56 protein-coding genes (2 of these 56 cut by a window edge) are annotated in these 55,979 nt (G+C 62.6%); 27 read left to right on the forward strand and 29 right to left on the reverse strand.

The window, feature by feature from the left end; translation table 11 throughout:
• The 3 genes from AACG97_RS27425 to AACG97_RS27435 all read right to left on the reverse strand — a co-directional run.
• On the reverse strand, positions 1–88 hold the 5' end (the start) of the coding sequence (locus AACG97_RS27425; protein ID WP_047149774.1) for an APC family permease. 1,454 nt of this gene lie to the left of the window's left edge; 88 of the gene's 1,542 nt are visible here — the first part of the coding sequence; the start codon lies at positions 86–88; its stop codon lies beyond the left edge, outside the window.
• A 79-nt stretch (positions 89–167) separates the two neighbouring features.
• Positions 168–941: a gamma-glutamyl-gamma-aminobutyrate hydrolase family protein gene (locus tag AACG97_RS27430; RefSeq protein ID WP_047149775.1), complete on the reverse strand. Its 774-nt coding sequence runs from the start codon at positions 939–941 to the stop codon at positions 168–170.
• 4 nt (positions 942–945) lie between these two features.
• On the reverse strand, positions 946–2,289 hold the full coding sequence (locus tag AACG97_RS27435; RefSeq protein ID WP_370593786.1) for a glutamine synthetase family protein: 1,344 nt from the start codon (positions 2,287–2,289) through the stop codon (positions 946–948).
• Between the two features lie 245 nt (positions 2,290–2,534).
• On the opposite strand from AACG97_RS27435, the gene AACG97_RS27440 reads away from it, so the two are divergent.
• The 5 genes from AACG97_RS27440 (at position 2,535) to AACG97_RS27460 (ending at position 7,239) form a co-directional block, all read left to right on the forward strand.
• On the forward strand, positions 2,535–3,407 hold the full coding sequence (locus tag AACG97_RS27440) for a LysR family transcriptional regulator (RefSeq protein WP_009684533.1): 873 nt from the start codon (positions 2,535–2,537) through the stop codon (positions 3,405–3,407).
• Between the two features lie 205 nt (positions 3,408–3,612).
• Positions 3,613–3,876 carry a DNA-directed RNA polymerase subunit omega gene (gene rpoZ / locus AACG97_RS27445; RefSeq protein WP_003253383.1) on the forward strand — a complete coding sequence of 88 codons (264 nt, stop codon included), beginning with the start codon at positions 3,613–3,615 and terminating at the stop codon, positions 3,874–3,876.
• Positions 3,877–3,935: 59 nt separating this feature from the next.
• Positions 3,936–6,044, forward strand: coding sequence for a bifunctional GTP diphosphokinase/guanosine-3',5'-bis pyrophosphate 3'-pyrophosphohydrolase (spoT, locus tag AACG97_RS27450; protein ID WP_009684532.1), 2,109 nt, complete (start codon positions 3,936–3,938; stop codon positions 6,042–6,044).
• 23 nt (positions 6,045–6,067) lie between these two features.
• Positions 6,068–6,448, forward strand: a complete 381-nt coding sequence (locus AACG97_RS27455; RefSeq protein ID WP_009684531.1) for a RidA family protein — start codon at positions 6,068–6,070, stop codon at positions 6,446–6,448.
• Positions 6,449–6,507: 59 nt separating this feature from the next.
• Positions 6,508–7,239, forward strand: coding sequence for a hypothetical protein (locus AACG97_RS27460; protein WP_009684530.1), 732 nt, complete (start codon positions 6,508–6,510; stop codon positions 7,237–7,239).
• Positions 7,240–7,381: 142 nt separating this feature from the next.
• On the opposite strand, the gene AACG97_RS27465 is transcribed toward AACG97_RS27460, so the two are convergent.
• Positions 7,382–8,239, reverse strand: a complete 858-nt coding sequence (locus AACG97_RS27465; RefSeq protein WP_225786190.1) for an SDR family oxidoreductase — start codon at positions 8,237–8,239, stop codon at positions 7,382–7,384.
• A gap of 191 nt (positions 8,240–8,430) precedes the next feature.
• On the opposite strand from AACG97_RS27465, the gene exbB reads away from it, so the two are divergent.
• From exbB to AACG97_RS27495, 6 genes are all read left to right on the forward strand, one after another.
• On the forward strand, positions 8,431–9,396 hold the full coding sequence (exbB, locus tag AACG97_RS27470) for a tonB-system energizer ExbB (protein WP_009684526.1): 966 nt from the start codon (positions 8,431–8,433) through the stop codon (positions 9,394–9,396).
• A 3-nt stretch (positions 9,397–9,399) separates the two neighbouring features.
• Complete coding sequence (gene exbD, locus AACG97_RS27475; RefSeq protein ID WP_009684525.1) at positions 9,400–9,828, forward strand: TonB system transport protein ExbD; 429 nt, start codon at positions 9,400–9,402, stop codon at positions 9,826–9,828.
• The gene (locus AACG97_RS27480) at positions 9,825–10,556 is read left to right on the forward strand and encodes an energy transducer TonB (protein WP_033690730.1); all 732 of its coding nucleotides are present in this window, start codon (positions 9,825–9,827) and stop codon (positions 10,554–10,556) included. The genes exbD and AACG97_RS27480 overlap by 4 nt, the downstream gene beginning before the upstream one ends.
• A gap of 94 nt (positions 10,557–10,650) precedes the next feature.
• Positions 10,651–11,577 carry a hydrogen peroxide-inducible genes activator gene (locus AACG97_RS27485; RefSeq protein WP_009684523.1) on the forward strand — a complete coding sequence of 309 codons (927 nt, stop codon included), beginning with the start codon at positions 10,651–10,653 and terminating at the stop codon, positions 11,575–11,577.
• Positions 11,578–11,580: 3 nt separating this feature from the next.
• Positions 11,581–13,659, forward strand: a complete 2,079-nt coding sequence (recG, locus tag AACG97_RS27490) for an ATP-dependent DNA helicase RecG (protein WP_197885534.1) — start codon at positions 11,581–11,583, stop codon at positions 13,657–13,659.
• A gap of 78 nt (positions 13,660–13,737) precedes the next feature.
• A complete protein-coding gene (locus AACG97_RS27495; RefSeq protein ID WP_009684521.1) occupies positions 13,738–15,141 on the forward strand; it encodes an aminoacyl-tRNA deacylase and HDOD domain-containing protein in 1,404 nt (467 codons plus the stop codon).
• Between the two features lie 31 nt (positions 15,142–15,172).
• Here AACG97_RS27495 and AACG97_RS27500 read toward each other — a convergent pair whose 3' ends face one another.
• From AACG97_RS27500 to AACG97_RS27515, 4 genes are all read right to left on the reverse strand, one after another.
• Positions 15,173–15,550 carry an SCP2 sterol-binding domain-containing protein gene (locus tag AACG97_RS27500; RefSeq protein WP_009684520.1) on the reverse strand — a complete coding sequence of 126 codons (378 nt, stop codon included), beginning with the start codon at positions 15,548–15,550 and terminating at the stop codon, positions 15,173–15,175.
• 146 nt (positions 15,551–15,696) lie between these two features.
• The gene (locus AACG97_RS27505; protein ID WP_009684519.1) at positions 15,697–16,002 is read right to left on the reverse strand and encodes an HU family DNA-binding protein; all 306 of its coding nucleotides are present in this window, start codon (positions 16,000–16,002) and stop codon (positions 15,697–15,699) included.
• Between the two features lie 187 nt (positions 16,003–16,189).
• The gene (locus tag AACG97_RS27510) at positions 16,190–17,338 is read right to left on the reverse strand and encodes an NAD(P)/FAD-dependent oxidoreductase (RefSeq protein ID WP_125854434.1); all 1,149 of its coding nucleotides are present in this window, start codon (positions 17,336–17,338) and stop codon (positions 16,190–16,192) included.
• A gap of 16 nt (positions 17,339–17,354) precedes the next feature.
• On the reverse strand, positions 17,355–17,522 hold the full coding sequence (locus AACG97_RS27515; protein WP_003253349.1) for a rubredoxin: 168 nt from the start codon (positions 17,520–17,522) through the stop codon (positions 17,355–17,357).
• 190 nt (positions 17,523–17,712) lie between these two features.
• Between AACG97_RS27515 and AACG97_RS27520 the strand changes: the two genes are divergently transcribed.
• Both AACG97_RS27520 and ubiA read left to right on the forward strand, forming a co-directional pair.
• Positions 17,713–18,270, forward strand: a complete 558-nt coding sequence (locus tag AACG97_RS27520) for a chorismate--pyruvate lyase family protein (protein ID WP_125854435.1) — start codon at positions 17,713–17,715, stop codon at positions 18,268–18,270.
• Entirely contained in the window at positions 18,270–19,160 is an 891-nt protein-coding gene (ubiA, locus tag AACG97_RS27525; protein ID WP_054912421.1) for a 4-hydroxybenzoate octaprenyltransferase, read from the forward strand. Before AACG97_RS27520 ends, ubiA begins: the two co-directional genes overlap by 1 nt.
• Before the next feature lie 64 nt (positions 19,161–19,224).
• Here the strand turns inward: ubiA and AACG97_RS27530 are convergent, their stop codons facing one another.
• Positions 19,225–19,593 (reverse strand): COG4315 family predicted lipoprotein, encoded by a 369-nt coding sequence (locus AACG97_RS27530; RefSeq protein WP_033690727.1) that lies wholly within the window; start codon positions 19,591–19,593, stop codon positions 19,225–19,227.
• A gap of 173 nt (positions 19,594–19,766) precedes the next feature.
• Here AACG97_RS27530 and phoB point away from each other — a divergent pair, with 173 nt between their 5' ends.
• From phoB to AACG97_RS27545, 3 genes are all read left to right on the forward strand, one after another.
• A complete protein-coding gene (gene phoB / locus AACG97_RS27535; protein ID WP_003253341.1) occupies positions 19,767–20,456 on the forward strand; it encodes a phosphate regulon transcriptional regulator PhoB in 690 nt (229 codons plus the stop codon).
• A gap of 156 nt (positions 20,457–20,612) precedes the next feature.
• A complete protein-coding gene (gene phoR / locus AACG97_RS27540; protein ID WP_054905391.1) occupies positions 20,613–21,920 on the forward strand; it encodes a phosphate regulon sensor histidine kinase PhoR in 1,308 nt (435 codons plus the stop codon).
• Between the two features lie 117 nt (positions 21,921–22,037).
• Positions 22,038–23,378: a hemolysin family protein gene (locus tag AACG97_RS27545; RefSeq protein WP_009684513.1), complete on the forward strand. Its 1,341-nt coding sequence runs from the start codon at positions 22,038–22,040 to the stop codon at positions 23,376–23,378.
• A gap of 94 nt (positions 23,379–23,472) precedes the next feature.
• Here AACG97_RS27545 and AACG97_RS27550 read toward each other — a convergent pair whose 3' ends face one another.
• From AACG97_RS27550 to AACG97_RS27585, 8 genes are all read right to left on the reverse strand, one after another.
• Positions 23,473–24,369, reverse strand: a complete 897-nt coding sequence (locus tag AACG97_RS27550; RefSeq protein ID WP_115295128.1) for a peptidoglycan DD-metalloendopeptidase family protein — start codon at positions 24,367–24,369, stop codon at positions 23,473–23,475.
• A gap of 80 nt (positions 24,370–24,449) precedes the next feature.
• Positions 24,450–25,346 (reverse strand): response regulator, encoded by an 897-nt coding sequence (locus tag AACG97_RS27555; RefSeq protein WP_225786188.1) that lies wholly within the window; start codon positions 25,344–25,346, stop codon positions 24,450–24,452.
• A 162-nt stretch (positions 25,347–25,508) separates the two neighbouring features.
• Positions 25,509–26,279 (reverse strand): phosphate signaling complex protein PhoU, encoded by a 771-nt coding sequence (phoU, locus tag AACG97_RS27560; protein WP_009684510.1) that lies wholly within the window; start codon positions 26,277–26,279, stop codon positions 25,509–25,511.
• A 130-nt stretch (positions 26,280–26,409) separates the two neighbouring features.
• On the reverse strand, positions 26,410–27,243 hold the full coding sequence (gene pstB, locus AACG97_RS27565; protein ID WP_009684509.1) for a phosphate ABC transporter ATP-binding protein PstB: 834 nt from the start codon (positions 27,241–27,243) through the stop codon (positions 26,410–26,412).
• Positions 27,244–27,344: 101 nt separating this feature from the next.
• Complete coding sequence (gene pstA, locus AACG97_RS27570; RefSeq protein WP_154211365.1) at positions 27,345–28,961, reverse strand: phosphate ABC transporter permease PstA; 1,617 nt, start codon at positions 28,959–28,961, stop codon at positions 27,345–27,347.
• Positions 28,962–29,032: 71 nt separating this feature from the next.
• Entirely contained in the window at positions 29,033–31,321 is a 2,289-nt protein-coding gene (locus tag AACG97_RS27575) for an ABC transporter permease subunit (protein WP_115295130.1), read from the reverse strand.
• A 139-nt stretch (positions 31,322–31,460) separates the two neighbouring features.
• Positions 31,461–32,459 carry a phosphate ABC transporter substrate-binding protein PstS gene (locus AACG97_RS27580; RefSeq protein ID WP_009684506.1) on the reverse strand — a complete coding sequence of 333 codons (999 nt, stop codon included), beginning with the start codon at positions 32,457–32,459 and terminating at the stop codon, positions 31,461–31,463.
• A gap of 141 nt (positions 32,460–32,600) precedes the next feature.
• Positions 32,601–33,890 (reverse strand): MFS transporter, encoded by a 1,290-nt coding sequence (locus AACG97_RS27585; protein ID WP_009684505.1) that lies wholly within the window; start codon positions 33,888–33,890, stop codon positions 32,601–32,603.
• A gap of 361 nt (positions 33,891–34,251) precedes the next feature.
• Here AACG97_RS27585 and AACG97_RS27590 point away from each other — a divergent pair, with 361 nt between their 5' ends.
• Positions 34,252–34,650, forward strand: coding sequence for an acyl-CoA thioesterase (locus tag AACG97_RS27590; protein WP_003253317.1), 399 nt, complete (start codon positions 34,252–34,254; stop codon positions 34,648–34,650).
• A gap of 71 nt (positions 34,651–34,721) precedes the next feature.
• Entirely contained in the window at positions 34,722–35,618 is an 897-nt protein-coding gene (locus tag AACG97_RS27595) for a D-hexose-6-phosphate mutarotase (RefSeq protein ID WP_197885538.1), read from the forward strand.
• A 333-nt stretch (positions 35,619–35,951) separates the two neighbouring features.
• On the opposite strand, the gene AACG97_RS27600 is transcribed toward AACG97_RS27595, so the two are convergent.
• The 4 genes from AACG97_RS27600 to purE all read right to left on the reverse strand — a co-directional run bounded on the left by AACG97_RS27600 (position 35,952) and on the right by purE (position 38,460).
• Positions 35,952–36,485 (reverse strand): DUF3299 domain-containing protein, encoded by a 534-nt coding sequence (locus tag AACG97_RS27600; protein ID WP_197885539.1) that lies wholly within the window; start codon positions 36,483–36,485, stop codon positions 35,952–35,954.
• 48 nt (positions 36,486–36,533) lie between these two features.
• Positions 36,534–36,779 carry a GlsB/YeaQ/YmgE family stress response membrane protein gene (locus AACG97_RS27605; RefSeq protein ID WP_009684502.1) on the reverse strand — a complete coding sequence of 82 codons (246 nt, stop codon included), beginning with the start codon at positions 36,777–36,779 and terminating at the stop codon, positions 36,534–36,536.
• Between the two features lie 96 nt (positions 36,780–36,875).
• Positions 36,876–37,958 carry a 5-(carboxyamino)imidazole ribonucleotide synthase gene (locus AACG97_RS27610; protein ID WP_115295133.1) on the reverse strand — a complete coding sequence of 361 codons (1,083 nt, stop codon included), beginning with the start codon at positions 37,956–37,958 and terminating at the stop codon, positions 36,876–36,878.
• 10 nt (positions 37,959–37,968) lie between these two features.
• Entirely contained in the window at positions 37,969–38,460 is a 492-nt protein-coding gene (purE, locus tag AACG97_RS27615) for a 5-(carboxyamino)imidazole ribonucleotide mutase (RefSeq protein ID WP_009684500.1), read from the reverse strand.
• A gap of 269 nt (positions 38,461–38,729) precedes the next feature.
• Between purE and AACG97_RS27620 the strand changes: the two genes are divergently transcribed.
• Complete coding sequence (locus AACG97_RS27620; protein WP_009684499.1) at positions 38,730–39,347, forward strand: hypothetical protein; 618 nt, start codon at positions 38,730–38,732, stop codon at positions 39,345–39,347.
• A gap of 6 nt (positions 39,348–39,353) precedes the next feature.
• Here the strand turns inward: AACG97_RS27620 and AACG97_RS27625 are convergent, their stop codons facing one another.
• Positions 39,354–40,259, reverse strand: coding sequence for a LysR substrate-binding domain-containing protein (locus AACG97_RS27625; RefSeq protein WP_161891645.1), 906 nt, complete (start codon positions 40,257–40,259; stop codon positions 39,354–39,356).
• A 182-nt stretch (positions 40,260–40,441) separates the two neighbouring features.
• Between AACG97_RS27625 and aspA the strand changes: the two genes are divergently transcribed.
• The 4 genes from aspA (at position 40,442) to AACG97_RS27645 (ending at position 45,403) form a co-directional block, all read left to right on the forward strand.
• A complete protein-coding gene (aspA, locus tag AACG97_RS27630; RefSeq protein WP_029886441.1) occupies positions 40,442–41,866 on the forward strand; it encodes an aspartate ammonia-lyase in 1,425 nt (474 codons plus the stop codon).
• A gap of 234 nt (positions 41,867–42,100) precedes the next feature.
• Entirely contained in the window at positions 42,101–43,093 is a 993-nt protein-coding gene (locus AACG97_RS27635) for an AraC family transcriptional regulator (protein ID WP_047149778.1), read from the forward strand.
• Positions 43,094–43,256: 163 nt separating this feature from the next.
• Entirely contained in the window at positions 43,257–44,300 is a 1,044-nt protein-coding gene (locus tag AACG97_RS27640) for a histone deacetylase family protein (RefSeq protein ID WP_125854438.1), read from the forward strand.
• The gene (locus AACG97_RS27645; protein ID WP_125854439.1) at positions 44,300–45,403 is read left to right on the forward strand and encodes a polyamine ABC transporter substrate-binding protein; all 1,104 of its coding nucleotides are present in this window, start codon (positions 44,300–44,302) and stop codon (positions 45,401–45,403) included. Before AACG97_RS27640 ends, AACG97_RS27645 begins: the two co-directional genes overlap by 1 nt.
• A gap of 122 nt (positions 45,404–45,525) precedes the next feature.
• On the opposite strand, the gene pdxR is transcribed toward AACG97_RS27645, so the two are convergent.
• Positions 45,526–47,058, reverse strand: a complete 1,533-nt coding sequence (gene pdxR / locus AACG97_RS27650) for a MocR-like pyridoxine biosynthesis transcription factor PdxR (RefSeq protein ID WP_197884901.1) — start codon at positions 47,056–47,058, stop codon at positions 45,526–45,528.
• 90 nt (positions 47,059–47,148) lie between these two features.
• Here pdxR and AACG97_RS27655 point away from each other — a divergent pair, with 90 nt between their 5' ends.
• From AACG97_RS27655 to AACG97_RS27665, 3 genes are read left to right on the forward strand one after another with little or no spacing between them, the layout of a single operon-like run.
• Positions 47,149–47,778 (forward strand): FMN-binding negative transcriptional regulator, encoded by a 630-nt coding sequence (locus AACG97_RS27655; protein ID WP_197884902.1) that lies wholly within the window; start codon positions 47,149–47,151, stop codon positions 47,776–47,778.
• 12 nt (positions 47,779–47,790) lie between these two features.
• Positions 47,791–48,237: a GNAT family N-acetyltransferase gene (locus tag AACG97_RS27660; protein ID WP_054913820.1), complete on the forward strand. Its 447-nt coding sequence runs from the start codon at positions 47,791–47,793 to the stop codon at positions 48,235–48,237.
• A gap of 5 nt (positions 48,238–48,242) precedes the next feature.
• Positions 48,243–48,914: a GNAT family N-acetyltransferase gene (locus AACG97_RS27665; protein WP_197884903.1), complete on the forward strand. Its 672-nt coding sequence runs from the start codon at positions 48,243–48,245 to the stop codon at positions 48,912–48,914.
• Positions 48,915–48,962: 48 nt separating this feature from the next.
• On the opposite strand, the gene AACG97_RS27670 is transcribed toward AACG97_RS27665, so the two are convergent.
• From AACG97_RS27670 to AACG97_RS27685, 4 genes are all read right to left on the reverse strand, one after another.
• Complete coding sequence (locus tag AACG97_RS27670; protein ID WP_197884904.1) at positions 48,963–49,241, reverse strand: helix-turn-helix domain-containing protein; 279 nt, start codon at positions 49,239–49,241, stop codon at positions 48,963–48,965.
• The gene (locus AACG97_RS27675; protein ID WP_197884905.1) at positions 49,238–50,563 is read right to left on the reverse strand and encodes a type II toxin-antitoxin system HipA family toxin; all 1,326 of its coding nucleotides are present in this window, start codon (positions 50,561–50,563) and stop codon (positions 49,238–49,240) included. The genes AACG97_RS27670 and AACG97_RS27675 overlap by 4 nt, the downstream gene beginning before the upstream one ends.
• A gap of 214 nt (positions 50,564–50,777) precedes the next feature.
• Positions 50,778–52,586: a sodium-extruding oxaloacetate decarboxylase subunit alpha gene (gene oadA / locus AACG97_RS27680; protein ID WP_197884906.1), complete on the reverse strand. Its 1,809-nt coding sequence runs from the start codon at positions 52,584–52,586 to the stop codon at positions 50,778–50,780.
• 98 nt (positions 52,587–52,684) lie between these two features.
• Positions 52,685–54,100 carry an acetyl-CoA carboxylase biotin carboxylase subunit gene (locus AACG97_RS27685; RefSeq protein ID WP_009684483.1) on the reverse strand — a complete coding sequence of 472 codons (1,416 nt, stop codon included), beginning with the start codon at positions 54,098–54,100 and terminating at the stop codon, positions 52,685–52,687.
• A gap of 204 nt (positions 54,101–54,304) precedes the next feature.
• On the opposite strand from AACG97_RS27685, the gene AACG97_RS27690 reads away from it, so the two are divergent.
• Positions 54,305–55,252 (forward strand): LysR family transcriptional regulator, encoded by a 948-nt coding sequence (locus AACG97_RS27690; RefSeq protein WP_161891643.1) that lies wholly within the window; start codon positions 54,305–54,307, stop codon positions 55,250–55,252.
• Here the strand turns inward: AACG97_RS27690 and AACG97_RS27695 are convergent.
• Together AACG97_RS27695 and hexR are read right to left on the reverse strand one after the other, a co-directional pair.
• Positions 55,194–55,412, reverse strand: coding sequence for a PA3496 family putative envelope integrity protein (locus AACG97_RS27695; protein WP_080709225.1), 219 nt, complete (start codon positions 55,410–55,412; stop codon positions 55,194–55,196). The genes AACG97_RS27690 and AACG97_RS27695 overlap by 59 nt on opposite strands.
• 152 nt (positions 55,413–55,564) lie before the next feature.
• Positions 55,565–55,979, reverse strand: the end of a protein-coding gene (gene hexR / locus AACG97_RS27700) for a transcriptional regulator HexR (RefSeq protein ID WP_009683527.1). It continues 452 nt past the right edge of the window; only the last 415 of its 867 coding nucleotides appear in the window; the start codon falls outside the window, past its right edge; the stop codon is at positions 55,565–55,567.

Below are 55,979 nucleotides of genomic sequence, written 5' to 3' on the forward strand. Positions count from 1 at the left end.
GACCCTTGGCCAGGCCTTTGCTGCGCTGATTGTTGCCCGCTTCGGCCGCCACGTCGGGTGGGCGGGCGGCTTCGGTGTAATTGCTCATGAGTATTTGCCGTAAGTTTTGGAATTGTTCTTACAGGCCTTGCGCACAAGGCCCGCTTTCACTCATTGAAAGCTTGCTGTCAGGGGCGCGTCAGCCGTGCGCCCTCCCGTGCTGCATAGGCAATGCAGGCCTCGCGAAACGCCTGAAACAGGCGCAGCGAGACCGGGTTTTCGCTGAACCGCCACTCTGGGTGCCACTGCACGCCAAGGACGAAGCCCGGCGCACCGGGCATGGACACCGCTTCGATGAGGCCGTCCGGGGCCCGCGCTTCGACCCGCAGGCACGAAGCCAGGCGCTCGATGCCCTGGCTGTGCAGCGAGTTGACCTCGAACTGCGCTGCCAGCCCCAGGCGCTCGAACAAGCCACCAGGCTCTACGAACACCGGGTGCCGAAGGCCGTACTGCACCTCCAGGGGCGCGCCCTCGGGCTCGCGATGGTCCAGGTAGCCAGGCAGCTCTTGCACACGCTGGTGCAGGCTGCCCCCCAGGGCCACGTTCAGTTCCTGATAACCACGGCAAATGCACAACACCGGCACACCGGCGGCGATCGCCGCCTGCAGCAGCGGCAAGGTCAGCCGGTCACGCGCCAGGTCATGAAGGGTGCCCGCGGCACTGGGGGCGCCATTGTAATGATGCGGTTCGATATTTGAAGGCGAGCCCGTAAAAACAATGCCGTGCAGGCAGGCCAGCAACGCTTGCGTGTCGCTGCCACCGTCACGGGCCGGCAGAATCAGCGGCAGGCCGGCAAACGCGGCCGCCTCGACATACTTGTCGCCAACCGTGTGCGACGAGTTCTTCCCCACCTGCTGGCGGCAGGCGCTGACACCGATCAAGGGGACCGCAGTTGCGCTCATGGGCTTACACCGTGTGCAGGTACCAGTTGTACTCGAGGTCGGAAATCGACACTTCGAACTCGGCCAGTTCGCTTTCCTTGCAGGCCACGAAGATATCGATGTAGTCCGGGCTGATGTATTGGTTGAGCACCTCACTGTCGTCCAACGCACGCAAGGCATCGCGCAGGTTGTTCGGCAGGCTCTGTTCGAGTTGCTCGTAGGAGTTGCCTTCGATCGGCGCCTGGGGTTCGACCTGGTTGGTGAGGCCGTGATGCACGCCGGCCAGGATGGCCGCCAGCATCAGGTACGGGTTGGCGTCGGCGCCGGCCACGCGGTGCTCAAGGCGCACGTTGTCGCTGCTGTCGGTGGGCACGCGGACGGCTACCGTACGGTTGTCCAGGCCCCAGCTCGGCGCATTGGGCACGTAGAACTGGGCGCCGAAGCGGCGGTAGGAGTTGATGTTCGGGCACAGGAAAGCCATCGATGCCGGCATCGTCTCCAGCACCCCACCAATGGCGTGACGCAGGGTATCGCTCTGCAGCGGGTCGTCACTGGCGAAGATGTTCTTGCCGGTTTTCTTGTCCAGCAGCGAGATGTGCACGTGCAGGCCGTTGCCTGCCTGGCCTGGGTAGGGCTTGGCCATGAAGGTGGTGTCCATTTCATGGTCGTAGGCCACGTTCTTGATCAGCCGTTTCAGCAAGATCGCGTAGTCGCAGGCTTTCAGCGGGTCGGCAACGTGGTGCAGGTTGACCTCGAACTGCGCCGGGGCACTTTCCTTGACGATGGCGTCCGCCGGCAGCCCCTGCTCCTTGGCGGCTTCGAGCATGTCCTGCAGGCAGTCTGCATATTCGTCGAGGTCGTCGATCAGGTACACCTGGGTCGATTGCGGGCGCTTGCCGGAAATCGGCGAGCGCGGCGGCTGCGGGCGGCCATTGAGGTTATCCTGGTCGATCAGGTAGAACTCAAGCTCGAAGGCGGCACAGATGGCCAGGCCCAGGTCGTCGAACTTGCTGACCACCTGGCGCAGCACTTCCCGCGGGTCGGCGAAAAACGGCTGGCCATCCAGTTCGTGCATGGTCATCAGCAACTGGGCTGTGGGGCGCTTCTGCCACGGCTCATCCGATAACGTGCCAGGGATCGGGAAGCAGATACGGTCGGCATCGCCGATGTCCAGGCCAAGGCCGGTGCTTTCCACGGTGGAGCCGTTGATGTCCAGGGCGAACAGCGACGCCGGCAGGTTGATGCCCTTTTCGTACACCTTGTGCAGGCTGGCTCGCTCGATGCGCTTGCCGCGTACCACGCCGTTCATGTCGGAGATCAGCAGGTCGACGTACTGCGTGTCCGGATGGGCCTGGAGGAAGTCTTTCATCTCGCTGGAAGAACTGGCGCACGGGGTGACCGACGTCATGGCTGTACATCCTTTGATTTGCTGCGGCGATGTGGGGGGTACGGCTGGCGCCTCATGGGCGACGATGGTTGCAGCTGTTGTTCTTTTCACTTCCCATCGTGGGGATTGTTGACCCGACCGGGCGCATTGATTCCGGGGGGCGGTTTCACTATAAAATGGCCCTGATGCAACAGACATTGGCAATTCGGCAAGCAGAGCGTGCACCAATGCAATATCAGATCACCCACGCCGACCTCACTCTGGTCCTGGCACTGGAGCGTGGCCGCTCGCTGGCGAAGGCCGCCGAGTTGCTCAAAGTTGACGTATCGACGGTCTTCCGCTCGATACGCCGGCTGGAATCGGCCCTCGGTACTGCGCTGTTCGTGAAAAGCCGCAAAGGCTACCTGCCAACCGATACTGCCCAGGCCCTGGCCGAGCAGGCCGAGCGTGCCGAGCAGGCGCTGGAGGCCGCGCGCATTGCCATGACCAGTGGCGAGCAAGTGGTCAGCGGCACGGTGCGCCTGACCTGTACCGAGGCGGTCATGCACAGCCTGCTGCTGCCGGCGCTGGCCGAGTTCATGCCCAACTACCCGGCGCTGTCGCTGGAAATGGGCACCTCCAACACCTTCGCCAACCTCAGCCGGCGCGACGCCGACATTGCCCTGCGCCTGACCAATACACCGCCTGAACACCTGGTGGGCCGCAACCTGGGCTCGACGTCCTATGTCATCTGCGGCCAGCCGCAGTGGCGCGAGCGGCTGGCCGAATCGCCTGCCAGCACCCCGTGGATCGCCCCTGACGACTCCATGCAGGACCACCCCACGGTGGTCTGGCGCAACCAGCAGCACCCTGGGTTGAGCCCGCGCTACCAGTGCAGCAGCATGTCGACCATCGCTCAGTTGGTGACCGCCGGGTTGGGCGTGGCGGCGCTGCCGGACTACATGGTGCATGCGCTGCCCGGCGTCGATGCGCTCAGCGGGCCGCTGGCCGGCTGCGACACCCAGCTGTGGCTGCTGACCCGCCCGGACTGCCGGGCGCTGCGCTCGGTGCAGACCTTGTTCGAAGAGCTGACCCCGAGGTTGCGCGGCGCGATGCTCTGAGGTTATCGTCAGGCTCATGCGTCGAGGGTGTCTGTTTCGGCCCTTTCGCGGCTGAAACCGCGCCTGCAGGGTGCGGTGGCAGGCTTGGGGATGACGCTGCTCGGCAAAACAGCGCTTCCCTATTGGCTGGTGAATTTTTATACTATCGAGTCCGCCTGCCCACTATTGGGCTGCACGCCCACCGCATTTGCTACTGAGGAAGACCATGGCCCGCGTAACTGTTGAAGACTGCCTGGAACACGTGGATAACCGCTTTGAGCTGGTCATGCTCTCGACCAAGCGCGCTCGCCAGCTGGCGACCGGCGGCAAGGAACCACGCGTAGCGTGGGAAAACGACAAGCCTACCGTCGTTGCCCTGCGTGAAATCGCCGAAGGCATCGTCACCAACGAATTCATCGCCGCTGAAGAGATCGTCACCGAGGATCCGGTGTTCGCCGCGTTCGAGGACGAGAACAACGAGGCTGTCTGATTGATGCCAGGTCGACGTCGCACGGCGCAAGGCCCTCTTCCTCGGCAGGAGGTAAACCCATGCCGGGTATAGAAGCCTTGGCCGAACGGCTGTCGACCTATCTTGGCCCTGAACAGGTCAACCTGGTCCGGCGCGCCTATTTCTACGCCGAACAGGCCCACGACGGGCAGCGCCGCCGCAGCGGCGAGCCCTACGTGACCCACCCGCTGGCCGTGGCCAGCATCCTCGCCGACATGCACATGGACCATCAAAGCCTGATGGCGGCCATGCTGCACGATGTGATCGAAGACACCGGTATCGCCAAGGAAGCCCTCAGCCAGCAATTTGGCGAGACCGTGGCCGAGCTGGTTGACGGGGTCAGCAAGCTGACCCAGATGAACTTCGAAACCAAGGCCGAGGCGCAGGCTGAAAACTTTCAGAAAATGGCCATGGCCATGGCGCGCGATATCCGCGTGATCCTGGTCAAGCTGGCTGACCGCCTGCACAACATGCGCACCCTTGAAGTGCTGTCCGGTGAAAAGCGCCGGCGCATCGCCAAGGAAACCCTCGAAATCTACGCCCCCATCGCCAATCGCCTGGGCATGCATACGGTGCGCGTGGAGTTCGAAGACCTCGGCTTCAAGGCCATGCACCCCATGCGCTCGTCGCTGATTCACCGTGCGGTGAAAAGCGCTCGTGGCAACCGCAAGGAAATCGTCGCCAAGATCGAGCACTCGCTGGCCAACTGCCTGGCTGCCGATGGCATCGAAGGCGAAATCAGCGGCCGGCAGAAGCACCTCTATGGCATCTACAAGAAGATGCGCGGCAAGCGCCGCGCCTTCAACGAGATCATGGACGTGTACGCCTTCCGCGTCATCGTTGACAAAGTCGATACCTGCTACCGTGTGCTCGGCGCCGTGCATAACCTGTACAAGCCGCTGCCCGGCCGCTTCAAGGACTACATCGCGATCCCCAAGGCCAACGGTTACCAGTCGTTGCACACCACGCTGTTCGGTATGCATGGCGTGCCCATCGAAATCCAGATCCGCACCCGCGAGATGGAAGAGATGGCCAACAACGGCATCGCGGCGCATTGGCTGTACAAGTCCAACGACGACGAGCAACCCAAGGGCAGCCACGCCCGTGCCCGCCAGTGGGTCAAAGGCATCCTGGAGCTGCAGCAGCGTGCTGGCAACTCGCTGGAGTTCATCGAAAGCGTGAAGATCGACCTGTTCCCGGACGAGGTCTACGTGTTCACGCCCAAGGGCCGCATCATGGAGCTGCCCAAAGGCTCGACGGCCGTCGACTTCGCTTACGCGGTACACACCGACGTCGGCAACAGTTGCATCGCCTGCCGTATCAATCGCCGCCTGGCGCCGTTGTCCGAACCGCTGCAGAGCGGGTCCACGGTGGAAATCGTCAGCGCCCCGGGCGCCCGGCCAAACCCGGCCTGGCTCAACTTCGTGGTTACCGGCAAGGCGCGCACGCACATCCGCCACGCGCTCAAGCAGCAGCGCCGGTCCGAATCCATCAGCCTGGGCGAACGCCTGCTGAACAAGGTGCTGACCGGCTTCGACAGCAGCCTGGAGAAGATCCCTCAGGAACGTATCCAGGCGATCCTGGCGGAGTACCGCCTGGAACTGATCGAAGACCTGCTCGAAGATATCGGCCTGGGCAACCGCATGGCATATGTGGTTGCGCGCCGCCTGCTGTCAGCCGAAGGCGAACAGTTGCCCGCACCGGAAGGGCCGCTGGCGATCCGCGGTACCGAGGGGCTGGTACTGAGTTATGCCAAGTGCTGTACACCCATCCCGGGCGACCCGATCGTCGGCCACCTGTCGGCAGGCAAGGGCATGGTCGTGCACCTGGAGAACTGCCGCAACATCAGTGAAATCCGCCACAACCCGGAAAAATGCGTGCAGCTTTCCTGGGCCAAGGACATCACCGGCGAGTTCAATGTCGAACTGCGGGTCGAACTGGAGCACCAGCGCGGCCTGATTGCCCTGCTTGCCAGCAGCGTCAACGCGGCCGACGGCAATATCGAGAAAATCAGCATGGACGAGCGCGACGGCCGTATCAGCGTGGTCCAACTGGTGGTCAGCGTACACGATCGCGTGCACCTGGCCCGTGTGATCAAGAAGCTGCGTACCTTGACCGGTGTGGTCCGCATCACCCGCATGCGTACGTAGTCCGCCAACCGCAAGGAGTCATCATGAGCAAGACCGTCATCAACAGCGACAAGGCCCCCGCCGCTATCGGTACCTACTCGCAGGCGATCAAGGCCGGCAATACCGTGTACATGTCCGGCCAGATCCCGCTGGACCCGAAGACCATGGAGCTGGTCGAAGGCTTCGAAGCCCAGACCGTGCAGGTATTCGAGAACCTCAAGGCCGTGGCTGAGGCTGCCGGCGGTTCGTTCAAGGACATCGTCAAGCTGAACATCTTCCTGACTGACCTGAGCCACTTCGCCAAGGTCAACGAGGTGATGGGCCGCTACTTCGAACAGCCTTACCCAGCCCGCGCCGCGATTGGCGTTGCCGCGCTGCCAAAAGGCGCCCAGGTCGAAATGGACGCCATCCTGGTCATCGAATGATGCCTTGGGCGACGGGGCACCCTGCCCGTCGCCCCCTCTCCTGCGCAAGGTTTCCCGACATGCGTCACGCACTGCCCCTCGCGCTGGCAGCCCTGCTCCTGAGCGGCTGCGCCAGCCACAAACCCGAAGATTTCAACGGCACCTGGATCAACCAGGCTGCGATCAAGGCCGCGGTAAAGGGCGACAGCCTGCGCCAGGCCCTCAATGAAAATGGTCCGGTATTCGAGTGGAAGCTCGACGTCGCCAACCAGCAGGCCAGCTACAGCAATGGCTTCGAAGCGGCGGACGGCCAGCTGGTCACGCTCGACAAGCAATTGCAGGCCAACTTTGACGGTGGCCAGACCGAGCAGCTTGCGCTGGACGGTGACGAACTGCTGACCACAGACCAGAGCGGCGCAAAGCAGGCTTTTGTCCGCGTACAACCCTCTGCCACCGCCAACGCCTCGCTGGGCAGCAGCTTTGAAAAAGCCCTGTACCAAGCGTATCTGGGCGGTGAATGGACCATTCTCGAAGGCCAGGGCCAAGGCGGAAAAGTACGCTTCAGCGATACCGGCAACGTCACTGGCTTGCCTGGGCCAGACCGTTTCGCCCTGTGCCTGGCCGGCGACTGCGCCACCATGGGCGGCAGCAACGACAGCCTGTGGCTGGAGCGCAACCAACGGGGTGCGCCTTTCATCATCAAGCGTGACGGCGACAAGCTGGAGATCTTCCAGGCGGTGAACCGTGCCCAGGCTGATGACATGCCCCAACTGGCAGCGGGCAAGCGCCAGTGGTTGCTGGAAAAAAACTGAAGCCTGCAGCAGCGGCCTTGTTTCGCGACAGGGCCGCAACACGGCACCAGGGCATCAGCGTCGGCGCGTGGATTGCCAGGGCTGCGTTGCAGCCCAATCGCAACGCCAGGCCGCGCCTACAGAAGTCGCGTCAAGGGTGTGGTCAGGCTTTCGCCGCCAGGATGGCTGCGTAGCCTTCCTTGTAACTCGGATACACCGGTGCCCAGCCCAACGCCTTCACCCGTGCGTTGCTGCAGCGCTTGCTACCGGTACGCCGCACGCGCTGTTCATCTGACCACTCGGTAACCCCCAGGTAGGCCCGCAACCAGGCCACCACATCGGCCAGCGGTGCCGGATCATCGTCAACCCCGATGTAACAGTCGTCCAACGCCTTGCCATCAGCATCTTCCTGCAGCAGAAACGCCAGCAAGCTGGCAGCATCTTCGGCATGAATACGGTTGCCGTACAGCGGCGGCTGCTCAGCCACCCGATAGCCTTGGCGTACCTGGCTCAGCAGCCACTCGCGGCCGGGGCCGTAGATGCCAGTGAGGCGCACCACACTCGCCGGTATGCCGCTGCCAAGAGCCAAGCGCTCCGCTTCCAGCATCAGCCGCCCCGAATACCCCTCGGGCTCGGTCGCCGACCCTTCCTCAACCCACTCGCCGTCCTTCTGCGCATACACGCTACTGCTTGACACGAACAGCAAGCGGCGCGGCCGTTGGCCACGCTCGGCCAGCCAGGCCAGCACATGGCGTAAACCGTCGACATAGGCCGCCCGGTAACCCGCCTCGTCATGCTGGCTGGCCGCCACGCAGTACACCAGGTAGTCCAGCGTACCCCGTGGCCATGCGGCTGGCAGCGAGGGCTCGGCCAAGTCCGCAGCCACCGGGTGAACCCCCGCAGGCAATTGCCCCACCGAACGGCGCAGACCGCTGACCTGCCAGCCACGTGCCAGCATCTGCCGGGCCAAGCGCCCGCCTACATCACCACAACCCACCACCATCACGGAAAGGTCTGACATCACAAAACTCCCTGGACCAACTGATCAGCCCAACCACGCTACACGATGGATGGCTAGACCATAGGCGAAAAAAGCTACAATATTACTTTTGTTAACAAGAATTACTTGCAATAATGGCGACCAAGTTGTTCTCGGCCCGCCTCGAGGCCTTGGAGAACGTTCGTCTTTTCTCTTCATCAGGTCCGGCCAGCATGACACGTACTAAACCCTCCGCTTCGCCAACCCAGTCGCGCGCCTGGCGCGCCATCGCCGCGCTGACGCTCAGCCTGGTGCTGGCCCCGGCAGCCATGGCCGATGAGCCAACCGCCAATACCACCACGCCGGCCGCCGCCACTGCCGCTGCTGCCCCGAGCACCGCCCCGGCTGGCGAGGCACCCGCCACCAGCGCCACTGCCGGTGCACCAGCTGCAGCAGACCCAAGCGTCGAAGCCCTGGTTGAAGATACCTCGCTGGGCATGGCCCACGACCTGTCCCCATGGGGCATGTACAAGAACGCCGACATCGTGGTGAAGATCGTCATGATCGGCCTGGCTATCGCCTCCATCATCACTTGGACCATCTGGATCGCCAAAGGCTTCGAGCTGATGGGCGCCAAACGCCGCCTGCGTGGCGAAATCGCCCAGCTGAAGAAGGCCACCACGCTGAAAGATGCCAGCGAAGTCTCCAGCAAGGAAGGCACGCTGGCCCATACCCTGGTGCACGACGCCCTTGAAGAGATGCGCCTGTCGGCCAATGCCCGCGAGAAAGAGGGTATCAAGGAACGCGTCAGCTTCCGCCTGGAGCGCCTGGTGCATGCCAGCGGCCGTAACATGAGCAGCGGCACCGGCGTACTTGCCACCATTGGTTCCACCGCCCCGTTCGTCGGCCTGTTCGGCACCGTCTGGGGCATCATGAACAGCTTCATCGGTATCGCCAAGACCCAGACCACCAACCTGGCCGTGGTCGCCCCGGGTATCGCCGAAGCCCTGCTGGCCACCGCCCTGGGCCTGGTCGCGGCAATCCCGGCCGTGGTCATCTACAACGTCTTCGCCCGTTCCATTGCCGGCTACAAGGCTCAGGTGTCCGATGCTTCCGCCCAGGTACTGCTGCTGGTCAGCCGCGATCTGGACCACCAAGGCAGCGAGCGCGCCGCCCCGCACATGGTGAAAGTGGGGTAAGCCATGGGCCTGCATCTCAACGAAGGTGGCGACGACCTCGCCGAAAACCACGAAATCAACGTTACGCCGTTCATCGACGTAATGCTGGTACTGCTGATCATCTTCATGGTTGCCGCCCCGCTGGCCACAGTCGATATCAAGGTCGACCTGCCGGCCTCGACCGCCAAACCGGCGCCGAGGCCCGAGAAGCCGGTGTTCGTCAGCGTCAAGGCAGACCAGAAGCTGTACGTCGGCGACGATCAGGTCCCGGCACCCGACCAGCTTGGCCCGATGCTCGACGCCAAGACCAAGGGTGACAAGGAAACCACCATCTTCTTCCAGGCCGACAAAGGCGTGGATTACGGTGACCTGATGGAAGTGATGAACAACATGCGCTCGGCCGGCTACCTGAAAGTCGGCCTGGTAGGTCTCGAGACGGCAGCCAAGAAATGACAAAACCGCGCTCAAACATGGCGCGCTACGCTGGCAGCCTGGCGATCGTGCTGGGCGTGCACGTGGTCGCCGTGCTGCTGACGCTCAACTGGTCTGTGCCCCAGGCCATCGAGTTGCCGCCAGCAGCCATGATGGTCGAACTGGCACCGCTGCCGGAACCCGCGCCACCGCCGCCCCCGAAAGCGGCGCCGCAGCCACCTGCACCGGTAGAGGAACCACCTTTGCCGAAGCTGGTGGAGGCACCCAAGCCGAAGATCGCCATCCCCAAGCCGCCCAAGCCGAAGGCCAAGCCCCAGCCGCCCAAGCCTGAGAAGAAGCCTGAGCCGCCGAAGGAGGCACCGCCGACCGAGCAGACCGTCGACGCGCCGCCGAGCAATACGCCACCGCAGAAGTCCGCGGCACCGGCCCCGAGCATCGCGTCCAACAGCAACGCCCTGCCGACCTGGCAGAGTGACCTGCTGCGCCACCTGGCCAAGTACAAACGCTACCCGGAAGACGCGCGCCGCCGTGGCCTGCAAGGCATCAACCGCCTGCGCTTCGTGGTCGACGCCGAGGGCAAGGTGGTGTCGTATTCGATGGCCGGTGGGTCGGGCAGTGCCGCGCTGGACCGCGCGACCATGGAAATGATCCGCCGCGCCGGCAAAGTGCCAAAGCCGCCACCCGAGTTGTTGAACAATGGCACCATCGAAGTCGTGGCGCCCTTCGTCTACTCGCTGGATCGCCGCTAAGACTTTTGTTTCTGTCACAAATCGGCAAGTCTGATAACGTGCGTCTATCGATTGCAGCCGCTATGCTGGGGCCGCAACTTCATGGACGCACGTTATGACCCTCACAGAACTACGCTACATCGTCACACTCGCCCAGGAACAGCACTTCGGCCATGCCGCCGAGCGCTGCCACGTGAGCCAGCCGACCCTGTCGGTCGGTGTGAAGAAGCTTGAGGATGAGCTTGGCGTTCTGATCTTCGAACGCAGCAAAAGCGCGGTCCGCCTGACCCCCGTCGGCGAGAGCATCGTTGCCCAGGCACAAAAGGTACTGGAGCAGGCCCAGGGCATTCGCGAACTGGCCCAGGCTGGCAAGAACCAGCTGACTGCGCCGCTCAAGGTCGGTGCCATCTACACCGTGGGCCCCTACCTGTTCCCGCACCTGATCCCGCAACTGCACCGCGTGGCACCGCAGATGCCGCTGTACATCGAAGAAAACTTCACCCATGTGCTGCGCGAGAAGCTGCGCAATGGCGAGCTGGACGCGGTGATCATCGCCCTGCCGTTCAATGAAGCCGATGTGCTCACCCTGCCCCTCTACGACGAACCGTTCTGCGCGCTGATGCCTGCCGACCACCCATGGACGGCCAAAAAGACCATCGACACCGCCATGCTCAACGACAAGAGCCTGTTGCTGCTGGGTGAAGGTCACTGCTTCCGTGACCAGGTGCTGGAAGCCTGCCCTACCCTGAACAAGGGGGGTGAAGGGTCGCGGCACACCACGGTCGAATCCAGCTCGCTGGAAACCATCCGCCACATGGTAGCGTCCGGCCTTGGCGTGTCTATCCTGCCGCTGTCGGCGGTGCACAGCCACCACTACGCGCCTGGGGTCATCGAAGTCCGCCCGCTGACCGCCCCGGCACCGTTCCGCACCGTGGCCATCGCCTGGCGCGCCAGCTTCCCACGGCCAAAGGCCATCGAGATCCTCGCCGACTCGATCCGCCTGTGCTCGGTAGCCAAGGCCCCTGCAGAACAAACGGCCTGAGTCATGACGGAGCTGTCGAACGTCCCGGTCACCGTGCTCAAGGGTGTTGGCGAGGCCATGGCCGAAAAGCTCGCCAAGGTCGGCCTGGAAAACTTGCAGGACGTGCTGTTCCACCTGCCCCTGCGCTATCAGGACCGCACCCGCGTGGTTCCGATCGGCCAGCTGCGCCCAGGCCAGGACGCGGTGATCGAGGGGGTGGTCAGCGGTGCCGACGTGACCATGGGCAAGCGTCGCAGCCTGGTGGTACGCCTGGGTGACGGCAATGGCGTGTTGAGCTTGCGCTTCTACCATTTCAGCAACGCGCAAAAGGAAGGACTCAAGCGCGGCACCCACCTGCGCTGCTACGGCGAAGCTCGCCCGGGCGCTTCCGGGCTGGAGATCTACCACCCGGAGTACCGCGCATTGAACGGTGACGAACCGCCACCGCCGGTCGACCAAACCCTCACCCCGATCTACCCGTCTACCGAGGGCCTCACCCAGCAACGCCTGCGCCAACTGTGCCAACAGAGCCTGAGCCTGCTCGGCCCGCGCAGCCTGCCCGACTGGCTGCCCGACGAACTGGCCCGCGACTACCAGCTGGCGCCGCTGGATGACGCCATCCGCTACCTGCACAACCCGCCCGCCGACGCCGACGTCGAGGAGTTGGCCCTGGGCCACCACTGGGCTCAGCACCGCCTGGCATTCGAAGAGCTGCTCACCCACCAGCTGTCGCAACAGCGCCTGCGCGAGAGCCTGCGCAGCCTGCGTGCGCCAGTGTTGCCCAAGGCCACCCGGCTGCCGGCGCAATACCTGGCCAATTTGGGCTTCCAGCCGACCGGCGCGCAGCAGCGCGTCGCCAACGAAATTGCCTACGACCTCAGCCAGCACGAGCCGATGATGCGCCTGGTGCAAGGCGACGTGGGTGCCGGCAAGACCGTGGTCGCCGCGCTGGCCGCGTTGCAGGCCCTGGAGGCTGGTTATCAGGTGGCATTGATGGCCCCCACCGAGATCCTTGCCGAACAGCACTACATCACCTTCAAGCGCTGGCTGGAGCCTTTGGGTCTGGAGGTGGCCTGGCTGGCCGGCAAACTCAAGGGCAAGGCCCGGGCGGCGTCGCTCGAGCAGATCGCCAATGGCGCCCCGATGGTGGTCGGCACCCACGCCCTGTTCCAGGACGAGGTGAAGTTCAAGCACCTGGCCTTGGCCATCATCGACGAACAGCACCGTTTCGGCGTGCAGCAACGCCTGGCGCTGCGCAAGAAAGGCGTAGCCGGCGAGCTGTGCCCACACCAGCTGATCATGACCGCTACCCCCATTCCGCGCACCCTGGCCATGAGTGCCTACGCCGACCTGGACACCTCGGTGCTCGACGAGCTGCCGCCTGGGCGCACGCCGGTGAACACCGTGCTGGTGGCCGACAGCCGGCGTTTCGAAGTGGTCGAACGGGTACGCGCCGCCTGCGCTGAAGGGCGCCAGGCGTACTGGGTGTGCACGCTGATCGAAGAGTCCGAGGAACTGACCTGCCAAGCAGCCGAAAGCACTTACGAGGAGCTGGGCAGCGCCTTGGGTGAACTGCGGGTCGGGCTGATCCACGGCCGCATGAAGCCGGCGGAAAAGGCCGAGATCATGGCCGAGTTCAAGGCCGGCAACCTGCAGTTGCTGGTCGCCACCACCGTCATTGAGGTGGGCGTGGACGTGCCCAATGCCAGCCTGATGATCATCGAAAACCCCGAGCGCCTCGGCCTGGCCCAGCTGCACCAGTTGCGTGGCCGGGTGGGCCGCGGCAGCGCCGTCAGCCATTGCGTGCTGCTGTACCACCCGCCGCTGTCGCAGATCGGCCGCGAGCGCCTGGGCATCATGCGCGAAACCAACGACGGCTTCATCATCGCCGAAAAAGACCTTGCGCTACGCGGCCCGGGCGAAATGCTGGGTACCCGCCAGACCGGCCTGCTGCAATTCAAGGTCGCCGACCTGATGCGCGACGCCGACCTGTTGCCAGCGGTACGCGATGCCGCCCAGGCCCTGATCGCACGCTGGCCGGAGCACGTCAGCCCGCTGCTGGACCGTTGGCTGCGTCATGGCCAGCAATATGGTCAGGTGTGACGCCTGTCCCATAATGGATCCAGATTTGCGCCCAGGGTGGTTATACTTCGCGTTTAAAAGAATCAGTGGATACGGACCATGACTGAAGTTGCCCTGGACACCGCAACCCCACACACGCCTTCCGTCATCAGGCTGCTGCTCGAGAAACTCGGCGTAGCCTACCGCGAGGTGGTCGAACATCCGCACCTGCCCGCAGCCTCGCGGGTACAGGCCGTGCTGCTGGACGACGAGGTGGGCGCCATGATGGTGCTGTTCCCGCAGAGCCAGCTGCTGGACCTGAACCGCCTGGCCGAACTGACCGGGCGCAAGCTCACCGCCGTGTCGGTGCCACGCCTCAAGCAAATGCTCGACAAACACCAGCTCAAGGCGCTGCCGGGCATCCCGGCGCTCACCAGCTCACCGTGCCAGTACGAAAAAAGCCTGCTGGACGTCGACCTGGTGTACATCAATTCGGGTGAAGCCGGCCTGTTGCTGGAAATAGAGCGCGCGCACTTCAAGCGCATGTTGCTCAAGGCCAGCGCCAGCAGCTTTGGCCAGGAAGTCGGGGCGATCAGCCCCAACCTCGACCGCCCCAACGACGATACCCGCGAAATCACCAATGCCGTGCAAGCCTTCACTGCCCGGCGCATCCAGAAGCGCCTGGAAGAAACCATCGAAATCCCGCCGCTGGCCGATACTGCGCAGAAAATCATCAAACTGCGGGTAGACCCCAACGCCAGCATCGACGATATCACTGGGGTAGTAGAAACCGACCCGGCCCTGGCCGCCCAGGTAGTCAGCTGGGCGGCATCACCCTACTACGCCTCGCCGGGCAAGATCCGCTCGGTGGAAGACGCCATCGTCCGCGTGCTGGGCTTCGACCTGGTGATCAACCTCGCCCTCGGCCTGGCCCTGGGCAAGACCCTGAGCCTGCCCAAGGACAACCCTCAGCAGGCCACCCCGTACTGGCAGCAGTCGATCTACACCGCCGCCATCATCGAGGGCCTTACCCGAGCCATGCCGCGGGCAGAGCGCCCTGAAGCAGGCCTGACCTACCTGGCCGGGCTGTTGCACAACTTCGGTTACCTGCTGCTGGCACACGTTTTCCCGCCGCACTTCTCGCTGATTTGTCGCCACCTGGAGGTCAACCCTCACCTGAACCACACCTATGTGGAACAACACCTGCTGGGCATCAGCCGCGAGCAGATTGGTGCCTGGTTGATGAAACTGTGGGACATGCCGGTAGAGCTCTCGGCCGCGCTGCGTTTCCAGCACGACCCGGCCTACGACGGCGAGTTTTCGGAATTCCCCAACCTGGTATGCCTGGCCACACGCCTGCTGCGCTCGCGGGGGATTGGCTCGGGGCCGCTGGAGGAGATTCCTGACGAACTGCTGGAGCGTTTGGGCATTGCCCGGGAAAAGGCCGAGGATGTGGTGAACAAAGTGCTGGAGGCCGAGAGCTTGCTGCGGGAGCTGGCTTCGCAGTTCAACGCACCGCATTGAAGCCCGGGGCCGCTTGGCGGCCCCAAACATTTCAGCCCTGCTTCTTCTTCGGCTTCAGGTACTTCATCAACCCCTGAAACCACATCACCAACGCCGGATTGCCCTTGATCTGGATGTTCTTGTCCTGAATGCCCTGCATGAACGCCAACTGCTTGTTGCTTGCCTGCAAGGTGGCAAAGCCATAGGCGGCATCCTTGAAGGCAATGGCAAAGGCTGGCTGTGAGTACGACCCGCTTTTGCTGCTGACCCGCTCGTTGCTGACGATAAAGTGCCGGGCGACCTTGCCGTCCAGGGTCTGCATCTGGAACACCAGGTCCTTGCCTTTGAGCTGCTGCTGGAATGCCGGATTATTGCGGCTGGCCCGGGCCATCAGCAGCCCCATGGCCCAGAGAAGAAAGCGGAACTTCATCGACACGCCTCGATGGAAAAGTGACTAAGTTGCGCAGTTTATCCTCCTAATGACCTTTTTATGCAAGTTCGCAGCAATTACCGGGTGTAAAGAACAACGGGCGCCATCTGGCGCCCGTTCGGGATCAACGCATCCTCAGTGCACAGTTACTTTTTCTTGCTGGCCTTGCTCGGCGCGGCCGGCGTATTGACGCTGTCCCTGAGGTTCTTGCCGGGCTTGAAAGCCACGGTATTGCTGGCTTTGATCTTGACCGGCTGGCCGGTTTGCGGGTTTTTGCCGGTACGCGCGCCGCGGTGACGCTTTTCGAAAGTGCCGAAACCAACCAGGGTCACGGTGTCCTTGTCCAGGGCGCCCGTGATGCTGTCGAGAATCGCGTTCAGCACTTGATTAGCCTTTTCTTTGGTCAGGTCAGCTTTTTCAGCGATGACGGCGGCGAGTTCTGGTTTGCGCATAGTAAAGCCTCTTTGACGGAATTCTTGTTGTTATGCCGTGCTGCCTTCAGGAGCAGCGCTCAAGGCACCGCAGGCTCTAACCTGCGGCAGACGGGAGTGAGAATGGCACGTGGTTCGGGGCCGCGCCAGTATCTGAGCGGCCATTGTGCAGGCAACAACAGGACAAACCAGACAGAACGCCGGGCAATTACGCCATAACTGCAGGTAGCTGGCGGTTCAGCGCCAGCTTTTCCGTGACCGCAGCCCCGGTCAGGGCGTAACCCAGCAGCCCGCCACCCGCATCGATGCACAGCACCTTCAGGTCATTGCCCTGCCCTTCGACCTGCCAAGTGCCTTCTCGCCCCTGTGGCGGTGGCGAAACCACCAGCGGGCAGGCCGGGGTTTTCACCGTGATCGGCATTGGCCCGTAGGCAACTGCCGTGGGCTTGCCGGCCAGGGTTTGGGCCAGTGCCCGTGCACAACTCATCAGCGGCATCACGTACAACAGGTTGATGCCGTCTACCTCGGCACAATCCCCGAGGGCGAAGATATTGGCGTGGGAGGTTCGCAGCTCACGGTCCACGCTGACGCCACGGTTGACCTGCAACCCGGCCGCGGCAGCCAGGTCGGTACGCGGGCGCAGGCCAATGGCCGAAACGACCAGGTCACAGCCAACCACGCTGCCATCCGACAGGTGCGCCTCCAGACCGTGGGGCGCCTGCTGCAAGCGGGTCAGAACAGGCCCAAGGTGAAAGCGTACGCCCAGGTCTTGCAACCCACGTTGTACCGCGCCGGCAGCGGCCGGATGCAACAGGGTCGGCATGACCTGTTCGCATGGCGCTACCACGTCTACCTGAAAGCCCCCCAGGCTCATGTCGTTGGCAAACTCGCAGCCGATCAGGCCAGCGCCGAGAATCAGCACGCGTTGCTTGCCGGCGGCGGCAGCACGAAAGCGTGCGTAGTCCTCCAGGTCGTTGATGGGGAACACCAGGTGGCTGGCATCGCCTTCAACCGGCACCTGCACGGTCTGCGCACCCCACGCCAGCACCAGGTCGCGGTATGCCACGGCCTCTTCGCCGATCCACAGGCGTTTGTGCCCAGGGTCGATGCCGCTGATACGGGTATGGGTGCGGATTTCGGCGTTCAGCTGCTCGGCCATGGCACCGGCTTCGGCCATGCACAGGTCAGCGGCGCCCTTGTGCTTGGCATAGCCCATGGAAAGCATGGGCTTGGAGTAGGAACGACCGTCATCGGCGGTGATCAGCAGCAACGGCGTATGCGCATCGAGCTTGCGAAATTCGCGGGCCAAGTTGTAGCCCGCCAGGCCGGTGCCGATGATTACCACAGGGGACGTCATGTCGTGCTTGCCTCGCTTAGCCGATGGAGATCATTTCAAAGTCGCTTTTGCCAACACCGCAGTCAGGGCATAGCCAGTCTTCCGGCACGTCCTCCCAACGGGTGCCAGGGGCGATGCCGTCGTCGGGCCAGCCTTCGGCTTCGTCGTAGATCAGGCCACAGACGATACATTGCCACTTTTTCATCAGGTTGTTTTCCTCGGGTCAGGCTGGGGCTTTGTGTTGCTGCCGACGGCCCTATGGCGGGTGAACCCGCTGCAACAGGGACCAACGCGCAATGCTTGGGGGCTTTGTAGCGGCCCTGCCCGCAGTATGCAAGCAGTCGGGGCAATCATGCTAAGCTCGCCGCCTCTCAGGTTGTAACAAGCAGACCGACGTGTCGTACGAATCCCCGCAAGCAGCCGCTGTCGCGTGGCTGCCGTATTCACGGCTGGCGACCGACATCGACCAGCCCACCCTTGACTGGCTGTTCGACGAAGGCTCACTGACCCGCCGCCTGACGCGCCTGGCCCACGATGACTTCTGCGTCACCCCTTTGTTCGAGGGCTGGCAGCCACTGCGCGCCGACGAATGCCAGGCACTGGGCATCGCTGTTGGCGCTGAAGGCTGGGTGCGCGAGGTGTACCTGCGCGGCCATGGCCAGCCGTGGGTGTTCGCCCGCAGCGTGGCCAGCCGCAGTGCCCTGGCGCGCGGCGGGTTGGACCTGGAACGCCTCGGCAGCCGTTCGTTGGGCGAGTTGCTGTTCTGCGACCAGGCGTTCATCCGCCACCCACTCGAAGTGTGCAGTTACCCACAGGCGTGGTTGCCGGCAGATGCCGCCCGGCCAGCGCTATGGGCCCGCCGCTCGCGGTTTGAACGTGACGGGCTGGACCTGCTGGTAGCCGAGGTGTTTCTGCCGGCGCTGTGGCAAGCGGTCCAGGAGGAAAACAGCTGATGTACCTGCAACTGCTCAAGTCGCTGAACCGCCTGCACCCGCGTGCCTGGGACTTTGTCCAGCTCAGCCGCATGGACCGCCCGATCGGTATCTACTTGCTACTGTGGCCCACGCTGTCGGCAGTATGGATTGCCGGCAACGGCTCGCCGACCCTGGCCAACGTGCTGATCTTCGGCCTTGGCGTGGTACTGATGCGCGCCGCCGGCTGCTGCATCAACGATTTTGCCGACCGCAAGGTGGATGGCCACGTCAAGCGTACCGCCGACCGGCCCCTGGCCAGTGGGCGCGTGCGCCCGCGCGAGGCGCTGGCCCTGTTCGCCATGCTTGTCGGGGTCAGTTTCCTGCTGGTGCTGTGCACCAATAGCCGCACCGTGTGGCTGTCGTTCGGCGCGGTGGCGTTGGCGTTCTGCTACCCGTTCATGAAGCGCTACACCTACTACCCGCAAGTGGTGCTGGGGGCAGCGTACTCGTGGGGCATTCCGATGGCGTTCACGGCCGCTGGCGGCGAACTGCCGGCCAGTGCCTGGCTGCTGTACATCGCCAACCTGCTGTGGACGGTGGGCTACGACACCTATTACGCCATGGTCGACCGGGACGACGACCTGAAGATCGGCGTGAAATCCACGGCCATCCTGTTCGGTGAGGCCGACCGCAGCATCATCCTGACCTTGCAGTTGTTGTCGCTGGGCTGCCTGTTGCTGGCCGGTAGCCGCTTTGACCTCGGCGGCTGGTTCCACCTGGGGCTGCTGGGGGCGCTGGCGTGCTTTGCCTGGGAGTACTGGTCTACACGCAAGCTGGACCGCGAGTCGTGCTTCAAGGCTTTCCTGCACAATCACTGGGCGGGGTTGCTGGTGTTCGTGGGGGTGGTTCTGGACTACGCGCTGCGCTGACAGCGTGAGCACTCTACCTTGTGGGAACGGGCTTACCCCGCCCCCACAGGCGGATTGAAAGCCCTTACGGCTTGGCGACGTGCCAAACGTCTTTCATGCCGTCACCGGTCATGTCGCCAGCCTTCTTGTCCTTGACAAAGGTATACAGCGGCTTGCCGTCGTAGGCCCACTGCATCTTGCCGTCGTCCCGCTTGATCTGCGTCCACTTGCCTTCGGCTTTTTCGCCGCCACTGGTCATCAAAGGCGGCCAATTCTTGGCGCATTCGCCATTGCACATCGACTTGCCGCCGGTATCTTTGTCAAAGGTGTACAGGGTCATGCCGGCATGATCGACCCACATGCCATCCTTTTCCATTGCAGGTTGTGCCGAGGCCACCCCCGGAAGTGCCAGCGCAGTGAAAAGGGCCATCCAGCTCAGCGTATGTCGTGTCATTGGATTCACCATCGTTTCGGGGGGTAATGGGTTCGGGTTGCCAGAACCGCGGCCCTCTGTAGCCTAGTTCAGTCACGCAATGTCGCCAGAACGGCCAACGCCCTGTCACACAGCTGCAATAATTCCGTTATCTAATGCGGGCCAAGACACTGAATCCAGGAGAGGTTTTGAGCATGGTAGGCAGGAACATTCTGATCGTCGACGACGAAGCGCCGATTCGCGAGATGATCGCCGTTGCCCTGGAAATGGCCGGCTATGACTGCCTGGAAGCGGAAAACTCCCAACAGGCCCACGCGATCATCGTCGACCGCAAGCCGGACCTGATCCTGCTCGACTGGATGCTGCCCGGTACCTCCGGCATCGAGTTGGCCCGCCGCCTGAAGCGCGATGAATTGACCGGCGACATTCCGATCATCATGCTCACTGCCAAAGGTGAAGAGGACAACAAGATCCAGGGCCTGGAAGTGGGTGCCGACGACTACATCACCAAACCGTTCTCACCGCGCGAGCTGGTTGCGCGGCTCAAAGCCGTGCTGCGCCGCACCGGCCCAAGCGACAGTGAGGCACCGATCGAGGTCGGCGGCCTGCTGCTCGATCCGATCAGCCACCGCGTGACCATCGACGGCAAGCCGGCTGAAATGGGCCCCACCGAATACCGCCTGCTGCAGTTCTTCATGACCCACCAGGAACGCGCCTACACCCGTGGCCAACTGCTGGACCAGGTGTGGGGCGGCAACGTCTATGTCGAGGAACGCACGGTCGACGTGCACATCCGCCGCCTGCGCAAAGCGCTGGGTGAGGCCTACGAGAATCTGGTACAAACCGTGCGCGGCACCGGCTACCGCTTCTCGACCAAGAGCTAGCTGCAAGCTGCAAGCTGCAAGCTGCAAGCTGCAAGCTGCAAGCTGCAAGCAAGAGCATGTAGCATCAGGCTCGAAAAGGACTATCAGCACCACTGATCCGCTTCATCTTGAAGCTTGCAACTTGCAACTTGCAGCCGGATCCGAAGGACCCATCAATTGAACCAGAACTGGCACGCGACACTGATTCGCCACCTGCTGTTGCTGATCAGCATCTGCCTGATCGGCGGGCTGATCAGCGGCTACTATGGCTGGAGCCTGGCCATTGGCCTGGCACTGTACCTGGCTTGGACCCTCAAGCAACTGCTGCGCCTGCATGACTGGCTCCGCAATCACCAGCCCGACGAGGCGCCGCCCGACGGCTATGGCCTGTGGGGCGAGGTGTTCGACAGCATCTACCACCTGCAGCGCCGGGACCAGCGTGTGCGGGGCCGCCTGCAAGCGGTGATCGACCGCGTTCAGGAGTCCACCGCTGCGCTGCGGGATGCGGTGATCATGCTCGACAGCGACGGCAACCTGGAGTGGTGGAACCGCGCCGCCGAGACCCTGCTGGGCTTCAAAACTCCACAGGACGGCGGCCAGCAAGTCACCAACCTGGTTCGCCACCCGCGCTTCAAGGAGTACTTCGAGGCAGAAAACTACCTCGAACCGCTGGAAATCCCCTCACCGATCAACGACCGCATGCGGCTGCAGTTGCACATCACCCGCTACGGCAACAACGAGCACTTGATGCTGGTGCGCGACGTCACCCGCATTCACCAGCTGGAACAAATGCGCAAAGACTTCGTCGCCAACGTGTCGCACGAATTGCGCACACCGCTGACCGTCATCACCGGCTACCTGGAAACCCTGCTGGACAACGTCGAGGACGTGAACCCGCGCTGGCGCCGGGCCTTGCAGCAGATGAGCCAGCAAGGCTCGCGCATGCAGACGCTGCTCAACGACCTGTTGCTGCTGGCCAAGCTGGAGGCCACCGATTATCCGTCGGACAACCAGCCAGTGCCGGTCGATGCCCTGCTGGCCGCCATCAAGAACGACGCCCAGGCGTTGTCTGGGCCGCGCAACCAGCGCATTACGCTGGAAGCAACCCCCGGCGTGCAGCTCAAGGGGAGCGAGTCGGAGCTGCGCAGCGCCTTTTCCAACCTGGTGTTCAACGCCGTCAAATACACCCAGGATGAAGGCGATATCCGCATCCGCTGGTGGGCCGATGCCCAGGGCGCGCATTTGTCGGTGCAGGACTCTGGCGTGGGCATCGATGCCAAACACCTGCCACGCCTCACCGAGCGCTTCTACCGGGTGGATTCCAGCCGGGCCTCGAATACAGGCGGCACCGGGCTGGGGCTGGCCATCGTCAAGCATGTGCTGATGCGCCACCGCGGCAAGCTGGAAATCAGCAGCGTCCCGGGGCATGGCAGTACCTTCATCTGTCATTTTGCCCCGGCACAATTGGTCAACAGCAAGGTCTGAGCAACTCAGGGCCCTTTGCTTTTGCAGCCCCAGCCGCTACATTGGATCCCCTGTGCCAGCAAGAGCTGGCACTTTTTTTCTCTCCATTTCTAAGACGGACCCCGTAAAAACTCCATCATGGACCCTTCCCCTGGTATCAGCCTCAGTTCGTTATTCGCCGATTTCGGCATGATCATCTTTGCCTTCCTGCTGGTGCTGCTCAACGGCTTCTTCGTTGCTGCAGAGTTCGCCATGGTCAAGCTGCGCGCCACCCGCGTGGAGGCCATTGCCGAAGAGCATGGCTGGCGCGGCAACATTCTGCGTAAAGTGCACAACCAGCTGGACGCTTACCTGTCAGCCTGCCAACTGGGTATCACCCTGGCCTCGCTGGGCCTGGGCTGGGTCGGTGAGCCGGCGTTTGCCCACCTGCTGGAACCACTGCTGGCGTATTTCGGCGTCGACTCACCGGAACTGATCAAAGGCGTGTCGTTCTTCGTCGCCTTCTTCGTCATTTCGTACCTGCACATCGTTGTCGGTGAGCTGGCACCCAAATCCTGGGCCATCCGCAAACCGGAGCTGCTGTCGCTGTGGACTGCCGTACCGCTGTACCTGTTCTACTGGGCCATGTACCCGGCCATCTACCTGCTCAACGCCAGCGCCAACACCATTCTGCGCATCGCCGGCCAGGGCGAGCCGGGGCCGCACCACGAGCACCACTACAGCCGTGAAGAACTGAAACTGATCCTGCACTCCAGCCGTGGCCAGGACCCAAGCGACCAAGGCATGCGCGTGCTGGCTTCGGCCGTGGAAATGGGCGAGCTGGAAGTGGTCGACTGGGCCAACTCGCGTGAAGACATGGTCACCATCGACGCCCATGCGCCGTTGAAGCAGATCCTGGCCCTGGTGCGCCGCCACAAGTTCAGCCGCTACCCGGTGTACGACGCCGAGCGCGAGGAATTCACCGGCCTGCTGCACATCAAGGACCTGCTGCTGGAGCTGGCGGAGCTGGAGCACTTGCCCGAAGCCATCGACCTGGACGACCTCGCCCGGCCGCTTGAGCGCGTATCGCGCCACATGCCACTGGCCCAGTTGCTGGAGCAGTTCCGCAAGGGTGGTGCGCACTTTGTGCTGGTCGAAGAAGCCGATGGCAAGGTGATCGGCTACCTGACCATGGAAGACGTGCTGGAAGTGCTGGTCGGCGATATCCAGGACGAGCACCGCAAGACCGAACGCGGCATCCTCGCCTACCAGCCGGGCAAGTTGCTGGTCCGTGGCGACACGCCGCTGTTCAAGGTGGAGCGCCTGCTTGGGGTCGACCTTGACCACATCGAGGCGGAAACCCTGGCTGGCCTGGTCTACGAGACGCTAAAGCGCGTGCCTGAAGAAGAAGAGGTGCTGGAAGTCGAAGGGCTGCGGATCATCATCAAGAAGATGAAAGGGCCGAAGATCGTGCTGGCCAAAGTGCTCAAGCTGGATTGATGGCCATGGGGCTGCCGCGCAGCCCCTCTGGATTTGCGTATCCCTGTAGGCGCGGCCTTGTGTAGCGATGGCCTGCCAAGCAGGCCCGACGCTCTCAAGGGTTACCCGCAGTAAAGTCCGGCAAGCCGCTGAGCGGCCTGTCGAACCGGTAAGGGATCGACTCCAGCGCCAAGCCTACGTTGCGCTGTACCACGAAATGCAGGTGTGGCCCGGTGCTGTTGCCGGTATTGCCCGACTTGGCCAGCATCTGCCCCTGGCGCACCCGCTGCCCCTCCTTCACCACTACCGAGTCGCGCATCAGGTGCAGGTACACGCCCATGGTGCCGTCCGAGTGCAGCACCCTGACAAAGTTGCCCGACGGGTTGGGCTCGCGCCCGCTCTGGCCATTCTGCGTTTTCACCACCACCCCTTCGCGCGCCGCGATAATGGTGGTGCCTTCGGGCATGGCGATATCCATGGCATAGCGCCCCTTAGGCCCGAAATGGCTGACACGGCCATTGGGGCCCTGGGTCACGCGGAATGGCCCGCCAAGCCACGCGAACCCGTAGCGGAAGCCCTGCGGCCGCTTGCCCGGGTCACCCATGGCCTGCAGCAGGGTCGAGCGGTAATTCAGCAACAAACCGGGCCGCCCCCTCAGCACGCTGAGCATTTGCGTGGTGCCCGGTGGCAGCAGCCGGCGCACGATACGCGGGGCATCACCGCCCTGGGCGTTCACCAGGTTGTCCAGGCGCAGCTCGACCTCGACCGGAACATGCAGTTGGTTGCGTGCCGAAAAGCTCACACCGCCGTCGAACACTTTCGCGTTCAGGAACACTTGGCCTTCGAGCGTTTCGACCATGGGCTCAAGCAAATTCAACGGCCTGGCGCCAGGGCCGGGGCGGTCGGAATAGGAAATGACACCGGACTCGTCGGTGCTCTTGTAAAGGGTCACACCCAGGCTCGACGCCGAGGCCATGAACAGTGCACAGAACAGCAGCAGGCGCCCGGGCATGATAGTGGCTTTTTGACAGTTGAGGTCTGTCGAAGACTAGCAGCAGGTTTACCGGCAAGTGTTGCAGTTGGTCGGATGGCTCAGGCCCCTGGGGTGAAATGCTTCTGCGCGGTGCCACGGGCAATCAGCCGCGACAGGTAATCGAGCTTCTGCGCATCCTGGTCGACGAACTTGAAGGTCAGTTGCAGCCAGTCGCTGTCCGGCTTGGGCTCCAGCGCCGCGACGGCGTGCAGATAGCCGTTCAGGCGGGCGACTTCGGCACTTTCGCCTTGCTCCAGGTCCAACACTGCACCTTCCAGCACCTGTGGCAGCACATCGCCGCGGCGTACCACCAGCAGAGCCTCTTTCAGGCTTAACGCCTTGATCACGCACGGCTGCATGCCACCGGCCAGGCGCAGTTGCCCTTGCCCCCGACCGGTCGGGGTGGCCGCGGCCGGCGTGGGCGCCTTGGCCGCTGGCCTGGCAGCAGCCGGTGCCAGTGCCGGCGCTGCAACCTTTACCGCCTCCGGCTTGCCGGCGGTCAGCGCACTCAAGGAATCGTTGGCGAACGCCGGGTTGGCGCGCGCCGGGGCGATGGCCGTCAGGCTGTCGAGCTTGCCGATCTTGGTCAGGGCCTTTTTCACCTTGGTCAGCAACTGCTCGTTGGTGAATGGCTTGCCGACAAAATCGGAAACACCGGCCTGGATCGCCTGGATGACGTTTTCCTTGTCGCCACGGCTGGTCACCATGATGAACTGCAGCTGCTTCAACGCAGGCTGCTGCCGGCACCAGGTGAGCAATTCCAGGCCCGACATCTCGGGCATTTCCCAGTCGCACAGCACCAGGTCGAACGCCTCCTTGCCCAGCATGGCCATGGCCTTGCGACCATTGACGGCATCGTCGATCGTCATGCCCGGGAAGGCACTGCGCAGGCACTTGCGGACCAGGTCGCGGATAAACGGGGCGTCATCCACGACCAGCACATTCACTTTACTCATCGAAACTCCTTCTGAACCCGACTAGCCTACTGCCAAATACTGGCTACTTGCTACCACCTGGTAACGCCGGGCGTTCATCCGATCGTTCGCGGGTGCCTGCCGGCTCTCGGCCGTAAACGAAAACGCCCGGCCAAGGCCGGGCGTCGCTGCTCGGGGGCAACCTTACTTATCGTCAGATTCACCAGGAACATTAGCCTTTTCGCCATCGGCGGGCGCGGTGCCCTGCACTTCTGCAGTCATTCGCTTGAGGCCCATGTGACGCACATCGGTACCGCGGACCAGGTAGATCACCAACTCGGAGATATTGCGTGCATGGTCGCCGATACGTTCCAGCGAGCGCAGCACCCAGATCACGCTCAGTACCCGCGAAATCGAGCGCGGGTCTTCCATCATGTAGGTCACCAGTTCACGCAGGGCGGTCTTGTACTCCCGGTCGATGGTCTTGTCGTACTGAGCCACGGACAGTGCCAGGTCGGCGTCGAAGCGGGCAAAGGCGTCCAGCGCATCGCGGACCATGTTGCGCACCTGGTCACCGATGTGGCGCACTTCCACATAGCCCCGTGGCGACTCGCCTTCTTCACACAGCTGGATGGCCCGGCGGGCGATCTTGGTCGATTCGTCACCAATGCGCTCCAGGTCGATCACCGACTTGGAGATACTGATGATCAGGCGCAAGTCGGAGGCCGCCGGCTGCCGACGGGCGAGGATACGCAGGCATTCCTCGTCGATATTGCGCTCCATCTGGTTGATCTGCTCGTCAACCTCGCGCACTTGCTGGGCCAGGCCCGAATCGGCTTCGATCAGCGCGGTGACCGCGTCGTTGACCTGTTTTTCAACCAGCCCGCCCATGGCCAGCAGGTGGCTGCGCACCTCTTCCAGCTCGGCGTTGAACTGCTGGGAAATGTGGTGGGTAAGGCTTTCTTTGTTGATCATGCTGTCGCTCCGCGAAGTTGCTAGCCGCTAGCTGCAAGCTTCAAGTGGTTCGTGTCGTTCCCTGGCTCCGCGCTAACCGCTTCATCTTGCAGCTTGCAGCTCGAAGCTTGCAGCTGCGCCAAAGGCGCTCTTAGCCGTAGCGACCAGTGATGTAGTCTTCGGTCTGCTTCTTCGCCGGGTTGGTGAACAGGGTATCGGTGTCGCCAAACTCGACCAGCTTGCCCATGTACATGAACGCGGTGTAGTCCGAAACACGGGCAGCCTGCTGCATGTTGTGGGTCACGATGACGATGGTGTACTTGGCTTTGAGTTCGTAGATCAGTTCCTCGACCTTGAGGGTCGAGATCGGGTCCAGCGCCGAGCACGGCTCATCCAGCAGCAGCACCTCAGGCTCCACGGCGATGGTGCGGGCGATGACCAGGCGTTGCTGCTGGCCACCAGACAGGCCCAGGGCCGACTCGTGCAGGCGGTCCTTGACCTCGTCCCACAGCGCCGCGGCCTTCAACGCCCACTCGACGGCCTCGTCGAGGACGCGCTTCTTGTTGATGCCCTGGATGCGCAGGCCATAGACCACGTTTTCGTAAATGGTCTTGGGAAACGGGTTGGGCTTCTGGAACACCATGCCCACACGGCGGCGCAGCTCCGCGACATCTTCGCCCTTGCGGTAGATGTTGTTGCCATACAAGTTCACGGCACCCTGTACGCGGCAACCGTCAACCAGGTCGTTCATGCGGTTGAACGTGCGCAACAAGGTCGACTTGCCGCAGCCGGAGGGGCCGATGAACGCGGTCACGCGCTGCTTGGGGATGTTCATGCTGACATCGAACAAGGCCTGCTTGTCGCCGTAGAACAGGCTTAGCCCCGGTACCTCGATGGCCACGGTTTCTTCGGCCAGGCGCAGGCCCTGCTTGCTGCGGCCCAGGGCAGACATGTCGATGCCGTGGGTGTGGGATTCGTTCTGCATGGTTGACTCCGTTTGTAGCTGCAAGCTTCGAGCTGCAAGCTGCAAGTTTGGGCAAAGCGGCAATCTGCTTGGAGCTTGCCGCTTGTGGCTTAAAGCTTCAATCAGCTGTCCAGCGCCTTGTACTTTTCGCGCAGGTGGTTGCGGATCCATACCGCCGACAGGTTCAGGGCCGCGATCACCAGCACCAGCAACAGCGCCGTGGCGTAGACCAGCGGCCGCGCGGCTTCTACGTTGGGGCTCTGGAAGCCGACGTCATAGATGTGGAAGCCCAGGTGCATGATCTTCTGGTCCAGGTGCAGGTACGGGTAGTTACCGTCAACCGGCAACGACGGCGCCAGCTTCACCACACCCACCAGCATCAGCGGCGCCACCTCGCCCGCAGCGCGGGCCACGGCGAGGATCATGCCGGTCATCATCGCCGGGCTGGCCATGGGCAACACAATCCGCCACAGCGTTTCGGCCTTGGTCGCACCCAGCGCCAGCGAGCCTTCACGCACCGTACGCGGAATGCGCGCCAGGCCTTCTTCGGTGGCCACGATCACCACAGGCACTGCCAGCAGCGCCAGGGTCAGCGACGCCCACAGCAAGCCTGGCGTACCCAGGGTAGGCGCGGGCAGCGCTTCGGGGAAGAACAGGCGGTCGATCGAGCCACCCAGCACATACACGAAGAAACCCAAACCAAATACGCCGTAGACGATCGCCGGCACCCCCGCCAGGTTGTTCACGGCAATGCGGATCAGCCGGGTTACCGGCCCCTGCCTTGCGTATTCACGCAAGTAGACTGCCGCAAGCACGCCGAACGGGGTGACGATCACGGCCATGATCAGGGTCATCATCACGGTACCGAAGATGGCCGGGAAGATGCCGCCCTCGGTGTTGGCTTCACGCGGGTCGTCGCTCAGGAATTCCCATACCTTGGCAAAGTAGGTGCGCAGCTTGGTAAAAGCAGACATGCCGTTTGGCTGGAGGGCGTGCACCACCTTGTTCAGGCTGATTTCCACTTCACGGCCGTTGCCATCGCGGGCCACCAGGCTGTCACGCGCGAGTGCCTGGTGCAGGCCGCCGAGGCGCGCTTCGATAGCCTGGTAGCGGCTGTTCAGTTCGGCGCGCTCGGCGTCCATGTCCGCCTGGGCGGTAGCGTCCAGCTTGCCGTCCAGCTCCAGCTTGCGGGCATGCAGCCGCAGGCGCTCCAGGCCATGGTTGATGGCCCCGATGTCTTTCTTCTCCAGTTGCTGCAATTCACCGTTGAGCTGGCTGGCACGCTTGAGCCGCGCTTGCAACTCGCTCCAGGCAGCCGGGCCTTCGGCAACCACCCGGCCCTGTTCCTTGACGCTGACCAGGTAGCCATAGAAGTTGCCCCACTCGCGGCGCTCCAGGGCCATCAGGTCGGCCGGGCGCTGCTCGTCGACCAGCCAATCGCCGACCACCCAGGTGAAATCGCTGCCATAGAGGTCGCGGTTACCCACCTTGATCAGTTCACGGCTCATGAACTCCGGGCCCTGGTCCGGTACCGGCAGGCCGGCGCCTTTGAGGCGGGCACGCGGCACGTCCTCCTGCTGCACCACTTCGCCAATCACCACTTGGCCAGCCTGGCCCGGCACCTGGTAGGTGGCCTGTACCAGGTCGGCCGGCCAGAAGTGGCCCAGGCCGCGCACGGCGATGACCGCCAGCAGGCCAACGGTCATGATCACCGCCATGGCCACTGCGCCGCCGCTCATCCACACACCGGGGGCGCCGCTCTTGAACCAGCCTTTGAGGGAATCCTTTTTCACGGATCGCTACCTTTCTATCAAAGCGACGAGTATTTCTTGCGCAGACGCTGGCGAATCAGCTCGGCCAAGGTGTTCATGACGAAGGTGAACATCAGCAGTACCAGCGCGGCCAGGAACAGCACGCGGTAGTGGCTGCCGCCGACTTCCGATTCGGGCATTTCCACGGCCACGTTGGCGGCCAGGGTGCGCATGCCCTCGAACAGGTTCATTTCCATCACCGGCGTATTGCCGGTGGCCATCAGCACGATCATGGTTTCGCCCACTGCGCGGCCCATGCCGATCATCAGCGCCGAGAAGATGCCCGGGCTGGCGGTGAGGATGACCACACGGGTCAGGGTCTGCCAGGGGGTGGCGCCCAGCGCCAGCGAGCCCAGGGTTAGGCTACGCGGCACGCTGAACACGGCGTCTTCGGCGATGGAGTAGATATTGGGGATGACCGCGAAGCCCATGGCGATGCCGACCACCAGGGCATTGCGCTGGTCGTAGGTGATGCCCAGATCGTTGGTGATCCACAGGCGCATGTCGCCAGCAAAGAACCAGTTTTCCAGGTACGGGCTCATGGCCAGGGCGAACCAGCCGATCAGCAGGATCACCGGAATCAGAATCGCCGCTTCCCAGCCGTCAGGTACACGCAGGCGTATCGCCTCTGGCAGGCGGGTCCAGGCGAAGCCCACCAGCAGAATGCCGAACGGCATCAGCAGGAACAGGCTGAAGACCCCCGGCAGGTGACCTTCCAGATAGGGGGCAAGGAACAGGCCGGCGAAGAAACCGAGGATCACCGTCGGCATCGCCTCCATCAGTTCGATCACCGGCTTGACCTTGCGCCGCATGCCCGGGGCCATGAAGTAAGCGGTATAGATGGCGGCGGCGACCGCCAGCGGGGCTGCCAGGATCATGGCGTAGAACGCGGCCTTGAGGGTACCGAAGGTCAGCGGCGACAGGCTGAGCTTGGGCTCGAAGTCGGTGTTGGAAGCGGTCGACTGCCAGACGTACTTAGGCTCGTCGTAGTTCTCGTACCAGACCTTGCCCCACAACGCGCTGAAGGAAATTTCCGGGTGCGGGTTGCGCAGGCTCAGCGGCAGCAGCTTGCCGCCTTGTTCGATGATGATACGGTTGGCACGCGGCGACAGGGCCAGGATGCCCGGGCCTTCGGCGACGGGTTCGACCAGCAGCGTACGGTGCGCCGTACTGTGGAACACTCCAAGCTGGCCGTTCGCGTCCAGCGCGATGAAGCCCTTGCGGCGCTCTTCGGCGTCGATCTGCACGATCGGTGCCTTGCCCAGCTGGAAGGTACGGATCTGCTTGAGGCGCGATTCGCCATCCGGGTCGCGGGCCATGAACCACTGGGCCAGGCCGCCCCTGGAGTCACCGACGATCAGCGAAATACCACCCACCAGTTGCCCCGTGGCGGTCACTTCGGTGTCGGCACTGTCGGCCAGTTTATAGCGGCCGTTGAGGCTCTTGTCGCGCAGGCTGAACACGTCGGCCGTGGCCCGGCCGTTGATCACGTACAGCCAGTGCTGGCGCGGATCGATGAAAATGTTCTTCACCACCTCCGTCATCTGCGGCAGGACGATGCGGTTCTGCTCCGTGGTGACTTCTTCGGTCAGCATGTTCTCGCTACGGGTCAACTCCAGCACCTGCAGTTGCGCACCGGTGGAGCCGGCCAGCACCAGGGTGTCACCGTTGGCATTGACGCTCACGTGCTCCAACGCACGGCCCTGCTCGTCGAGCACGAATGGCTGCTCGCCGTAGGGGTAGTCGATGCTGGCGGTAATCGCCTTCTGGTTGTCCGGGTAGGTGATCTTGTAGGCGTGGTGGAACACCAGCGCCTGACCGTTGGACAGGCCCAGCACCACCAGCGGGCTGCCCGGCTGGTCGGCCCCGATCGAGGTGACCTGGGTACCGGCGGGTACCGGCAGGTCAATGCGCTTGAGCGCTTGGCCGGTCTTGGCATCGAAGAACAACGCCTGGCCTTTGTCCGAAACCCGCATGCCCACCAGGTTCTGCTCTTCCAGCGCGATCATCAGCGGCTTGCCGGCATCCTGCTGCAGCCAGTTTGGCTGCAGGGCCTGCTTGCGCGTCAGCTCGGCGCCCTGGAACAGCGGCAGCACTACATAAGCCAGGTAGAAGAAGATCAACGTAATGGCGGCCAAAACGGCAAGGCCGCCCACCAGCACATACCAGCGGGTCAGGCGGTCCTTGAGCGCGCGCAAGCGGCGCTTGCGTTGCAACTCGGGCGTATTGAAATCAATGCGCACGGGCTGGGGTTTTTGGGTCATGTTGGAGTTGGCCAGATCATTCATGCGCACACCCTAGCGGTCCCGTGTGACAAAAACATTACAAAATGGTGACGCGCGAAAGCCCGCCGCACAGGTTACCTGGCTTCGGGCCGGGAATTCGTGGAAGAGGCCGGGCAGTGGTACCGGCCTCCCCTGCAATTACTTACTGCTTGGCAACGCTACCGGCATGCGACAGGCCCAAATCTGCCAGGGTCTTGTCGACGACCTTGGCCGGCAGCGGGATGTAGCCGTCCTTGACCACCACCTGCTGCCCAGCCTGCGACAGCACCAGCTTGACGAACTCGGCTTCCAGCGGCGCCAGTGGCTTGTTCGGCGCCTTGTTCACGTACACGTACAGGAAGCGCGACAGTGGGTAGGTGCCGTTCAGGGCGTTGGCTTCGTTGTCTTCAACGAACGCGCTGCCTTCTTTCTTGGCCAGGGCTACGGTCTTGACGCTGGCTGTCTTGTAGCCGATGCCCGAGTAACCGATGCCGTTGAGCGAAGAGCTGATCGACTGCACGACCGAAGCCGAACCGGGTTGTTCGTTGACATTAGGCTTGAAGTCGCCTTTGCACAGGGCCTCTTCTTTGAAGTAGCCATAGGTGCCGGAAACCGAGTTGCGGCCGAACAGCTGGATCGGCTTGTTGGCCAGGTCGCCGGTCACACCTACATCACCCCAGGTCTTGACCTCGGCCTTGCCCCCACACAAGCGGGTCGAGGAGAAGATGGCATCGACCTGCGCCATGGTCAGGCCCTTGATCGGGTTGTCCTTGTGCACGAACACGGCCAGGGCGTCGACGGCAACCGGGATGGCGGTCGGTTTGTAGCCGTACTTCTGCTCGAAGGCTTGCAGCTCGACGTCCTTCATCTTGCGGCTCATCGGGCCGAGGTTGGCAGTGCCTTCGGTCAGCGCAGGTGGCGCAGTGGAGGAACCCGCCGCCTGGATCTGGATGTTTACGTTCGGATATTCCTTCTTGTAGGCCTCGGCCCACAGCGTCATCAGGTTGGCCAGGGTGTCGGAACCAACGCTGGAGAGGTTGCCCGAAACACCGGTGGTCTTGGTGTACGTCGGGATCGCAGGATCGACAGCGGCCACCGCGTTGGCGGTTGCAACGCCAGCGGCGGCGAACGTGAGGGCCGCCATCAAACGCTTCAGTTTCATGCCTTGCTCCTAGCAGGAATATTGGGGTGCTGGATGGAACGGGCCCCAGTATCGGCAGGCCGCATGAACACGATATGACCTAATTGTGACAAATGGATTAAAGGCCATCATTTGTAGGGCCGCGCCAACCGCCAGCGCAGCTCAGCGTTTGTTGGCGAGCAGATAAACCCCTACGCCCAGCCCGACGGCACACAACCCCGCCACATAGTAGGCCGGCGCCATGGGGCTGATCTTGAGCAGCGCCGTTACCACCATCGGCGTCAGCCCGCCAAAGATCGCGTAGGCCACGTTGTACGAGAACGACAACCCACTGAAGCGCACCACCGCCGGGAACGCCTTGACCATCACATAAGGCACCGCGCCGATCACCCCCACGCACAGGCCGGTTACCGCGTACAGCGGGAACAGCAATTCGGGCCGGGTTGGCAAGCTATGGTAGAAGCTCCAGGAGGTTATCAGCAGCAACAGGCTACCAATCACGAACACTCGGCCCGCGCCAAATCGGTCCGCCAGGCTGCCAGCGCTGATGCAGCCGAAGCTGAGCAGCACGATGGCCAGGCTGTTGGCCTTGAGCGAGTCGGTGGGGCTGATGTGGTAGATGCTCTGCAACAGCGCCGGGGTCATCAGGATGAGCACGACGATGGCCGCCGACAGCATCCAGGTCAGCAGCATCGACAAGATGATCGCGCCACGATGGTCGCGCAGCACTGCACGCAGCGGGAGCTCTTCTGCCAGGGCCTTGCGCTGCTGCATCTCGGCGAATACCGGCGTTTCGTGCAGCCAGCGGCGCAGGTAGACCGAGAACAGGCCGAACACACCACCCAGCAGGAAGGGGATGCGCCAGGCGTAATCCGCGACTTCTGCAGGGCTGTAGACCGTGTTGATCAGCGTGGCGACCAGCGACCCCAGCAGAATGCCCGAAGTCAGGCCGGCCGTGAGGGTGCCGCAGGCGTAACCGGTGTTACGCGCCGGTACGTGCTCGGAAACGAACACCCAGGCGCCCGGCACTTCCCCTCCGATCGCAGCGCCCTGGATAACCCGCATCAGCAGCAGCAGGATCGGTGCCCACATGCCGATCTGGGCATACGTTGGCAGCAGACCCATGATCAGCGTCGGCAGGGCCATCATGAAAATGCTCAGGGTGAACATCTTCTTGCGCCCGAGCAGGTCGCCAAAGTGGGCCATGATGATGCCGCCCAGCGGCCGCGCCAGGTAACCGGCCGCGAAGATGCCAAAGGTTTGCATCAGGCGCAGCCACTCGGGCATGTCGGCCGGGAAGAACAGCTTGCCGACCACCGTGGCGAAGAACACGAAGATGATGAAGTCGTAGAACTCCAGCGCCCCGCCTAGTGCGGACAGTGAGAGGGTCTTGTAGTCACTGCGGGTCAGCGGCCGCGAGGGCTGCTCGATACTGCTCGGCACGGAAGTCATCGCTGGTTGTTCTCTTTATAGGGCATGCAGGCCGCTGGGCGCGCGGCTTCTGGATTGGGAGACCAGCGAAGATAGCAAATTGCCGAGGCGTGCTGATAGCGCTACAAAAACCCTACAGATATTCACGAATGTGCGGTCGTCGCTGGCCGTTATGCTCTATATACTGGCAACTCGTAGGAAAAGGTTGCGCCTAACGTGGGATGTTGTGCGAAAACGCCGGTCTTTATTGTCAGGCGGTTTCGCAGAGTTTCCCTACGGCCGCCCAGTGAAACGAAATCGGCGTAGTATGTTTCAAGCTGAATCGTTTACCCGGCCCTTGCGCCACACCAACGAAAGCGTCACGGGTCAGAGGCCCCATCGCATGATTGAGCTCGAACAAGAAGATCCTATCCCGCAGGGCGACCTGGCCTTGCAGATCACTGCACTCCCGCGCGAGACCAATGGGTTTGGCGACATCTTCGGCGGCTGGCTGGTCGCCCAGATGGACCTGGCCGGCACTGCCATGGCCAGCCGTGTCGCCGGTGGCCGGGTAGCCACCGTGGCCATCGACCGCATGGCGTTCCTCGTGCCGGTCGCCGTGGGCGCGCAGCTGTCTTTCTATACCCAGACCCTGGAAATCGGCCGTAGCTCGATCCAGATGATGGTCGAAGTGTGGAGCGACGACCCGCTGTCCAGCGAATGGCGCAAGGTCACCGAGGCGGTATTCGTCTTCGTCGCCATCGACGGCAGCGGCCGCACGCGCTCGGTCCCTCGTCGCTGAGCCTTGCCGGCGGTAAACTCATTGCAGGTGCCCGGGTCCAAGGCCCACTGGCAATCAATGAGACAAGTGCAATGGCAACCTTCCAGGTCGTAACCGAGCAACATGGCGAACTGAACTGCTGGCGTATCAGCAGCGACCGCGCCGAACTCCTGATCGCCCAACAGGGCGCACAGATCCTCAGCTACCAGCGGGTGGGCGAGCCGCCACTGCTGTGGCTGAGCGACCAGGCCATCTTCGGCAAGGGCAAGTCGGTGCGCGCCGGGGTACCCGTGTGCTGGCCGTGGTTCGGCAACCTGCAGCGTAACCCCCAGGCTGTGCAGGCCATGTACAACGGTGCGCAGGCGCCTGCCCACGGCCTTGCGCGCGCCCGAGACTGGCAATTGCTGGGTATCGAGGAAGTCGGCCAGCAACTGCAGATCGAATTCGCGCTGCCAGAAGCGCAGGGTCAACTGCCCGACTGGCCGCATTCAGTCGAACTGAAACTGGTGATAGCGCTTGGCGAGGACCTGAAACTGAACCTCACCAGTCGCAACGTGGGCACTGCACCCGTCACCATCAGCCAAGCCCTGCACAGCTACTTTGCGGTCAGTGACGTGCGCCAGGCCCAGGTCGAAGGGGTGGAGGGGCTGAGTTACATCGAAACCTTGGCTGACTGGCAGCAGCGCCAGCAGCAGGGGCCGCTCACGTTCATCGGGGAGACTGACCGGATCTACCTCGGCGCCCCGCAAACGCTGAGCATTGTCGACCCGCACTGGAACCGGCGGATAACCCTGACCAGCAGTGGCTCGCGTTCGGCGGTTATCTGGAACCCCTGGACCGAACGGGCCAGGGAGCTGCCGGACATGGCCGATGAGGGTTGGCAACGGATGCTATGCATCGAGACGGCGAATGTGTGGGATGACCTGGTGGAGTTGAAGCCTGGGGCCAGTCATTCGCTGGGCGTGGTGCTGGCTAGCGAAGCGCTTTGAGTACCCGGGACCGCTGCGCGGTCCTTTCGCGACACAAGGCCGCTTGTGTCTTGAGAGGGGATTAGAATCTGCAGTGAGAGCGGTGAATGACAAGCTGAATGCCGCAGGTGCCTAGAGCACGAGCAGGAGCAGAAGCTGTCATTCACCGCTCCACTTGTGGGAGCGGGCGTGCCCGCGAACACCGGCGCAGCCGGTGCCAGACACCGCGTCGCCTGCTTCGCGGGCAAGCCCGCTCCCACAATGAATCGCGCAGGCTCTTCAAATTTTGGGCAAGACAGTTGCTGTTACTGGCGATCGAGAGCCGTTGCAGGTGCGGCCTTGTGTGGCGAGGTCTCAGAGGTCGGCGTCTTCCACCACCTTCACCTTTGCGGCATCCAGCGCATAGGCGGCATCGGCCAGATCATTGCTGACCTTCTCCACCTTCAAATTGCCGGTGACCCACAGCGGGGTGTAGATGTCATCGATCTTCAGGCCTTTCGGGTAGCGCACCAGCACCAGCTGATTGGGCGGCGGAGGCGGTACGTGGATGCACGCGCCCGGGTACGGCACCAGGAAGAACAACGTGCTGTTACCCTTGGCATCGCTTTCCAGCGGTACCGGGTAACCGCCCAGGCGGATGTCCTTGCCATTCATGGCTGGCACGGTCTTGGTGGAATACATCACCGCCGGCAGACCCTTGCTCTGCTTGAGGCCGCCCTTGTCGGTGAAGGTACCCATGGCTTCCGGCGAGTTATGGTCGATTTCGGGCATCTGCTCGAGCGCCTTCTGGTCCGACTTGGGCATCAGCTCCAGCCAGTCGGTTTCAGGCAGTTCGGCATGGGCCAGGGTGCTGGCCAACAGCAGGGGCAGGAGAAAAAAGGCACGCATGACAATGCTCGGCAACTCGATGGAATTGCCGAGCATTCTAACCGGTATTCAGCGTTTCTTGATGAACCCGTAGATCACCAGAAGGACAATGGCACCGACCAGCGCGCCGAAGAAGCCCGCCGCCTGCCCAGCCTGGTAAATGCCCAGCGCCTGGCCGCCATAGGTGGCCAACAGCGAACCGGCAATACCCAGCAGGATGGTCATGATCCAGCCCATGCTGTCGTCGCCTGGTTTGATGAAGCGGGCCAGCAGGCCGACGATGAGGCCGATGAAGATGGTTCCGATGATGCCCATGGCAATCCCTCTGCAGTGAAAATGGAACAAGCCAAAGCCTAGACAGCGCTTCGACTTGTTGCCATTTCAGAGGGCAAGCCGCTGGTAGAAGTTCGATCAGTTGCTGATCAGGGCCTCTACCTCGGCAATCTTGTGCTCGAGGGTAGCCATGTCGTGGCAGCGCAGGGTGGCGTGGCCAACCTTGCGGCCGGCCTTGAAAGCCTTGCCGTAGTGGTGCAGGTGGCAGCCATCGATGGCGATCACCTTGTCCACGGCAGGCACTTCACCGATGAAGTTGAGCATCGCACTCTCGCCCACCTTGGCGGTGGAGCCCAGCGGCAGGCCGGCCACCGCGCGCAGGTGGTTCTCGAACTGGCTGCATTCGGCACCTTCGATGGTCCAGTGCCCGGAGTTGTGCACGCGCGGGGCGATTTCGTTGGCCTTCAGGCCACCGTCGACTTCGAAGAACTCGAACGCCATCACGCCCACGTACTCCAGCTTTTGCAGTACACGGCCTACATAGTCTTCAGCCAAAGCCTGCAGCGGGTGTGCCTGGCTGGCCACCGACAGGCGCAGGATGCCGCTCTCGTGGGTGTTGTGCACCAGCGGGTAGAAGCGGGTTTCGCCATCACGGGACCGGACGGCCACCAGCGAGACTTCGCCGGTAAAGGGTACAAAGCCTTCCAGCAGGCAGGGCACGCTGCCCAGTTCGGCGAAGGTATCAACCACGTCTTCAGGCGTGCGCAGCACCTTCTGGCCCTTGCCGTCGTAACCCAGGGTACGGGTTTTAAGCACGGCTGGCAGGCCGATGCTGGCGACTGCGGCGTCCAGGTCGGCTTGCGAGAGGATGTCGGCGAAAGCCGGGGTAGGAATACCCAGGTCGCGGAACATGCTCTTCTCGAACAAGCGGTCACGGGCGATGCGCAGCGCTTCGGCGCTGGGGTAGACCGGTACGAACTGCGAGAGGAAGGCCACGGTTTCGGCCGGGACACTCTCGAACTCGAAGGTCACCAGGTCAACTTCGTCAGCCAACTGGCGCAGGTGCTCCTGATCGCCGTAATCGGCCCGCAGGTGCTCGCCCAGAGGCGCAGCGCAAGCATCCGGCGCCGGGTCGAGGAAAGCGAAATTCATGCCCAGCGGGGTACCCGCCAAGGCCAGCATGCGGCCCAGCTGGCCGCCACCGATTACACCGATCTTCATGGGTTGAGCCTCAAGCCTGGCGCGGGTCTGGGTTGTCCAGCACGGTGTCGGTCTGTTCCGTGCGGAATTGCTTCAGCGCAGCGTGGAATTGCGGGTATTTGGCACCCAGGATGCTGGCCGACAACAGCGCCGCATTCACTGCACCGGCACGGCCGATGGCCAGGGTGGCAACCGGTACGCCGGCTGGCATCTGCACGATCGACAGCAGCGAGTCGACGCCCGAGAGCATCGACGACTGCACCGGCACGCCCAGCACCGGCAGGTGGGTCTTGGCGGCGCACATGCCCGGCAGGTGGGCAGCGCCACCAGCACCCGCGATGATCACCTCGATGCCCCGGCCCTCGGCCTCTTCGGCGTACTGGAACAGCAGATCCGGGGTGCGGTGGGCGGACACCACCTTCACTTCGTAGGGAATGCCGAGTTTTTCCAGCATATCGGCGGTGTGGCTAAGGGTGGACCAATCGGACTTGGAGCCCATGATCACGCCAACCAGTGCACTCATCGTCGAGCCTCTCCTGCAAGCGCCTTCTGGCGCGCTATAAAGCAACAAGCCACGCGGGTAGGCCGGCGTGGCTTGTCATACGGATTCTAATCGGCCCGGTGGCCGAAGGCGCGGGATTGTAGCGTACTTGCAGGCGGGCCGCCCACCCCTGCAAGCACATGACAGATAAAAGGGCAAGCTGTCTCGCGGGACAACTTTTTCCGGCTGCGATGCGTAACGGCAGTTGCAAGAGGATTGAACACCCCTGTTCAAACTTCTTGGAGAAAAAGATGGCCAGACCATTTTTCACCTCACTGCTGTTTTGCATGACGATGGCCCTTCAGGCCTCCCCCACATGGGCTGCGAGAACCTTGGTGGTTACTATCTATCCGCACGATGAACTAGCCGATGTGAGCGACAAACAGATCGATAAAGACTACGTGCAGCCGTGGCTGGAAGAAATGCGCAGAATCAGCAATCACTCAATTGAGGTCATCTTCAAGCGTGATGTTGCAGGCATTACCGATATTCCTTATCGCCAGATGCCTCCAGAAGATACCCACAGGGTCTTCAGCGCTGCAGCGCATCCACAGTTCAGGTGGCAGAAATCGATTTTGCTGACGCGCGATAGTTTCGGCCTCAACAGCGAAGGCGCAGAACACCTTGGCCTGGCCAAATTGGGCTATGCCCACGCGATCGCCTCAATGACCAGCTATGGCACCCTGGGGCATGAACTGGGTCACTTGATGAACGCCACTCACGAGGCAGCAGAGTTACGCTACAACCCATGGCCATGCGAGACCTTTGTCTATCCGGCCCGCTTCTCGCTTCGGGCCAATTGCTACCGCTACAGCGACCAGAACAGAGCGGCCATCGCCAATCACCTTGATCACGCGCTTCGTAACTGAAGAGGCTCACTCCGGCGCAGGCGTATTTTCCAGCTTGCGCCAAAGTAGCCGCACATTGGCCTTGCGCACCAGCGCGCAGCGGTACAGGCGGATTTCCAGTGGTACGTGCCACTGGCTGCCTCCGCAGATCGCCAACTCACCGCGTTCCAGCTCGCCCCGCATCGAAAGCCGGGGCACCCAGGCAATGCCCATGCCTTCCAGCGCCATGCTCTTCAGGCTGTCTGCCATGGCGGTTTCGTAGACGGTGGTATACCGCACATTGCGCTGGCGCAGCAGCAGGTTGACCGACCGCCCGAGGAAGGCCCCGGCGGTATAAGCCAGCAGTGGCACGCTACTTTCACCTTCCAGGTCGAACATGGGCCTGCCGTCGGCGCCCACCGCGCATACCGGCACCATTTCGGTATTGCCCATGTGCAGCGACGGGAAAATCTCGGCATCCATCTGCAAGGCGGCGTCTGGGTCGTAGAACGCCAGCATCAGGTCGCAACCGCCCTCGCGCAGTGCATGCACGGCATCCCCCACGTTAGTCGCAACCAGGCGGGTGGCGATATTCAGGCCGTCATTACGCAGCTGCGCTACCCAACGCGGGAAAAAGCCCGACGCCAACGAGTGCGCTGCAGCCACCTGAATCACCTCCCCCTGTCCACCTTCCAGGTGATGCAAGTGGCGGAGAATTTCGCCCAACTGGTCGACAACCGTGCGCGCCGTAACCAGAAACAGCTGCCCGGCCTCGGTCAGCTCTATCGGCGTGCGGGAACGGTTGACCAGTTGCAGGCCCAACGCCGCCTCAAGGCTGCGGATACGCCGGCTGAAGGCCGGTTGTGTGACGAAGCGCCGCTCTGCCGCCTGGGAAAAACTGCGGGTGGCGGCCAGCGCACTGAAATCTTCCAGCCATTTGCTTTCAAGGTTCACGAAGCACATCTCCCGTCGTGCACCAAAATGGAACACGCTCGAATTTCGATTGGCGTCACATGAATCACTATGCCGTTTGTGCATAGGTTAGCGTGCAACAGCATTGGCCGCAAAATCCCCTTAAGGCCTAGGATTGGCGCCATTCCGGCATGTGCCGGGTCAACATCGAGATGATATACATCATGTCCGCTGCTGCATCGTTCCGCGTCGAAAAAGATCTGTTGGGCACCCTGGAAGTACCTGCCGATGCTTACTACGGCATCCAGACCCTGCGCGCTGCCAACAACTTCCACCTCTCCGGTGTTCCGCTGTCGCACTACCCGAAACTGGTAGTGGGCCTGGCGATGGTCAAGCAGGCTGCTGCCGACGCCAACCGTGAGCTGGGGCACCTGAGCGATGCCAAGCATGCTGCCATCAGCGCCGCCTGCGGCCGCCTGATCAAGGGCGACTACCACGAGCAGTTCGTGGTCGACATGATCCAGGGTGGCGCCGGTACGTCCACCAACATGAACGCGAACGAAGTCATCGCCAACATCGCGCTGGAGGCCATGGGCCACCAGAAGGGTGAGTACCAGTACCTGCACCCGAACAACGATGTGAACATGGCGCAGTCGACCAACGACGCCTACCCGACGGCCATTCGCCTGGGCCTGCTGCTGGGTCACGACGCCCTGCTGGCCAGCCTCGAAAGCCTGATCCAGGCATTCGCCGCCAAAGGCAAGGAATTCGACCACGTACTGAAGATGGGCCGCACCCAGCTGCAGGACGCCGTGCCGATGACCCTGGGCCAGGAATTCCGTGCCTTCGCCACCACCATGACCGAAGACCTGCAGCGCCTGCGCTCGCTGGCGCCGGAGCTGCTGACCGAAATCAACTTGGGCGGTACCGCCATCGGCACCGGCATCAACGCCGACCCTGGCTACCAGGCCCTGGCCGTACAACGCCTGGCAATCATCAGCGGCCAGCCGCTGGTACCGGCTGCCGACCTGATCGAAGCCACCTCCGACATGGGTGCCTTCGTGCTGTTCTCCGGCATGCTCAAGCGCACCGCGGTCAAGCTGTCGAAAATCTGCAACGACCTGCGCCTGCTGTCCAGCGGCCCACGCACCGGCATCAACGAAATCAACCTGCCAGCGCGTCAGCCAGGCAGTTCGATCATGCCAGGCAAGGTCAACCCGGTGATCCCGGAAGCCGTCAACCAAGTCGCCTTCGCCATCATGGGCAACGACCTGGCCCTGACCGTTGCTGCCGAAGGTGGCCAGCTGCAGCTGAACGTCATGGAGCCGCTGATCGCCTACAAGATCTTCGACTCGATCCGCCTGCTGCAACGCGCCATGGACATGCTGCGCGAGCACTGCATCGTCGGCATCACCGCCAACGAGCAGCGCTGCCGTGAGCTGGTCGAACACTCGATCGGCCTGGTCACCGCCCTGAACCCATACATCGGCTACGAAAACGCCACCCGTATCGCCCGCGTTGCCCTGGAAACCGGCCGCGGCGTGCTGGAACTGGTGCGTGAAGAGAAGCTGCTGGACGAAGCGATGCTCAACGACATCCTGCGTCCGGAAAACATGATCGCGCCACGCCTGGTTCCGCTGAAGGCGTAACCGGCTGCTGCACACTGTCTCACCAGGTTAAGGGACTAGACACCTCTCAACCTTTCCAAGCCCGGGCTTATGCACCGGGCTTTTTTTTGCCTGCTGGCTTGCGCAGGCGCGTGCCCTGCCTACACCGGTAGACGTGGGAGCGGCCTGGCGCCGCAAAGGGGCTGCACTGCGGCCTTTGAATATCGGCACACAACTTGCTCCATAATGTGTTCCAGGCCCACGGGATTACCCAGCATGCTGCACAGCCACCTGACCACCCTCAACGCGGTTTCGCTGATACTCAACGTCTTCCAGGCAGACGGTGCTGAGGCTTCGGCGCTGCTCGCCGGTAGCGGCATTGGCCCGGCAGACCTGGGGCACGCCGACGCGCGCATCACCACACAGCAGGAACTGCAAGTGTGTGCCAACGCCGTGGCCCGGCGCGAAGACATCGGCCTGGAGCTGGGCCAGCGCATGCATGTGTCGTGCTATGGCATGCTCGGTTACGCCCTGCTCTCCAGTGCCACTTTGGGTGACGCCCTGCGCCTGGCGCTTCAGTATCCGGCACTGCTGGGAACAGTCTTCTCGCTGCGCTTGCGCGACGATGGCCAACGCGTCTGGTTCAGCGCCAGCGAGTACCACGACAACCCGGCATTGAGCGCTTTCAATGCCGAGTTCTGCCTGGTTTCGCTGAAAGTCATCTGTGACGACCTGCTTGGCCGCCCATTGCCGCTGCTGGAGGCACGCTTCGAGCACCCTCGGCCTGACTACCATGCACGCTATGCCGGTGCGTTCCAGTGCCCAGTGGTGTTTGCGGCGCAAGACAATGCCTTTGCCTTCGAGCGGCGCTGGCTGGATACGCCGCTGCCGTTGGCTGACCCGATCACCCACAAAGCCATGAGCGAACGCTGCCGGCGCCTGAACCTGGAATTCACGGGTCGCCAGGCCTGGCTGGGGCGGATTCGCCAGTTGCTTACGCAACAACTGGACGCCGCGCCAGGGCTGGACGGGCTGGCACGGCAGATGAACTGCTCGTCGCGCACGTTGCGCCGGCATTTGCAGGCGCTGGGTAGCAGTTACCAGCAGTTGCTGGACGAACTGCGGTTCGAGCGGGCCAAGCAGTTGCTGGCCGATGAGCAGATGCCAATCTACCGCATTGCCGAAACCCTGGGGTTCAGCGAAACGGCCAGTTTCCGGCATGCCTTTCAGCGTTGGAGTGGTGTAGCGCCCAGCCATTTCCGCGGCTGACCTGTGCTGGCTGCTTCGCGGGCTCGCCCGCGAAGCAGCCAGCACAGGAAAACCCGGCCATAGAGCTTGGCCACATCGATCCCCTTTTGGCCAGTTGCGTCGTTCTCCGCCACTGGCCCACCGCTGAAAATGGCCCCACGCCAGTCCCTACCGGAGAACAACAATGCTGACGATCTATTCCGATGATCACCGCCTGCACCATGGCCGCTGCGAGCTGATCGACGGCAAGCTGATGCCGTGTTTCGAAATGCCCTCGCGCGCTGACCATGTGCTCGACCAGGTCAAAAAACGCAACCTCGGTGACGTCCAGGGCCCTACCGACTTCGGCCGCGCGCCCTTGCTGCGCATCCACAGCGCCGACTACCTGGACTTTTTCGAAGGCGCCTGGGCGCGCTGGGCGGCGCTGGGCCAGGAAGGCGACCTGCTGCCGTTCACCTGGCCTGCACGCACCTTGCGCCAGGTAAAACCTACCGGCCTGCACGGCGAGTTGGGCTATTACAGCTTCGATGCCGGTGCGCCGATCACCGCCGGCACCTGGCAGGCGGCCTACAGTGCCGCCCAGGTCGCCCTCACCGCCCAGGCAGCGATCCAGCAAGGCGCGCATAGCGCCTTTGCCCTGTGCCGCCCACCAGGGCACCACGCCGCCGGCGAAGTGATGGGTGGCTACTGCTACCTGAACAACGCCGCCATCGCCGCCCAGGCATTCCTCGACCAGGGTCGGCGCAAGGTTGCCATCCTCGATGTCGACTACCACCACGGCAATGGCACCCAGGACATCTTCTACCGCCGCAACGATGTGTTCTTCGCTTCGATCCACGGCGACCCGCAAGACGAATTCCCGTTCTTTCTCGGCTATGCCGACGAAACCGGCGAAGGCGCCGGCGAGGGCTGCAACATCAACTATCCGCTGCCCGCCGGCAGCGACTGGTCTGCCTGGAGCGCTGCCCTGGAAGAGGCTTGCCAGCGCATCGCCAGCTATGATGCCGACGTACTGGTGGTCTCCCTGGGTGTGGACACCTTCAAGGATGACCCGATCTCGCAATTCAAGCTGGACAGCCCCGACTACCTGGAAATGGGCAAGCGTATCGGCCAGCTTGGCAAGCCGACCCTGTTCGTGATGGAAGGCGGCTACGCTGTGGAAGAAATTGGTATCAACGCAGTCAATGTGCTGGAAGGTTTCCAGCGCGCCCAGCCAGGAGCCCGGTAATGGCCCGACTCAAGCGTCTGCTCGCCCCGTTCATCGCTGCCACCCTGTTCACCGGTGCCCTGCAGGCGCACGCCGAGCAGCGCACCCTGCGTGTGTATAACTGGTTCGACTACATCACCCCGCAGACCTTGACCGATTTCCAGAAGGACAGCGGCGTCAAGCTGATCTACGACATCTTCGACACCAACGAAGCGCTGGAGGCCAAATTGCTCACCGGCAACTCCGGCTATGACGTGGTGGTGCCGTCCAACGTATTCCTCGCCAAGCAGATCGAGGCCGGGGTGTTCCAGCCGCTGGATCGCAGCAAGCTGCCGAACTGGCAACACCTGGACCCTGCGCTGATGAAGCTGATCGAGGCCAACGACCCAGGCAACAAGTTTGCCGTGCCCTATATGTATGGCACCGTGCTGATCGGCTTCAACCCGGCCAAGGTCAAGGCCGCGCTCGGCGATAACGCGCCGGTGGACAGCTGGGACCTGATCTTCAAGGAAGAGAACATCGCCAAGCTCAAGCAGTGCGGGGTAGCGCTGCTCGACTCGCCGTCGGAGATCCTGCCGCTGGCCCTGCAGTACCTCGGCCTGCCACCGAACAGCGATAAGCCGGCCGACTACAAGAAGGCCGAAGCGCTGATGCTGAAGATTCGCCCGTACATCACCTACTTCCACTCCTCGAAGTACATGGCTGACATGGCCAATGGGGATATCTGCGTGGCGGTGGGTTACAGCGGCAGCTTCTCGCAGGCTGCCAACCGCGCCCGCGAAGCGAAAAATGGTGTGACGGTCGACATGCGCCTGCCGAAGGAAGGCGCGCCGATCTGGTTCGACATGCTGGCGATTCCGAAGAATGCCGCCAACCCGGCAGACGCCCATGCATTCATCAACTACCTGCTGCGGCCCGAGGTGATTGCGCCGATCAGCGATTTTGTCGGCTACCCGAACCCCAACAAGGATGCCACCGACAAGGTGAGCCCTGCGATTCGCAACAACCCCAACCTGTACCCGACGGCGGAGGCGATGGCCAAGCTTTACACGCTCAAGCCGTTGCAGCGCGATGCGGAGCGGGCGCGAACCCGGGCCTGGACGCGGATCAAGTCGGGGACCTGACGCAGTTGGGGCTGCCTTGCAGCCCTTCGCGGGTGAACCCGCTACTACAGGATATGCGCCGCACCTGAGACCACCCGGCCATACCTGTGGGGGCGGGTTTACCCGCGAAGAGGCAGGCAGCCTCAACCCTTGCGCCACGCCTTGCGCAATTTCATCAATGCCGCGGCAATCTCACCCTCCGGGACTGCGGCAAACCCCAGCACCAGACCTGCACGCTTATCCACAGGCACTTCGCTGTCGGCCAGCCAGAAATTGCTCAATGCTGCCACTTCAACGCCGACCGCCTCTGCCTTGGCCACCAGCGCCTGTTCACGCGCAAAGTTATCCACAGACACCTTTACGTGCAGCCCAGCAGCCACTTCGGGCATGCTGCCCAGCCCGGCAATATCCACAGGCCAGCCGGCCTTGAGCACATTGCGCCGGCTCAACGCCGCTTTGCGCATGCGGCGAATATGCCGCTGGAAATGCCCACGGGCCATGAACTCGGCCATCACACACTGGCTGCTGACCTCCGAATGCCGTACTGCCAACGCCTTACCCTGGCTGAAGGCCTGTGCCAACTGCGCCGGCAATACCAGGTAACCCAAGCGCAGCGCCGGGAAGGCGATCTTGCCGAAGGTGCCCACGTACAACACACGGCCGGCCCGGTCGAGTGCAGCCAGCGGGGCCAGGGGCGCGCCACTGTAACGGTACTCGCCATCGTAGTCGTCCTCGATGATCCAGCCATCGTTGCGTTCTGCCCAGCCCAGCAACGCCAGGCGCCGGGGCAGGCTCATGGTTACCCCGGTCGGGTACTGATGGGCGGGCGTGACATAGGCCAACCGGCAACCCGGCAACCGGCCCAACCGTGCGCACTCCATACCCTCTTCATCCACCGGCACGCCGGCGACCTCAGCACCCGCCATTGAAAAGGCGTGCGCCGCCGCCCGGTAGCCCGGGTTTTCCACAGCCACCCGGTCGCCGGGCTGCAACAGCAACTGTGCACAAAGGCTTATGGCCTGCTGCGCGCCACTGGTGATCACTATTTGCTCAGCGGTACAGGTCAACCCCCGCGAGCGCCGCAAGTAGGCAGCGATCAACTCGCGCAGTGCCGGTTCACCCGCTGGGTCGCCATAACCCAGCTGTGCAGGCGCAGGGTTACGCCAGAAACCCGCTTGCAGCTTGGCCCAAACGTCGAAGGGGAACAGATCGAAGGCAGGTATCCCCAAACGAAAAGCCCGCGGCGCGCCCTGTTTGGGGGGCGGCAGATGGTGATTTTTCAGGCGCTGCAAAGGCTCGCTCCAGCTGTGCTGGCTGGATAAATCCTCAGTATTTTCCTGGCCAAATGTGGATAAACCTGTTGATAACCCCCGGTATAACCCTGTGGACAGTTGTGTGGATAGTTTCGGCAGCCGGGTTACGTAGGTGCCGTCACCGACTCGGCTTTCGATATAGCCCTCCGCGTACAACTGGTCATACGCGCGCACCACGCTGTTGCGCGACAGCCCCAGCACGGCTGCCAGGTCGCGGGTGGCAGGCAGCCGTGTGCCGCTGCACAGCCGCCCGTCCAGCACCCGCTCGCGTAGCGCCTGGTAAAGCTGCTGGCTCAACCCGCGACGGCGATCGAGCGAAATCCCGGCCGGGTCGAAAGGCAGGATGAGGGGCTTTTCGTGCATGGCATTGGACCTATGAAAACAGGCAGTAATGGCTCTTACCCAGAACCATTAGCCTGCCTAGGATGGGACCATTCGACAAGGACTCAGGCCATGTACAACAGTAAGCCACACCAGGAACACGACCTCGCCCGGCTGCAGCGGCACATGCTCGACACGCGTCTGGCCGTGCTGGTCAGCCATGGCGAGCAGGGCCTGCTGGCCACCCACTTGCCGGTGCTGCTCGACCCCGCAGAAGGCGAGTTCGGCACCGTGTATGCCCACTTGGCCAGGGCCAACCGGCAGTGGCAGGACCTGGCGCGGGGGGCCGAAGCGCTGCTGGTGTTTCCCGGGGCCGATGCCTATGTCAGCCCCGGCTACTACCCGAGCAAGGCCGAGAACCCCAAGGTGGTGCCAACCTGGAATTACCTGGCCGTGCACGCCTATGGGGTAGCCGACGTGATCCACGACGCCGAGCCATTGCTGGCGATTGTCAGCCGGCTCACCGACCGCCATGAGCACGGCCGCAGTGAGCCGTGGCAGGTGAGCGATGCGCCCGCCGACTACATCGACGGCATGCTCCGCGCCATTGTTGGCATTCGCCTGCCGATCCAGCGGTTGCAAGGCGCGCGCAAGCTGAGCCAGAACCGCGCTGAGCAGGACATTGCCGGCGTGCGCGAAAGCCTGAGCGCCAGCCCCGATCACCTGGACAATCAACTTGCCGCGCACATGCGCCTTCTGTGAAGGACTAGCCCAATGCCCAGCGTTACCCTGCGCCCCGTCACTGCTCAAGATCACGCCGCCTGGCATGCCTTGTGGCAGGCCTACCTGCACTTCTACGAAACCGAACTGGCCGATGACGTCAGCCTCAGTACCTGGCAGCGCCTGCTCGACCCCAACGAGCCAACCCATTCGGCCCTGGCTTGGGTGGATGGCACGGCCGTGGGCATGGTCAACTTCATCTACCACCGCTCGAACTGGAGCATCGAAAATGCCTGCTACCTGCAGGACCTTTACGTGCACAGCGCACAGCGGGGCCTGGGCATCGGCCGCCAGCTGATCGAACATGTCTATGCTGCAGCCAAGGCCGACAACTGCAACAAGGTGCACTGGCTGACCCACGAAACCAACGCCACCGCCATCAGCCTGTACGAGCAGGTTGCCGAGCGCCCGGGCTTCATCCAATTCCGCAAAGGGTTGTAGGCCACATGACTGACGCACTGCACTGGAAACCCGCCGCATCCCCCAAGGCCGAGCCCATCGACGGGCGCTTCATCCGCCTGGAAAAACTCGACCCGGTGCGCCACGGCGACGACCTTTGGGCTGCCCTGCAAGGCCCGGGCGCCGACCCGGTACTGTGGGACTACCTGCCCTACGGCCCGTTTACCGAACGCGCTGCCTTCGACCGCTGGCTGCAAGGTAACGCCGCCGGCCACGACCCGCTGTATTTCACCGTGATCGACCGCGCCAGCGGCAAGGCTCAGGGCATCCTCAGCCTGATGTCGATCGTGCCTGATCATGGCCGCATCGAGATCGGCCACATCGCCTTCGGCGCGCCCATGCAGCGCACACCCAGGAGTACCGAGGCCGTCTACCTGCTGGCCAAGCTGAGCTTCGCACTCGGGAACCGCCGCCTGGAATGGAAGTGCAATAACGCCAATGCCCGCTCCAAGCGTGCAGCGCAGCGGTTCGGGTTCGTCTTCGAAGGGGTGTTCCGCAAGCACCTGGTGGTGAAGGACCACAACCGTGATACGGCGTGGTACTCGATTACCGATGATGAGTGGCCGCAGGTGGCGGCTGGCTTCGAGCGGTGGTTGAGTGCCGAGAACCAGCGCCCGCAAGGGCAGGCACGAACGCTTGAAGCCTGCCGCAGGAACTGACCTGCACCACCGGTCACGGGCTCACGGGCCTATGATCGGTGCAGTGGCTTACCTGATCAGACTCGCGCGCCTGACAACCCCCATCTGCAAGCCAAATGGCTTGAACACGGCGTTCAACGAGTTCAGCGTGGGGTTACCACCGCCCTGCTCGATCTGGATCAGCGTACGCACGGAAATCTTGCACATGCGTGCAAACTGAGTCTGCTGCATCTTCGCCACCTCCACACGCAGCCGCCGCACGGCAGCACCCAGCTCAAGACTGCCGTTGGCGATCCCTTCGCATACTCCTTCGATCAGTAGCCCACGGGCATCGATGGAAACCGTCATGCCAACCCCCATTCAACGATCCGGCGCTCAAGCCTGCCCAGCGCAATTGCCGGGTGATTCATCACCGCATCAGGCAGCCCCAGGGCGGACAAGATATCCGGCAATGCCAACAGGTGCCGGGCATCCCACCGCAGACGCTCAAAAGCTTCGCCCGGGTCGACAAATTCGGCCAGTGCAGCACAGGCAGCCTGCCAGTCGATATCGCCAGCCCGCTCTATCGAGGCTGGCCACTTCGTCGTTCGCGTTATCCCTTCCCGATCCATCACCATCGGTGCAAGGTCGTAGATCGGTGCGAGGCGCACGGTGTCACGGGTACGGATGATCGCAGTGTTACGCCCGTGGTTATCGGCATTACCCAGGATCTTGTTGATCAGGTCGCGCCGCAGATAATCGGCAACCAGGTCAGGCAGCTGCCTCCCCTGCCCGGCCAGTTTCCACACCACGGCAAGCGCCTCAATCGCCTCCAGGTGCCCCATTCGGCTGCCAGGCTCGGTCACGCCACACAGGGAGTACATCGACTCCACGGCAAAGCGTTGCACACCCTGCGCGCAAACCTGCCGGTCGAAGCGTTCCAGCCACAGGCTGGGCTTGGTGCCTTCTTCCAGCGCCATGTATTCAGTGGCCACCGTTTCGATGCCAAGCTGCTGCAACGCCTTGTAGTAGAGATACTCGGCCCGCAGTATCTGCTGATCATCAGCCAGTGCCTGGTTCCTGGCGAACTTGATGAACCAGTGACGCCGGGCACGTTCATCCGCCAGCACCGCGTCGGGATACAACAGGCCGTTTTCTGCCTCGGTCATCAACAGCTTTGGCGCCTCCCCACCGGCGCCTGTCGCGCCACCGATGGCCGCACCTCGCTCATAGGCGTATTCGAGAAACCGTTGATCGCGGGTGATCACATCCTGACGGGCAAACCCGATGGGGTCGGCATAATCCAGTAGCTCAGCCGACTCCTTGATGCGCAGGTTGCCGATTGGCGCCGGAGTGGACCGCCCCAGGAGAAACAGGTCATCCCCCATGCCTTCTGGTTTCTCACGGCCGATATGCCGGAGCAGGAAGCGCTTGGCGGCACCGGCGGGCGCGATGTCGTAAAGGAACGCGGGAGCATGCTGCAGACGATGAGAACCAAAATCCACCGGCAGCCTCGCGGTTGCCGCCTGGCAGAACAGGCTGTCGTATGCCTCCAGATGGGTTTTGACGTACTCGGAGGTATAGCCGAACTCGCAGGGGCTGGAGAGGCCCTTTTCAGGCTCGACAAAGGCGATGGCAACAGCATCATGCCACTGCGCCTGATCATGGAGTTGAAGCGTGAGTCTGTACATGGTGCACCTGCAATTTACCGCATGCGGACAACCGACTCGGTCGATGAATCTGCATCATAGTGCAGATTCCCTGATGTTTCAGTGTGAATTCTGCAATTTAATGCAGATATGGACCAAGATTCACGCTATTCCTGCATTAAAATGCATATTCAACCTCAAAAAAAGGGGAGCATCCGCTCCCCAGAGGTAAACCGCTTGTAGACGAGGGCCTGTATCAGCCCTCGATTTCGATCAGGATCTCGCCCGGTGTAACGCGATCGCCCTTGGCCACGTGGATGGCCACGATCTTGCCGGCGATGGCCGCCTGCACTTCGGTCTCCATCTTCATGGCTTCGGTGATCAGCACCGCCTGGCCTGCCTTGACCATGTCACCTTCCTTGACCAGCACATCGACGATGTTGCCGGGCATGGTGGTGCTGACGTGGCCTGGGGCGCTGGCCTGCTTGCGCTTGCTGCTGCCGCCGCCGACAAACTCGTTGAGCGGCTCGAACACCACCTCTTCCGGCATGCCATCGATCGACAGGTAGAAGTGGCGTTTGCCTTCGGCCTTCACACCCACACCGGTGATGTCGACGCGGTATGTTTCACCGTGCACATCGATGACGAATTCGGTCGGTACGCCTTCACCGCCTGGGGCGGCAGCCACACCGGCTTCCGGAATCGGCAGCAGGGCTTCCGGGGTCAGGGTGCCGGCTTCGCGCTCTTCGAGGAATTTGCGCCCGATATCCGGGAACATGGCGAAGGTCAGCACGTCTTCTTCGCACCGGGCCAAGGCACCGATATCGCCACGCAGCTTGGTCATCTCCGGCTTGAGCAGATCGGCCGGGCGCACGTCGATCACCTCTTCGCTGCCGATGGCCTGGCGGCGCAACTGCTCGTTGACTACGCCCGGGGCCTTGCCGTAGCCGCCCTGCAGGTAAAGCTTCACCTCGTTGGTGATGGTCTTGTAACGCTCGCCGGCCAGCACGTTGAAGAACGCCTGGGTACCGACAATCTGCGAGGTCGGGGTGACCAGCGGCGGGAAGCCAAGGTCTTCGCGGACCCGCGGAATCTCGGCCAGCACCTCATTCATGCGGTTGAGGGCGCCCTGCTCCTTGAGCTGGTTGGCCAGGTTGGAAATCATCCCGCCGGGAACCTGGTTGACCTGCACGCGTGTATCCACCGCGGTGAATTCGCTTTCGAACTGGTGGTATTTCTTGCGCACCGCGTAGAAGTACAGGCCGATTTCCTGCAACAGCTCCAAGTCCAGGCCGGTGTCGAACTCACTGCCCTTGAGCGCAGCGACCATCGATTCGGTACCTGGGTGACTGGTGCCCCAGGCGAAGCTGGAAATGGCGGTGTCGATGTGATCGGCGCCGTTTTCCACTGCCTTGAGCTGGCACATGGCAGCCAGGCCAGCCGTGTCGTGGGAGTGGATGAACACCGGCAGCGACTGCTCGGCCTTCAGGGCCTTGACCAGTTCACCGGTGGCGAACGGCGTCAGCAAGCCGGCCATGTCCTTGATCGCGATCGAGTCGCAACCCATGGCCTCCATCTGCTTGGCCTGGTTCACGAAGGCTTCGATGGTGTGCACCGGGCTGACGGTGTAGGCAATGGTGCCCTGGGCGTGCTTGCCTGCGGCCTTGACCGCTTCGATGGCCACGCGCAGGTTACGCACATCGTTCATGGCGTCGAAAATACGGAATACATCGATGCCGTTGACTGCCGCCTTGGCCACGAAGGCCCTGACCACGTCGTCGCTGTAGTGGCGGTAGCCCAGCAGGTTCTGGCCGCGCAGGAGCATTTGCAGGCGGGTGTTGGGCAGCGCAGCGCGCAGCTTGCGCAGGCGCTCCCACGGGTCTTCCTTGAGGAAGCGCACGCAGGCGTCGAAGGTGGCACCGCCCCACACTTCCAGCGACCAGTAGCCGACCTTGTCGAGCTTTTCGCAGATCGGCAGCATGTCTTCGGTACGCATGCGGGTGGCCAGCAAGGACTGGTGGGCGTCGCGCAGGATCGTGTCGGTTACGTGAATTTTCTTGGACATTGTTATCTCCTCGTAGCGGCAAGCTTGAAGCTACAAGCTGCTAGAAAAAGCTGATCTGCTTCTACTTGCAGCTTGCCGCTTACAGCTTGCTGCTGCATTCATAGGCCTGCGTGGGCGGCGATGGCAGCGGCGATGGCCAGGGCCAGCTCTTCGGGTTTGCGCTTGATCGAGTAGTTGGTCAGTTCAGGGTGGCTTTCGACGAAGCTGGTGTTGAACTGGCCGCTACGGAATTCCGGGTTACGCAAAATTTCCTGGTAGTACGCAGCGGTGGTCTTCACCCCTTGTACACGCATGTCATCCAGGGCCCGCAGGCCGCGGTCCATGGCTTCTTCCCAGGTCAGCGCCCAGACCACCAGTTTCAGGCACATGGAGTCGTAGAACGGTGGAATGGTGTAGCCGGTATAAATCGCCGTGTCGGTGCGCACGCCCGGGCCGCCAGGGGCGTAGTACCGGGTGATCTTGCCGAAGCTGGGCAGGAAGTTGTTCTTCGGGTCTTCGGCGTTGATACGGAACTGCAACGCGTAGCCGCGGTGGTGGATGTCTTCCTGCTTCACCGACAACGGCAAGCCTGAAGCAATACGGATCTGTTCACGGACGATGTCGATGCCGGTGATTTCCTCGGTGATAGTGTGCTCCACCTGCACCCGGGTGTTCATTTCCATGAAGTACACCTCGCCATCGGCGAGCAGGAACTCCACGGTGCCGGCGTTTTCGTAGTCCACTGCCTTGGCTGCACGCACCGCCAGGTCGCCGATATAGGCGCGCTGCTCAGGGGTGAGCTGTGGGCTTGGGGCGATTTCGATGAGCTTCTGGTTGCGGCGCTGGATCGAGCAGTCGCGCTCGAACAGGTGCACCACATTGCCGAAGCTGTCACCGAGAATCTGCGCCTCGATGTGCTTGGGGTTGACGATGCACTTTTCCAGGAAGACTTCGGCCGAGCCAAATGCCTTGGTTGCTTCGGAAATGACCCGCGGGAAGTTCTGCTCCAGTTCTTCACGGCTGTTGCAACGGCGGATACCACGGCCACCGCCACCCGAAGTGGCCTTGAGCATGACCGGGTAACCGATGCGGTCACCTTCGCTCAGGGCTTCGTGGATATCGGCAACGTTACCTTCGGTGCCCGGGGTTACCGGCACACCGGCGGCGATCATGGTACGGCGTGCTTCGGTCTTGTCGCCCATGCGGCGAATCACGTCGGCGGCCGGGCCAATGAACTTGATCCCGCGTTCGGCGCAAATCTCTGCCAGCTCGGCATTTTCCGACAGGAAGCCATAGCCCGGGTGCAGGGCATCGCAACCGGTTTCCACCGCCAGGTTCACCAGTTTGCGCGGGTTCAGGTACCCGGCCAGCGGCTCGGCACCAATGCTGTGCGCCTCGTCGGCACGCTTGACGTGCAGGGCGTGGCGGTCGGCGTCGGAATAGATCGCAACCGAGCGAATGCCCATCTCGGCGCATGCACGCACGATCCGAACTGCGATTTCACCTCGGTTGGCGATCAGGATTTTTTTTATCACTGGAGTCTTCCCAAAGCCGTAGGAACAGTCGAGCCGGTTCTACCGGTCGGCGCGTGACCAGACGTTGCTGGCCAGTCGCGTATTCACCCTAGCGCTGTAGGTTGATAAACAAAAATCAATATTTGTTAGGGGCTGTATTAGCAAAAGCTTATAGTTGGGTAACAAGGTATTGCCGATGAGCCGAAAACTATGCGTAAGTCCTTGATGCGTATGACTTTACGACAATTGCAGATCTTCAACGAAGTGTGTGATTTGCGTTCGTACAGCCGCGCTGCGGAAGAAATGGCGCTCACACAACCCGCCGTTAGTCTACAGATCCGGCAGCTCGAAGAGCTGATAGGCCAGCCACTGTTCGAGTACGTTGGCAAGAAGCTCTACCTGACCGAAGCAGCCGAGGCCCTGCAGCGTGCCAGCCGGGATATCTTCGGCCGGCTGGAGAGCCTGGACATGCAGCTGTCGGACATGCAGGGCTCATTGCAAGGTCAGTTGAAGCTGGCGGTCGAGTCCAGTGCCAAGTACTTCGTTCCGCACTTGTTCGCGGCCTTCAAGCAACGTCACCCGGAGGTCAACCTGACCTTGACGGTGGTCAACCGTGCCCAGGCCATTCGGCGGCTTTCCGACAACCGCGATGACCTGATCATCATGTCCATGGTGCCCCAGGACATGGGCCTGGAGTTTCTGCCCTTCCTCAACAACCCGATCGTGGCCGTGGCGCCGCCACAGCATCCGCTGTGCAAGCTGGAGCAGCTGCGCCTGCAGGATCTGGAACCGCATACCCTGCTGGTCCGCGAGCAAGGCTCAGGGACGCGCAAGGCGTGCGAGGAGTACTTCAAGGACAAGCGTGTGCATTTCACCCAGACCCTGGAAGTGGCGTCGGCCGATGCCCAACGCGAATGCGTGATCGCAGGTCTCGGGGTGGCGTTGCTGACCCGCCACGCGGTGAACTTGGAACTGGCCACCGGCGTGCTGACCGAACTGCCGGTGGAAGAGCTGCCCCTGTACCGCAGCTGGTGCGTGGTGCAGGCCAAGGCCAAGCGCCAGTCGCCGGTGGCCTTGGCGTTTCTGGCGTTCATCCGCGGCGAACGTGCGCTGATCAGCGGGCTTGTTGAACGTTTTTCGGGGAGGCTGCCGCAGACGCCTGCCACACCGTGAGCGCTTGCAGGTCTGGGTAGTCCGCCAGCTCGCGGAGCAATTGACGCTGGTCGCAATAGCTTTCGATCGCCCGCCGGTATTCCATGCGGCGCTGATCCTTTTCCTGCTGCTTGCGAGCCTTGGCGCTGGGTTGATACGTACCGTCGAAGTCACGAGCCATTGCCTGTCTCCCAGATAGGATGCGGGAGCTTCAGACTGGCCTGGCAGGTTTACGGTTTAGCGGTGAAATGGTGACAAAACAGTGAAATCTGCTTTGCCGGTGCCGGCCCCTTTCGCGGGCAAGCCCGCGAAAGGGGCCGGCACAGACTGAATTCAGTCGTCTGTAGCCTTGATCGACTTGGGCGACAAACGCAGGCTGCGCAAACTGCGTTTCACGCTTTTCAGGTGGTTGACCAGGCTCGGCCCACGCGCCATGGCCACACCCATGGCCAGTACGTCGATCACCACCAGGTGGGCAATGCGCGAGGTCAACGGGGTATAGATTTCGGTGTCTTCATGCACGTCGATCGCCAGGTTGACCGTCGACAACTCGGCCAGCGGTGTCTGGCTGGGGCACAGGGTAATCAGGTTGGCCCCGCTCTCGCGTACCAGGTTGGCGGTGATCAACAGGTCCTTGGAGCGGCCGGACTGGGAGATACACACGGCCACATCGCCCGGCTTCAAGGTCACCGCCGACATGGCCTGCATGTGCGGGTCGGAATACGCCGCCGCGCTCAGCAGCAGGCGA

Origin of the sequence: Pseudomonas sp. Nvir, assembly GCF_963778085.1 — a bacterium.
GTDB lineage: Bacteria > Pseudomonadota > Gammaproteobacteria > Pseudomonadales > Pseudomonadaceae > Aquipseudomonas > Aquipseudomonas juntendi.

Coding starts and splice junctions, on each gene's coding strand:
- AACG97_RS27430 (WP_047149775.1), bottom strand. CDS start 941: ATGAGCGCAACTGCGGTCCCCTTGATCGGTGTCAGCGCCTGCCGCCAG.
- AACG97_RS27435 (WP_370593786.1), bottom strand. CDS start 2,289: ATGAAAGACTTCCTCCAGGCCCATCCGGACACGCAGTACGTCGACCTG.
- AACG97_RS27440 (WP_009684533.1), top strand. CDS start 2,535: ATGCAATATCAGATCACCCACGCCGACCTCACTCTGGTCCTGGCACTG.
- rpoZ (WP_003253383.1), top strand. CDS start 3,613: ATGGCCCGCGTAACTGTTGAAGACTGCCTGGAACACGTGGATAACCGC.
- spoT (WP_009684532.1), top strand. CDS start 3,936: ATGCCGGGTATAGAAGCCTTGGCCGAACGGCTGTCGACCTATCTTGGC.
- AACG97_RS27455 (WP_009684531.1), top strand. CDS start 6,068: ATGAGCAAGACCGTCATCAACAGCGACAAGGCCCCCGCCGCTATCGGT.
- AACG97_RS27460 (WP_009684530.1), top strand. CDS start 6,508: ATGCGTCACGCACTGCCCCTCGCGCTGGCAGCCCTGCTCCTGAGCGGC.
- AACG97_RS27465 (WP_225786190.1), bottom strand. CDS start 8,239: ATGTCAGACCTTTCCGTGATGGTGGTGGGTTGTGGTGATGTAGGCGGG.
- exbB (WP_009684526.1), top strand. CDS start 8,431: ATGACACGTACTAAACCCTCCGCTTCGCCAACCCAGTCGCGCGCCTGG.
- exbD (WP_009684525.1), top strand. CDS start 9,400: ATGGGCCTGCATCTCAACGAAGGTGGCGACGACCTCGCCGAAAACCAC.
- AACG97_RS27480 (WP_033690730.1), top strand. CDS start 9,825: ATGACAAAACCGCGCTCAAACATGGCGCGCTACGCTGGCAGCCTGGCG.
- AACG97_RS27485 (WP_009684523.1), top strand. CDS start 10,651: ATGACCCTCACAGAACTACGCTACATCGTCACACTCGCCCAGGAACAG.
- recG (WP_197885534.1), top strand. CDS start 11,581: ATGACGGAGCTGTCGAACGTCCCGGTCACCGTGCTCAAGGGTGTTGGC.
- AACG97_RS27495 (WP_009684521.1), top strand. CDS start 13,738: ATGACTGAAGTTGCCCTGGACACCGCAACCCCACACACGCCTTCCGTC.
- AACG97_RS27500 (WP_009684520.1), bottom strand. CDS start 15,550: ATGAAGTTCCGCTTTCTTCTCTGGGCCATGGGGCTGCTGATGGCCCGG.
- AACG97_RS27505 (WP_009684519.1), bottom strand. CDS start 16,002: ATGCGCAAACCAGAACTCGCCGCCGTCATCGCTGAAAAAGCTGACCTG.
- AACG97_RS27510 (WP_125854434.1), bottom strand. CDS start 17,338: ATGACGTCCCCTGTGGTAATCATCGGCACCGGCCTGGCGGGCTACAAC.
- AACG97_RS27515 (WP_003253349.1), bottom strand. CDS start 17,522: ATGAAAAAGTGGCAATGTATCGTCTGTGGCCTGATCTACGACGAAGCC.
- ubiA (WP_054912421.1), top strand. CDS start 18,270: ATGTACCTGCAACTGCTCAAGTCGCTGAACCGCCTGCACCCGCGTGCC.
- AACG97_RS27530 (WP_033690727.1), bottom strand. CDS start 19,593: ATGACACGACATACGCTGAGCTGGATGGCCCTTTTCACTGCGCTGGCA.
- phoB (WP_003253341.1), top strand. CDS start 19,767: ATGGTAGGCAGGAACATTCTGATCGTCGACGACGAAGCGCCGATTCGC.
- AACG97_RS27545 (WP_009684513.1), top strand. CDS start 22,038: ATGGACCCTTCCCCTGGTATCAGCCTCAGTTCGTTATTCGCCGATTTC.
- AACG97_RS27550 (WP_115295128.1), bottom strand. CDS start 24,369: ATGCCCGGGCGCCTGCTGCTGTTCTGTGCACTGTTCATGGCCTCGGCG.
- AACG97_RS27555 (WP_225786188.1), bottom strand. CDS start 25,346: ATGAGTAAAGTGAATGTGCTGGTCGTGGATGACGCCCCGTTTATCCGC.
- phoU (WP_009684510.1), bottom strand. CDS start 26,279: ATGATCAACAAAGAAAGCCTTACCCACCACATTTCCCAGCAGTTCAAC.
- pstB (WP_009684509.1), bottom strand. CDS start 27,243: ATGCAGAACGAATCCCACACCCACGGCATCGACATGTCTGCCCTGGGC.
- pstA (WP_154211365.1), bottom strand. CDS start 28,961: ATGAGCGGCGGCGCAGTGGCCATGGCGGTGATCATGACCGTTGGCCTG.
- AACG97_RS27575 (WP_115295130.1), bottom strand. CDS start 31,321: ATGAATGATCTGGCCAACTCCAACATGACCCAAAAACCCCAGCCCGTG.
- AACG97_RS27580 (WP_009684506.1), bottom strand. CDS start 32,459: ATGAAACTGAAGCGTTTGATGGCGGCCCTCACGTTCGCCGCCGCTGGC.
- AACG97_RS27585 (WP_009684505.1), bottom strand. CDS start 33,890: ATGACTTCCGTGCCGAGCAGTATCGAGCAGCCCTCGCGGCCGCTGACC.
- AACG97_RS27590 (WP_003253317.1), top strand. CDS start 34,252: ATGATTGAGCTCGAACAAGAAGATCCTATCCCGCAGGGCGACCTGGCC.
- AACG97_RS27595 (WP_197885538.1), top strand. CDS start 34,722: ATGGCAACCTTCCAGGTCGTAACCGAGCAACATGGCGAACTGAACTGC.
- AACG97_RS27600 (WP_197885539.1), bottom strand. CDS start 36,485: ATGCGTGCCTTTTTTCTCCTGCCCCTGCTGTTGGCCAGCACCCTGGCC.
- AACG97_RS27605 (WP_009684502.1), bottom strand. CDS start 36,779: ATGGGCATCATCGGAACCATCTTCATCGGCCTCATCGTCGGCCTGCTG.
- AACG97_RS27610 (WP_115295133.1), bottom strand. CDS start 37,958: ATGAAGATCGGTGTAATCGGTGGCGGCCAGCTGGGCCGCATGCTGGCC.
- purE (WP_009684500.1), bottom strand. CDS start 38,460: ATGAGTGCACTGGTTGGCGTGATCATGGGCTCCAAGTCCGATTGGTCC.
- AACG97_RS27620 (WP_009684499.1), top strand. CDS start 38,730: ATGGCCAGACCATTTTTCACCTCACTGCTGTTTTGCATGACGATGGCC.
- aspA (WP_029886441.1), top strand. CDS start 40,442: ATGTCCGCTGCTGCATCGTTCCGCGTCGAAAAAGATCTGTTGGGCACC.
- AACG97_RS27635 (WP_047149778.1), top strand. CDS start 42,101: ATGCTGCACAGCCACCTGACCACCCTCAACGCGGTTTCGCTGATACTC.
- AACG97_RS27640 (WP_125854438.1), top strand. CDS start 43,257: ATGCTGACGATCTATTCCGATGATCACCGCCTGCACCATGGCCGCTGC.
- AACG97_RS27645 (WP_125854439.1), top strand. CDS start 44,300: ATGGCCCGACTCAAGCGTCTGCTCGCCCCGTTCATCGCTGCCACCCTG.
- pdxR (WP_197884901.1), bottom strand. CDS start 47,058: ATGCACGAAAAGCCCCTCATCCTGCCTTTCGACCCGGCCGGGATTTCG.
- AACG97_RS27655 (WP_197884902.1), top strand. CDS start 47,149: ATGTACAACAGTAAGCCACACCAGGAACACGACCTCGCCCGGCTGCAG.
- AACG97_RS27660 (WP_054913820.1), top strand. CDS start 47,791: ATGCCCAGCGTTACCCTGCGCCCCGTCACTGCTCAAGATCACGCCGCC.
- AACG97_RS27665 (WP_197884903.1), top strand. CDS start 48,243: ATGACTGACGCACTGCACTGGAAACCCGCCGCATCCCCCAAGGCCGAG.
- AACG97_RS27670 (WP_197884904.1), bottom strand. CDS start 49,241: ATGACGGTTTCCATCGATGCCCGTGGGCTACTGATCGAAGGAGTATGC.
- AACG97_RS27675 (WP_197884905.1), bottom strand. CDS start 50,563: ATGTACAGACTCACGCTTCAACTCCATGATCAGGCGCAGTGGCATGAT.
- oadA (WP_197884906.1), bottom strand. CDS start 52,586: ATGTCCAAGAAAATTCACGTAACCGACACGATCCTGCGCGACGCCCAC.
- AACG97_RS27690 (WP_161891643.1), top strand. CDS start 54,305: ATGCGTATGACTTTACGACAATTGCAGATCTTCAACGAAGTGTGTGAT.
- AACG97_RS27695 (WP_080709225.1), bottom strand. CDS start 55,412: ATGGCTCGTGACTTCGACGGTACGTATCAACCCAGCGCCAAGGCTCGC.